The 41,159-nt window shown below is 69.7% G+C and carries 34 protein-coding genes and 1 pseudogene; 20 read left to right on the top strand and 15 right to left on the bottom strand.

Annotated elements, in window-relative coordinates; all coding sequences use genetic code 11:
• Nucleotides 1-56 precede the first annotated feature (56 nt).
• Genes ACWFR3_RS38340 through ACWFR3_RS38330 form a run of 3 tightly spaced genes read right to left on the bottom strand, consistent with a single transcriptional unit; the run spans nucleotide 57 to nucleotide 1,988 of the window.
• Nucleotides 57-950 carry an aminoglycoside phosphotransferase family protein gene (locus ACWFR3_RS38340; RefSeq protein WP_453739322.1) on the bottom strand — a complete coding sequence of 298 codons (894 nt, stop codon included), beginning with the start codon at nucleotides 948-950 and terminating at the stop codon, nucleotides 57-59.
• 34 nt (nucleotides 951-984) lie between these two features.
• The gene (locus ACWFR3_RS38335; RefSeq protein ID WP_453739321.1) at nucleotides 985-1,452 is read right to left on the bottom strand and encodes a ferritin-like domain-containing protein; all 468 of its coding nucleotides are present in this window, start codon (nucleotides 1,450-1,452) and stop codon (nucleotides 985-987) included.
• Entirely contained in the window at nucleotides 1,449-1,988 is a 540-nt protein-coding gene (locus tag ACWFR3_RS38330; protein WP_453739320.1) for a hypothetical protein, read from the bottom strand. The genes ACWFR3_RS38335 and ACWFR3_RS38330 overlap by 4 nt, the downstream gene beginning before the upstream one ends.
• Nucleotides 1,989-2,234: 246 nt before the next feature.
• On the opposite strand from ACWFR3_RS38330, the gene rimP reads away from it, so the two are divergent.
• From rimP to ACWFR3_RS38285, 9 genes are all read left to right on the top strand, one after another.
• Complete coding sequence (rimP, locus tag ACWFR3_RS38325) at nucleotides 2,235-2,735, top strand: ribosome maturation factor RimP (RefSeq protein WP_453739319.1); 501 nt, start codon at nucleotides 2,235-2,237, stop codon at nucleotides 2,733-2,735.
• Between the two features lie 2 nt (nucleotides 2,736-2,737).
• A complete protein-coding gene (gene nusA / locus ACWFR3_RS38320) occupies nucleotides 2,738-3,736 on the top strand; it encodes a transcription termination factor NusA (RefSeq protein WP_453739318.1) in 999 nt (332 codons plus the stop codon).
• Between the two features lie 99 nt (nucleotides 3,737-3,835).
• Nucleotides 3,836-4,126, top strand: a complete 291-nt coding sequence (locus ACWFR3_RS38315; RefSeq protein WP_453739317.1) for a YlxR family protein — start codon at nucleotides 3,836-3,838, stop codon at nucleotides 4,124-4,126.
• A gap of 145 nt (nucleotides 4,127-4,271) precedes the next feature.
• Complete coding sequence (gene infB, locus ACWFR3_RS38310) at nucleotides 4,272-7,445, top strand: translation initiation factor IF-2 (RefSeq protein WP_453739316.1); 3,174 nt, start codon at nucleotides 4,272-4,274, stop codon at nucleotides 7,443-7,445.
• 139 nt (nucleotides 7,446-7,584) lie between these two features.
• Entirely contained in the window at nucleotides 7,585-7,878 is a 294-nt protein-coding gene (locus ACWFR3_RS38305; protein WP_190084823.1) for a DUF503 domain-containing protein, read from the top strand.
• Between the two features lie 32 nt (nucleotides 7,879-7,910).
• Nucleotides 7,911-8,372 carry a 30S ribosome-binding factor RbfA gene (gene rbfA / locus ACWFR3_RS38300; protein WP_453739315.1) on the top strand — a complete coding sequence of 154 codons (462 nt, stop codon included), beginning with the start codon at nucleotides 7,911-7,913 and terminating at the stop codon, nucleotides 8,370-8,372.
• Nucleotides 8,369-9,277, top strand: coding sequence for a tRNA pseudouridine(55) synthase TruB (truB, locus tag ACWFR3_RS38295; protein WP_453739314.1), 909 nt, complete (start codon nucleotides 8,369-8,371; stop codon nucleotides 9,275-9,277). Before rbfA ends, truB begins: the two co-directional genes overlap by 4 nt.
• Before the next feature lie 287 nt (nucleotides 9,278-9,564).
• Complete coding sequence (locus tag ACWFR3_RS38290; RefSeq protein ID WP_453739313.1) at nucleotides 9,565-13,032, top strand: trypsin-like peptidase domain-containing protein; 3,468 nt, start codon at nucleotides 9,565-9,567, stop codon at nucleotides 13,030-13,032.
• A gap of 115 nt (nucleotides 13,033-13,147) precedes the next feature.
• Nucleotides 13,148-14,098, top strand: a complete 951-nt coding sequence (locus tag ACWFR3_RS38285; protein ID WP_453739312.1) for a bifunctional riboflavin kinase/FAD synthetase — start codon at nucleotides 13,148-13,150, stop codon at nucleotides 14,096-14,098.
• Between the two features lie 10 nt (nucleotides 14,099-14,108).
• Here the strand turns inward: ACWFR3_RS38285 and ACWFR3_RS38280 are convergent, their stop codons facing one another.
• Nucleotides 14,109-14,303, bottom strand: a complete 195-nt coding sequence (locus ACWFR3_RS38280) for a hypothetical protein (protein ID WP_453739311.1) — start codon at nucleotides 14,301-14,303, stop codon at nucleotides 14,109-14,111.
• Nucleotides 14,304-14,534: 231 nt separating this feature from the next.
• Here ACWFR3_RS38280 and ACWFR3_RS38275 point away from each other — a divergent pair, with 231 nt between their 5' ends.
• On the top strand, nucleotides 14,535-14,720 hold the full coding sequence (locus ACWFR3_RS38275; protein ID WP_383273230.1) for a hypothetical protein: 186 nt from the start codon (nucleotides 14,535-14,537) through the stop codon (nucleotides 14,718-14,720).
• A gap of 92 nt (nucleotides 14,721-14,812) precedes the next feature.
• Here ACWFR3_RS38275 and ACWFR3_RS38270 read toward each other — a convergent pair whose 3' ends face one another.
• From ACWFR3_RS38270 to ACWFR3_RS38235, 8 genes and pseudogenes are all read right to left on the bottom strand, one after another.
• The gene (locus ACWFR3_RS38270) at nucleotides 14,813-15,010 is read right to left on the bottom strand and encodes a hypothetical protein (RefSeq protein ID WP_453739310.1); all 198 of its coding nucleotides are present in this window, start codon (nucleotides 15,008-15,010) and stop codon (nucleotides 14,813-14,815) included.
• 197 nt (nucleotides 15,011-15,207) lie between these two features.
• The gene (locus ACWFR3_RS38265; RefSeq protein WP_453739309.1) at nucleotides 15,208-16,224 is read right to left on the bottom strand and encodes an oligopeptide/dipeptide ABC transporter ATP-binding protein; all 1,017 of its coding nucleotides are present in this window, start codon (nucleotides 16,222-16,224) and stop codon (nucleotides 15,208-15,210) included.
• Nucleotides 16,225-16,331: 107 nt separating this feature from the next.
• Nucleotides 16,332-17,495, bottom strand: a complete 1,164-nt coding sequence (locus tag ACWFR3_RS38260; protein ID WP_453739308.1) for an ABC transporter ATP-binding protein — start codon at nucleotides 17,493-17,495, stop codon at nucleotides 16,332-16,334.
• A complete protein-coding gene (locus ACWFR3_RS38255; protein ID WP_453739307.1) occupies nucleotides 17,384-18,331 on the bottom strand; it encodes an ABC transporter permease in 948 nt (315 codons plus the stop codon). Before ACWFR3_RS38255 ends, ACWFR3_RS38260 begins: the two co-directional genes overlap by 112 nt.
• Nucleotides 18,328-19,410: an ABC transporter permease gene (locus ACWFR3_RS38250; protein ID WP_453739306.1), complete on the bottom strand. Its 1,083-nt coding sequence runs from the start codon at nucleotides 19,408-19,410 to the stop codon at nucleotides 18,328-18,330. The genes ACWFR3_RS38255 and ACWFR3_RS38250 overlap by 4 nt, the downstream gene beginning before the upstream one ends.
• A 3-nt stretch (nucleotides 19,411-19,413) precedes the next feature.
• Nucleotides 19,414-21,381: an ABC transporter substrate-binding protein gene (locus ACWFR3_RS38245; RefSeq protein WP_453739305.1), complete on the bottom strand. Its 1,968-nt coding sequence runs from the start codon at nucleotides 21,379-21,381 to the stop codon at nucleotides 19,414-19,416.
• A gap of 928 nt (nucleotides 21,382-22,309) precedes the next feature.
• A complete protein-coding gene (locus ACWFR3_RS38240) occupies nucleotides 22,310-24,196 on the bottom strand; it encodes a MinD/ParA family ATP-binding protein (protein ID WP_453739304.1) in 1,887 nt (628 codons plus the stop codon).
• A gap of 1,619 nt (nucleotides 24,197-25,815) precedes the next feature.
• Nucleotides 25,816-25,896: pseudogene (locus ACWFR3_RS38235) on the bottom strand (SCO5717 family growth-regulating ATPase); the annotation flags it as partial.
• Nucleotides 25,897-26,538: 642 nt separating this feature from the next.
• Here ACWFR3_RS38235 and ACWFR3_RS38230 point away from each other — a divergent pair.
• Nucleotides 26,539-28,023 (top strand): outer membrane protein assembly factor BamB family protein, encoded by a 1,485-nt coding sequence (locus tag ACWFR3_RS38230; RefSeq protein WP_453739303.1) that lies wholly within the window; start codon nucleotides 26,539-26,541, stop codon nucleotides 28,021-28,023.
• Between the two features lie 43 nt (nucleotides 28,024-28,066).
• Here ACWFR3_RS38230 and ACWFR3_RS38225 read toward each other — a convergent pair whose 3' ends face one another.
• Nucleotides 28,067-28,363 carry a DUF397 domain-containing protein gene (locus ACWFR3_RS38225; protein ID WP_453739302.1) on the bottom strand — a complete coding sequence of 99 codons (297 nt, stop codon included), beginning with the start codon at nucleotides 28,361-28,363 and terminating at the stop codon, nucleotides 28,067-28,069.
• Nucleotides 28,364-28,667: 304 nt separating this feature from the next.
• Between ACWFR3_RS38225 and ACWFR3_RS38220 the strand changes: the two genes are divergently transcribed.
• The 6 genes from ACWFR3_RS38220 to ACWFR3_RS38195 all read left to right on the top strand — a co-directional run bounded on the left by ACWFR3_RS38220 (nucleotide 28,668) and on the right by ACWFR3_RS38195 (nucleotide 36,020).
• On the top strand, nucleotides 28,668-30,203 hold the full coding sequence (locus ACWFR3_RS38220) for an outer membrane protein assembly factor BamB family protein (protein ID WP_453739301.1): 1,536 nt from the start codon (nucleotides 28,668-28,670) through the stop codon (nucleotides 30,201-30,203).
• Between the two features lie 187 nt (nucleotides 30,204-30,390).
• A complete protein-coding gene (gene rpsO, locus ACWFR3_RS38215) occupies nucleotides 30,391-30,678 on the top strand; it encodes a 30S ribosomal protein S15 (RefSeq protein WP_160507553.1) in 288 nt (95 codons plus the stop codon).
• Between the two features lie 504 nt (nucleotides 30,679-31,182).
• Complete coding sequence (locus ACWFR3_RS38210; protein ID WP_453739300.1) at nucleotides 31,183-33,399, top strand: polyribonucleotide nucleotidyltransferase; 2,217 nt, start codon at nucleotides 31,183-31,185, stop codon at nucleotides 33,397-33,399.
• Nucleotides 33,396-34,775: a M16 family metallopeptidase gene (locus tag ACWFR3_RS38205; protein WP_453739299.1), complete on the top strand. Its 1,380-nt coding sequence runs from the start codon at nucleotides 33,396-33,398 to the stop codon at nucleotides 34,773-34,775. Before ACWFR3_RS38210 ends, ACWFR3_RS38205 begins: the two co-directional genes overlap by 4 nt.
• Nucleotides 34,776-34,795: 20 nt before the next feature.
• Nucleotides 34,796-35,548, top strand: coding sequence for a 4-hydroxy-tetrahydrodipicolinate reductase (gene dapB / locus ACWFR3_RS38200; protein WP_453739298.1), 753 nt, complete (start codon nucleotides 34,796-34,798; stop codon nucleotides 35,546-35,548).
• Between the two features lie 19 nt (nucleotides 35,549-35,567).
• Nucleotides 35,568-36,020 carry a hypothetical protein gene (locus ACWFR3_RS38195; protein ID WP_453739297.1) on the top strand — a complete coding sequence of 151 codons (453 nt, stop codon included), beginning with the start codon at nucleotides 35,568-35,570 and terminating at the stop codon, nucleotides 36,018-36,020.
• Nucleotides 36,021-36,041: 21 nt separating this feature from the next.
• Here the strand turns inward: ACWFR3_RS38195 and ACWFR3_RS38190 are convergent, their stop codons facing one another.
• Together ACWFR3_RS38190 and ACWFR3_RS38185 are read right to left on the bottom strand one after the other, a co-directional pair.
• Nucleotides 36,042-36,602 carry a hypothetical protein gene (locus tag ACWFR3_RS38190; RefSeq protein WP_453739296.1) on the bottom strand — a complete coding sequence of 187 codons (561 nt, stop codon included), beginning with the start codon at nucleotides 36,600-36,602 and terminating at the stop codon, nucleotides 36,042-36,044.
• 141 nt (nucleotides 36,603-36,743) lie between these two features.
• Nucleotides 36,744-36,983: a hypothetical protein gene (locus tag ACWFR3_RS38185; protein WP_453739295.1), complete on the bottom strand. Its 240-nt coding sequence runs from the start codon at nucleotides 36,981-36,983 to the stop codon at nucleotides 36,744-36,746.
• Between the two features lie 190 nt (nucleotides 36,984-37,173).
• Between ACWFR3_RS38185 and thyX the strand changes: the two genes are divergently transcribed.
• From thyX to ACWFR3_RS38170, 3 genes are all read left to right on the top strand, one after another.
• A complete protein-coding gene (gene thyX / locus ACWFR3_RS38180) occupies nucleotides 37,174-37,914 on the top strand; it encodes an FAD-dependent thymidylate synthase (protein WP_453739294.1) in 741 nt (246 codons plus the stop codon).
• A gap of 190 nt (nucleotides 37,915-38,104) precedes the next feature.
• The gene (gene dapA, locus ACWFR3_RS38175; protein ID WP_361193869.1) at nucleotides 38,105-39,004 is read left to right on the top strand and encodes a 4-hydroxy-tetrahydrodipicolinate synthase; all 900 of its coding nucleotides are present in this window, start codon (nucleotides 38,105-38,107) and stop codon (nucleotides 39,002-39,004) included.
• A gap of 146 nt (nucleotides 39,005-39,150) precedes the next feature.
• Nucleotides 39,151-40,836, top strand: a complete 1,686-nt coding sequence (locus ACWFR3_RS38170; RefSeq protein ID WP_365866707.1) for a ribonuclease J — start codon at nucleotides 39,151-39,153, stop codon at nucleotides 40,834-40,836.
• Nucleotides 40,837-41,159: the final 323 nt, after the last annotated feature.

Here is a 41,159-nt window from a genome sequence, read left to right as displayed (position 1 = left end):
TTTGAGGACGAACTCGGCGAAGCCGGTGATGACGGCACGCAAGGCGCCCCCGCCCGCTACAGCCACCCCGCGAACTCCAGCAACAGCTCCGCATCCTGCTCACGCCCCACCCGCCGGGCCCGCACCCCGGACTCCACCGCCCGGAACAGGGTCCACCCCCGCAACCGCTCCTGATCCACATCAAGCGACTCGGCAAGCTTCTTCACCCGGCGGCGGGTGATCGAAGAGCCCGAGGGGGAAGCGATCAGGTCCTCGACCCGGTCGCGTACGAGCCGGGCCAGGTCGAAAGCGGGCTCCCCGACCACCGGGTCGGGCCCCACGGCCAGCCACGGCACCCGATCCCCCTGGAGCACCTTGCTCTGCCGGAAGGTGCCGTGCAGCAGCCGCACCTCCGCGTCCCCGCCGAGCAACTCGTCCCGCGCCGCGAGCGCGGCCTCGACCAGCGGTGCGACCTCCGCGTCCGCGGACGCCCGCATCGCATCGGCCTGCCGCCCCGTCCGCTCGGCGACCGTCTCGAAGCGGTGCTCCGCGGGCGGCTCCACCCACAGCCGGCGCAGCGTGCCCGCCGCTTCGAGCAGGGCCTTGGCCTCGGGCAGCGAACGGACCGAGACGTCACGGTGCAGCCGCTCCAGCAGGATCGCCCCGTCGTCGGCGGACGGGTCGAGGAGCCGTACGGCACCGAACCCGCCCCAGTGCGCGAGCGCGGCCCGCTCGCTCGCGGGCCGGGACCTCGGCGGCACCAGCTTCAGCACCGCGGGCGTATCGTCGGCGCACCGCACCAGGACGACGAGACTGCTGCGTCCACCGGGCACGTGGACCCGCTCGACGGTCAACTCGCGTAGAGCGACGGCCTGTTCGGCTGCCCCGGGCAGCTTCTCCAGCCAGTCGTCGCCGTCCCGCGCCGTCTCGCCGAGAGCGGTGACGAGACGCGGAGGCGGTTCGAGAGCCATACGCGAGGTGTTCCCTTCCTGACGGTCGTGAGGCCTACGCCTTGGGCGTCGCCGGTGCGGAGGAGTCCGCCCCGTCGCCGCGCTCGGCGAGACCAGGGAAGGCTACGCTCCCGCCGCGCCACCGCGCCGCACGGACCGCCGCCTCCCGCAGCGCCTCGGCCGCCCGCTCGCGCCGGGCGCCGCCGGAAGCACGTACGAGATCCGAGTAGACCCCGGCGACCCGCTCCTCGAGCTGCGTCGCGAGCCGCGCGGCCGCCGCGGAGTCCGGTACCGCGAAGGGCAGCGCGTAGGCGGCGGCCGACGGCTCGGGCTCGCCGCCCAGGTCGCGCACGGCGCGCTGCAACTCGTCACGCCGGGCGCGATGGGCGTCGTACGCCGTGCGTGCCTCGGCCCTGCGGCCCTCGCCGATCCGGCCGCCGACGACCCCGAAGCCGTACACGGCCGCGTGCTCGGCGCCGAGCGCCGCCTGCACGGCCTTCAACTCGTCCTTGGAATCGCTCACTTGTCGCCCTCCGTCAGCAGATACGCGTGCGCCGCGCCCGCGGCCGCCACCGACGCGAGCAGCCTTGCCAGCTCCGCTGGGGCGTCAAGGAGCGTCTTCCCGCGCTGCTTGGCAAGCTCCCGCTCGGCCTTGGCGAGCCCGCGCACGGCGTCCTTCTCGTCCTTGGGGACGGAGGGTCCGGGCGCGGACGGGGCGGACGCGGAGGGAGAGCCGGACGGGGAGGCCGGGGGAGCGGCGCCCACGGCGAGGGCCGTCTTGTGCCGCTTCACCTCCGACCGCAGCGGATCGAGCCGTCCGGCCAGCGAGGGGTGCGCGGCGAGGACGGCGTCGTACCGTCCGAGCAGCTCACCGCTGTCCTTGGCGGCGCGGGCGCGAAGGCGCGCGGCGGCGGAAGAGTGCTCGTCCTCGTTCGCGGAGCCGGAGTCCGAGCAGCCCGCGACGAGCACGGCCCCGGCCGCCGAGGCGGCGGCCCCGGTCAGCAGACTCCTGCGGCGCGGGCCCGGGCGGGCGTGCGAGGGGGTGGGATACGACGGCACGGCAGACGTCCTCGGCAGGAAGGCCAGAAAGGCAGGCAGTCAGAAGGTGGGCGGGCGAAGCCGGGCGGGAGCCCGGTGATCACCGTACCTTCGGCCGGGGCTCGTACTCGTGAGCGGCTCGAAGCCGGGCGGCCGGCGTCCGCGGAGCGGCCGGACGGCGGGCGGCAACACCCCTCGGGACCGGATACCCTTTGACCTGACACACGACGATCCCACAACAGCACACGCGGCCGAGGAGTCACCCGGATGAGCACCACCCAGAGCGAGAGGCTGCGAGAACTGCTGGAACCGCTCGTCAGCTCGAAGGAACTGGATCTCGAAGAGATCGAAGTGGCCTCGGTCGGACGCAAGCGGGTGCTGCGAGTCGTGATCGATTCCGACGACGGCGTGGACCTGGACCAGATCGCCGAGATCAGCCGCGAACTCTCCGAGAAGCTCGACGAGAGCGACGCGATGGGTGACGAGGAGTACACCCTCGAAGTCGGCTCCCCGGGCGCCGAGCGCCCGCTGACGGAGCACCGTCACTACCTGCGCGCCGTCGGCCGCCTGGTGAAGTTCCAGCTGACGGAGGGCGGCGACGAGTTGATCGCCCGCATCCTCGAAGTGGACGACGAAGGCGTGGATCTTGAAGTACCGGGCGTGAAGGGGCGCAAGCCCACCGCCCGCAGGCTCACCTTCGACGCGATCGCCAAGGCGCGCGTCGAGGTCGAGTTCAACCGCAAGGACAAGAAGGAAGAGGAGGCGTAGCCGTGGACATCGACATGAGTGCCCTGCGGGGTCTGGTCCGGGAGAAGGAGATCTCCTTCGACCTGCTGGTCGAGGCGATCGAGTCCGCTCTCCTCATCGCCTACCACCGCACCGACGGCAGCTTCCGTCGCGCACGCGTGAAGCTGGACCGCGAAAGCGGCCACGTCACGGTGTGGGCGACGGAGGACCCGGCGGATCTCGAAGAGGGCCAGGAGGCCAAGGAGTTCGACGACACCCCGTCGGACTTCGGCCGCATCGCCGCGACGACCGCCAAGCAGGTCATCCTGCAGCGCCTGCGCGACGCCCAGGACGACGCGACCCTCGGCGAGTACGCCGGCCGTGAGGGCGACATCGTCACGGGCGTGGTCCAGCAGGGCCGCGACCCGAAGAACGTGCTCGTCGACATCGGCAAGCTCGAGGCCATCCTGCCGGTGCAGGAGCAGGTGCCCGGCGAGGAGTACGGCCACGGCCTGCGCCTTCGTTCCTACGTCGTCCGGGTGGCTAAGGGCGTTCGTGGCCCCTCGGTCACGCTGTCCCGTACGCACCCCAACCTCGTCAAGAAGCTCTTCGCGCTCGAGGTGCCGGAGATCGCCGACGGGTCGGTCGAGATTTCGGCCATCGCCCGCGAGGCCGGTCACCGCACCAAGATCGCGGTGCGCTCGACCCGCTCGGGCCTCAACGCCAAGGGTGCCTGCATCGGCCCGATGGGCCAGCGTGTGCGCAACGTCATGGCCGAGCTCAACGGCGAGAAGATCGACATCGTGGACTGGTCGGACGACCCGGCCGAGATGGTCGCCCACGCGCTCTCCCCGGCGCGCGTCAGCAAGGTGGAGATCGTCGACATGGCGGCCCGTTCCGCACGGGTGACGGTGCCGGACTACCAGCTGTCCCTCGCCATCGGCAAGGAGGGCCAGAACGCCCGTCTCGCCGCGCGGCTCACGGGCTGGCGCATCGACATCCGCCCGGACACCGAGCAGCAGCAGGACTCCCCGGAGTCCTGATCGGTGCCGATGGGGCGCTGCTCGGGCCCTGATCAAGACAACAACCGTTCGATTTTTGCCCCAAAGGGGTGAGGTCGGTGCGGGGAGGTAGACTTAATCGTGTCTGGCCGGACGCAAGCCCGCGCATGCCCTGAACGCACCTGTGTGGGGTGCCGGGAGCGAGCGGCCAAGAGCGATCTGCTGCGCATCGTGGCGAAAGAGGGCGCTTGCGCCCCCGATCCAAGCGGTACGCTGCCCGGCCGGGGTGCGTATATCCACCCCGTCCCGGTCTGTCTCGACCTGGCGGTCCGACGCAGAGCGTTCCCGAGGGCCTTGAAGGCCCCGGGCCCGCTCGACACGGCGGACTTGCGCCGAGCCGTCGAGACAGTTGCCCAGCAGGCAACACCGTAAGGAAGGTCGCGCGGAACCCCGCGCGACCCTGGTATTCCGCGAGTTGGAAGTAGGTCGAGATTGCGATGAGCACTCGATGAGCACGCGATGAGTACGCCCATGAAGTAGCGACGGTCCGGCGTAACCCGGACCTAAAAGGAGCGAAGTGGCTAAGGTCCGGGTATACGAGCTCGCCAAGGAGTTCGGCGTAGAGAGCAAGGTCGTCATGGCCAAGCTCCAAGAACTCGGTGAATTCGTACGTTCGGCGTCCTCGACGATCGAGGCGCCCGTTGTACGGAAATTGACTGACGCATTGAACACGGGTGGTGGCAACGGCAAGGCCGCCGCCAAGCCCGGGGCGCCGCGCAAGCAGGCCGCCCCCAAGCCGGCGACGCCGTCGGCACCCTCTCCCGCGCAGGCCGCCCGTCCGGGTCCGGCCGCGCCCAAGCCGCCGGCGGCCAAGCCCGCCGCCGCGGCCGACAAGCCCGCGGCATCGCCGGCCACTCCCGGCCCGCGTCCGGGCCCCAAGCCGCCGACGCCCAAGCCGGCCCCGGCAGCTCCGGCTGCCCCGGCCGCGCCTGCCGCGCCCGCCGCACCGGCGAGCCCGGCTCCGGCCGCCCCGGAGTTCACCGCTCCGCCGGCTGCCCCGGCTGCCTCCTCGGCACCGGCGGGCCCCCGTCCGGGCGCTCGCCCGGGTGCCCCGAAGCCCGCGGGCCGTCCGGCCCCCGGCCAGGGTGGTCAGGGCCAGGGCCAGGGTCAGGGCGGTCGCGGTGACCGCGGCGACAACCGTCAGGGCGGCGCTCCGCGTCCCGGCGGCCAGGGTGGCGCTCCGCGCCCCGGTGGCCGTCCGGCAGGACCGCGTCCCGGCAACAACCCCTTCACCTCTGGTGGCTCCACCGGCATGGCGCGCCCGCAGGCGCCCCGTCCCGGCGGCGCCCCCCGTCCCGGCGGCCAGGGTGGCCCCGGCGGTCCCGGCGGCGCCCCGCGCCCGCAGGGCCAGGGCGGCGGCCAGGGTGCTCCTCGTCCGCAGGGCCAGGGCGGCGCTCGCCCCACGCCCGGCGGCATGCCCCGCCCGCAGGGCGGCGCTCCGCGTCCCGGCGGCGCCCCCGGTGGCGGCGGTAACCGTCCGAACCCGGGCATGATGCCGCAGCGTCCCGCCGCGGGCCCGCGTCCCGGTGGTGGCCCCGGCGGTGGCCGTGGTCCCGGCGGTGGCGGTCGTCCCGGCGGTGCCGGTGGCGGCGGTCGTCCCGGTGGCGGCGGCTTCGCGGGCCGTCCCGGTGGCGGTGGCGGCGGCTTCGCCGGTCGTCCCGGTGGTCCCGGTGGCGGTGGCGGCGGCTTCGCCGGTCGTCCCGGTGGCGGCGGCGGTCGTCCCGGCTTCGGTGGCCGTCCCGGCGGTCCCGGTGCCCGTGGTGGCACGCAGGGTGCCTTCGGCCGTCCCGGCGGGCCCGCCCGTCGTGGTCGCAAGTCGAAGCGGCAGAGGCGCCAGGAGTACGAGTCGATGCAGGCTCCGTCGGTCGGCGGCGTCATGCTGCCGAGGGGCAACGGCCAGGCGGTTCGCCTGTCCCGTGGTGCCTCGCTGACCGACTTCGCCGAGAAGATCAACGCCAACCCGGCGTCGCTCGTCGGCGTGATGATGAACCTCGGCGAGATGGTCACGGCCACGCAGTCCGTGCCGGACGAGACGCTGAAGCTGCTCGCGGACGAGATGAACTTCGTCCTCGAGATCGTCAGCCCCGAGGAGGAGGACCGCGAGCTGCTCGAGTCCTTCGACATCGAGTTCGGCGAGGACGAGGGCGGCGAGGAAGCTCTCGTCGCGCGTCCGCCGGTCGTGACCGTCATGGGTCACGTCGACCACGGTAAGACCCGACTGCTCGACGCCATCCGCAAGACGAACGTCATCGCGGGCGAGGCCGGCGGCATCACGCAGCACATCGGTGCGTACCAGGTCGGCGCCGAGGTCAACGGCGAAGACCGTCGCATCACCTTCATCGACACCCCCGGTCACGAGGCGTTCACCGCCATGCGTGCCCGTGGTGCGAAGTCCACCGACATCGCGATCCTCGTGGTCGCGGCCAATGACGGTGTGATGCCGCAGACGATCGAGGCGCTGAACCACGCCAAGGCGGCCGACGTGCCGATCGTGGTCGCGGTCAACAAGATCGACGTCGAGGGTGCCGACCCGACCAAGGTGCGCGGTCAGCTCACCGAGTTCGGTCTGGTGGCCGAGGAGTACGGCGGCGACACGATGTTCGTCGACATCTCCGCCAAGCAGGGCGAGAACATCGAGGCCCTCCTGGAGGCCGTGGTCCTGACCGCGGACGCCTCGCTCGACCTGCGCGCGAACCCGGCGCAGGACGCGCAGGGTATTGCGATCGAGTCCCACCTGGACAAGGGCCGCGGCGCCGTCGCGACCGTCCTGGTCCAGCGCGGTACCCTCCGCGTCGGTGACACGATGGTGGTCGGCGACGCGTACGGCCGAGTCCGCGCGATGCTCGACGACAAGGGCGAGAACGTGGAAGAGGCGGGTCCCTCGACTCCGGTCCTCGTCCTCGGTCTCACCAACGTGCCGGGTGCCGGCGACAACTTCCTGGTTGTCGACGAGGACCGTACGGCCCGTCAGATCGCCGAGAAGCGTGCCGCCCGTGAGCGCAACGTCCGCTTCGCCCGCAAGGGTGTGCGGTTCTCCCTGGAGAACCTGGACGAGGCCCTCAAGGCCGGTCTGGTGCAGGAACTCAACCTCATCATCAAGGGCGACGCGTCCGGTTCGGTGGAGGCTCTCGAGTCCTCGCTGCTCCAGCTCGACGTCGGCGAAGAGGTCGACATCCGCGTCCTGCACCGCGGCGTGGGTGCGGTCACCGAGTCGGACATCGACCTGGCGACCGGCTCCGACGCGATCGTGATCGGCTTCAACGTCCGTGCGGCCGGTCGTGCCGCGCAGATGGCCGACCGCGAAGGCGTGGACGTCCGTTACTACTCGGTCATCTACCAGGCGATCGAAGAGATCGAAGCGGCCCTCAAGGGCATGCTCAAGCCGGAGTACGAAGAGGTCGAGCTCGGCACGGCGGAGATCCGCGAGATCTTCCGCTCGTCCAAGCTGGGCAACATCGCCGGTGTTCTTGTCCGGTCGGGCGAGGTCAAGCGCAACACCAAGGCGCGCCTCATCCGCGACGGCAAGGTCATCGCGGAGAGCCTCAACATCTCCGGTCTGCGCCGCTTCAAGGACGACGTCACCGAGATCCGCGAAGGGTTCGAGGGCGGTATCAACCTCGGCAACTTCAACGACATCAAGATCGACGACGTCATCGCGACGTACGAGATGCGCGAGAAGCCGCGAGGCTGATCACCGCAGCTCATGTCGGGGCCGGTCGAGGGGAGGTAAATCCCGTCGATCGGCCCCGGCCGTTCCGTGTACGGTTCTTGTGTCCCTGCCAAGTGGTTGGCGGGGCACGACCCCGAACCGGCGGGACATCCGGACACACATGTATGTGGGGACTCTGTCCTTCGATCTGCTCCTCGGCGACGTTCGCTCGCTGAAGGAGAAACGCTCCGTCGTCCGCCCGATCGTCGCCGAACTCATCCGCAAGTACGCGGTGAGCGCGGCGGAGACGGGGAACCAGGACCTCCATCGCAGGGCCGAGATCGGCCTGGCGCTGGTCTCCGGGGAGACGGGGCACCTCACCGACGTACTGGACCGGTGCGAGCGCATGGTCGCCGCCCGTCCCGAGGTGGAGCTGCTCTCCGTTCGACGCAGGCTCCACGGCGACGAAGACTGATTGCACAGCAAGGCGAAGAAGGAGACGGAGCAGTGGCCGACAACGCGCGGGCGAAAAGGCTGGCGGACCTCATCCGAGAGGTGGTTGCCCAGAAGCTGCAGCGCGGGATCAAGGACCCGCGGCTCGGTACGCATGTGACCATCACGGACACCCGGGTCACGGGTGACCTGCGGGAGGCGACCGTCTTCTACACGGTCTACGGGGACGACGAGGACCGTGCGTCGGCCGCCGCCGGTCTGGAGAGCGCCAAGGGCGTCCTCCGTTCGGCGGTGGGTGCGGCCGCGGGCGTGAAGTTCACCCCGAGCCTCACCTTCGTGGCGGACGCGCTGCCGGACAACGCCAAGGCCATCGAGGACCTCCTCGACCGGGCCAGGCTCTCGGACGAGAAGGTGCGCGAGGTGTCCGCGGGCGCCGAGTTCGCCGGCGGGGCCGACCCGTACCGCAAGCCCGAGGACGAGTCCGACGAAGAAACGGACGGCGACGCCCGCGCATGAGCAACACCGGCAACAAGACGCCGGACGGACTTGTCATCGTCGACAAGCCGTCCGGCTTCACTTCGCATGACGTGGTGGCCAAGATGCGCGGGATCGCCAAGACCCGCCGCGTCGGCCACGCGGGCACCCTCGACCCCATGGCGACGGGCGTGCTCGTCCTCGGGGTCGAGCGGGCGACCAAACTCCTCGGCCACCTCGCGCTGACGGAGAAGGAGTATCTCGGCACGATCCGGCTCGGCCAGAACACGGTCACGGACGACGCCGAGGGGGAGCTCACCTCGTCGGCCGATGCCTCGGGGATCAAGCGGGACGCGATCGACGCGGGCATCGCCAAGCTCTCCGGCGACATCATGCAGGTGCCGTCGAAGGTCAGCGCCATCAAGATCGACGGCAAGCGCTCCTACACCCGGGCGCGCGAGGGCGAGGACTTCGAGATCCCCGCCCGGCCGGTGAAGATCTCCGCCTTCACCGTGTACGACGTCAGGGACGCCGTGGCCGAGGACGGCACCCCCGTACTCGACCTGGTCGTGTCGGTGGTCTGCTCGTCGGGGACGTACATCCGCGCCCTCGCCCGCGACCTCGGCGCGGACCTCGGGGTCGGCGGCCATCTGACGGCGCTGCGGCGCACCCGAGTCGGGCCGTACAAGCTGGACGCCGCCAAGACCATCGACCAGCTCCAGGAGGAGCTGACGGTGATGCCGGTGGCCGACGCGGCCGCCGCGGCGTTCCCGCGCTGGGACGTGGACGAGAAGCGGGGGCGGTTGCTGCTCAACGGCGTACGGATAGAGATGCCGGAGGAGTACGCCGGAGTCGGCGCCGTCGCCGTCTTCGATCCGGAGGGCCGGTTCCTGGTCCTGGCCGAGGAGCTGAAGGGCAAGGCCAAGAGCCTGGCCGTCTTCGCCTGAGCCGTTTTCGCCCGGGCCATCTGTGACCGGGCTTTCTCTGCCCTGGCCGGCCCGTTCGCGGGTCTTCGCCGTGGAGCGGCGGACAGCTGTGCGTGTGGCAGCGCGCCGCTCCACGGCAAACCCCCCACCCCTAGATGTATCCACTACGCCCTGCCGATTCACCCCATCAGGTGGGCGCTCGGAGTGAACCGAGGGAGTGGAAGGGGGCGCGTTCGCGACGCGTTCTGTCCCGCTGATCACCGCCGACCTACCGTCGGTGGAACGGGGCGTTCGCGGGAGGTTCGGGCATGGCGGGACAAAGTGACCCGGCGGCGCTCGACCGTGCCCTGGTACGGATCTGCGATCTGGCCGGGCGCCCGCGGGGGATGGGATTCGCCGCCGACGACCACGGCACGGTGATCACCAGTCATGAAGCCGTCGACGGGCTTGCGCGGCTCGTGCTGCACGCGGCGGGGGAGCGCGTGTGCGTGGCGACCGCCGACGCCGTGGTGGCCCTGCCCGAGTCCGACCTCGCGCTTGTCCGCACGGAGGGCCTCGGCCTGCGCCCGCTGCCCGTCACGGTCCGCGACGCCGTCCCCGTCGGTGCCTACGTACATCTGGTCGCGCGCGGCCGGCGTGAGGCGCGGGTCCTTGGTCCGGCTCCGGTGACGTACACGGCGACGGACCGCTTCCACCTGATCGACGGCGCCATGGAGCTGGCGATCGGCACGGACGGCGCGGACGCGCTGCGGCTCGGCGGCGGGGCCGCCGGCGGTCCGGTCGTCGATGTCTCGTCCGGTGCCGTGCTCGCCGTCCTCGGGACCGCGCTGCACGGCGAGCACAGCGCGGCGGGGTTCGCCGTGCCGCTGCGGGAGGCGGCCGCCGCAGATCCGGGAGGGCCGCTCGCCGAGCTCCTTGCCCGTAACGCGGCGACCGTTCCCGCGTACGCCCGCGATCTCAATCTGGCGGGTGCGCTGAACCTGGCGGCGACCTCGGTGGGTTCCGACGGGCCCCGGCCCGCCCTCCTCGAACCGGTCGAACGCCCGGACACCGCAAGGGAGTTGACCCGGTTCACGGCCGGAACCGCACAGGTGCTCGGCCTGGTCGGCGACCCCGGCACGGGCCGGACGACGGAGCTCACCGCCCTGGCCGCGCTGCGTGCCAGGGGCGCCGAACCGGCTCCGACGCTGTGGCTGCGCGGCGCCGACCTCCAGGGCACGGACACGGGTGTGGGCGACGCGGTGGAGCGGGCGCTGGAGCGGGCTGGGCGGATCCTGGAGGCCTCGGACGGGTCGCTCGCCGAAGCGGACGACGGGCTCGGGGACATCTCCGCCGGTCGGGTCGCGCGGCTCGTGCGGGACGAGGGGCGGGCGTTGCTGCTGCTGCTCGACGGGCCCGAGGAGATGCCGCCGGTCCTCGCGCACCGCCTCGCGGAGTGGAGCGGGGGGACGGCCCGGTGGTTGCGGGAGACGGGCGCGCGGCTCGTGGTGGGCTGCCGGGCGGAGTACTGGGAGCAGGCAGGGGCGCACTTTCCCGCATCGCTTTCGGCGGGGCGCGCGCAGCTGGGGGATCTGCCCGAGGGGCAGGCGCGGCTCGCCCGTGCGGGGTACGGCATCCCGGACGGAGCGCTCGCCGCGGCCGACGCACGCCATCCCCTCGCCCTGCGGCTGCTCGCCGAGGTGCGGGCGGCCCTGCCGGACGAGCCGCCGCCGGGGCGCCCGGACCGCGAGGAGATCTTCGAGGCCTACCTCGACGTGCTGTGCCTGCGGGTGGCGGTGCGGCTCGCGGCGGCGAGCGGGCTTCGGGGTGCGGCCGTACGGCGCCTCGCGGCGAAGGTGTCCGGGCAGGTGCACGAGGCCGCGCGGCGGTCCCTGGGGCCGGGACAGGGGGAGCTCGACCGGGCGTCGTTCGAGGACGTGTTCCCGTGGGGGTCGGGGTGGGCATCGGCGGTCCTCACGGAGGGGCTGCTCGTCCCCGCCGGGGACGGTTACCGCTTCGCGCACGAGGAGCTCGCGGACTGGATCCAGGGGATGCACCTGGATGTGGACGGGGCGTTGTGGTCGCTCGTACACCGGCACCGTGAGGCGGTGCCGGAGGCGGCTCTGCCGGTGCCCCTGCCCCGGCACCGGATCGGCCCCGTGATCCAGGCCCTGCTGTTCCTGGGCCGCCAGCGGGGGCCCGCGGAACTGGAAGCACGGCTAGGGGATTTGGCGGGGTTCACCGGGCCCTGCCCAACGCCCGCCGCATCGGCCCCCGGCGGAGAGGACTGTGCCCACCCGTCCCGCCCTGCGGGACGATTGCCCACAGCGGCGGCGGCCTCCGTTGCGGGCAGGGTTCCCGAACCGCCGGGGGCGGAGGCGCAGGGCGACGCCCGGTGGTGGGCCGATCACCTGGTCAGGGAGACCCTCTCCCGGGTGGGCGACGCGGGCCCCTACCTCGGGCTGCTCGAAACGCTGGCCCAGCAGCGCGGCTACCCCGCCGAGTTCTGGCTGGGCCTGCCCCTGACCGACGCCGACCGCTTCGATCTGCTGCGGACGGCAGTGGTCCACGACCTCCCGCCCGGCCCTTCGCAGGGGCGTTGCCTGGACGCGGTGGCGGAGCTCCTGGCAGAGGACCCGGCCAAGGTGCAGCCACAACTGACCCGGTGGTTCACCGACGAACGCCCCCTCGAAGCCACCCCGGACGCCACCGTCGCATCGGCGGCCCAGGCACTCCTCCACACCCACCGCCACCGCGCCATCGACGACCTCATCGAGATCCTGGTCGACTGCGCGCACCCCCGCGCCGACGAACTGCTCGCCGCCCTCGCGGAGGAGGAGCCCTCCGCCATCTGCCGGGCCGTCGACCGCTGGGTCCACGACGAGCGCCCCGCACGCCATGTCGCCGCCGTCGCCTACGGCCTGCGCGCCGCCCCGCACGCCGCCACGGACGCCGACCGCAGGCTCCTGCGGTACACGGCCCTCGCCCTGCTCGCCCGCAGCTGTGACGACACCCTGCACGGCGCCGCCCTCGCCCTGCTCGTCCAGGACCCGCAGACCCGCGCACGCCATCTGCCGCCCGCCCTGAAGCGCTTCACCGCCGGTGACCCGCAGTTGCCGGCGAGCGCGCTCGTCACCGCCCTGGACACCCACCCGGAGCAGGTGCTCGCGGCTTTCCGGACCCGTCTGTACGGGCCGGGCCCCGCACCGGGAGACGTACTGCGCAGCCTGGCCGACGTGACGGCGCCCGTGCCGGCCCGGCGGGTGGCCGATCTCGTACGGGACGTGCTCGAGCTGCGCCCCGACCTGGCGGGGCACGTGGCCGCGTACCTCGATCTGCGTTTCGAGCACGGCCCCGGCGTCCGCGCCGTTCTGTTCCCGCTGGTCACCGGCCTGCTGCGGCACTGCCCTGCCCCGGTGCGCGCCGCGCTCGCCACAGCCGTCGCCGCCCCAGGCACCGAGGCCTCGCGCGCCCTGCGGACCGAGCTCCTGGACGTGCTGCTCGACGGGGAGCGGGAGCCCGAAGTCCTGGACGCCGTGCTCTGCGCCGCGGCGGGCGGCGACGACAAGGAGCGGGTCCGAGATCTGGTGCACCGCACCGGCGTGCTGCTCGTCCGCACCCCGGAGGGCGCGACCTGCTTCGACCGGCGCCTGGTCGAGCTGGCCCGTTCGGTACCGGGCTTCTCCGCCCTGGTCGCCCGGTGGATGTGCGCGGACCCGCAGGACTGGTCCGCCCTCGTCGGTCCCAGCTCCCGGCGCATGATCGAGAACCTCGCCGGAGCACGTGTCCCGGCGTGACCCCCGCCACCCCCTCCGATGCCATCCCGATCGCGCGGGCATGGCAGTCTTAGACCTGCGCAATCGGCAATGGGACGTACCCAGACGTACACAGGTTCGGCGAGGAGCAAAGACAGTGCAGCGCTGGCGTGGCTTGGAGGACATCCCCCAGGACTGGGGGCGCAGCGTCGTCACCATCGGTTCCTACGACGGCGTACACCGCGGACACCAGCTGATCATCGGCCGTGCGGTGGCACGCGCCCGTGAGCTCGGCGTGCCCGCCGTGGTCGTCACCTTCGACCCGCACCCCTCCGAGGTCGTGCGCCCGGGCAGCCACCCGCCGCTGCTCGCCCCGCACCACCGGCGCGCCGAACTCATGGCCGACCTCGGCGTGGACGCGCTCCTCATCCTGCCGTTCACCACGGAGTTCTCGAAGCTGTCGCCCGCCGACTTCGTCGTGAAGGTCCTGGTCGACAAGCTGCACGCACGCCTGGTCGTCGAGGGCCCCAACTTCCGCTTCGGCCACAAGGCCGCGGGCAACGTCGCCTTCCTGACCGAGCTCGGCGCCACGTACGACTACGAAGTCGATGTCATCGACCTGTTCGTGAGCGGCGAGGCAGGCGGCGGCGAGCCCTTCTCCTCGACCCTCACCCGGCGCCTGGTCGCCGAGGGCGACGTGAAGGGCGCGGCGGAGATCCTCGGCCGCCCGCACCGCGTCGAGGGCATCGTCGTACGGGGCGCGCAGCGCGGACGCGAACTGGGCTTCCCCACCGCCAACGTGGAGACGCTGCCGCACACCGCCATCCCCGCCGACGGCGTCTACGCGGGGTGGCTGCACGCCCAGGGCGAGGCGATGCCCGCGGCGATCTCCGTCGGCACGAACCCGCAGTTCGACGGGACGGAGCGGACGGTCGAGGCGTACGCGATCGACCGTGTGGGGCTCGACCTGTACGGGCTGCACGTCGCCGTCGACTTCCTGGCCTTCGTGCGCGGCCAGGCGAAGTTCGAGTCCATCGACGAGCTGCTCGTCGCCATCTCGGACGACGTGAAGCGCTCCCGCGAACTGATCGAGGCCGCTCCCCGGTAGCACCTCCCGCTTATCGGAGCTGGGGCAGGTTGATGCTGTTGACCAGCGGGCCCTCGACGGTGACTCCCTCGGTGATCAGCGACTCGACCGGCGGCAGCGGGCCGGCGCAGGACCCTCTGTGCTGCGAGGCCGAAGCGCTGATCGCGGTGACGGACAGGGCGAGGACCGCGAGCAGGGTGACGGTCAGAGCGCGGCGATGACGCATGCGATCTCTGCTTCCTTCCGGGTTCTTGCGGGTCCTCCGGACGCCGGGTTAGCCCACATGGGCGACGCATGATCCCCGGCGTCCGACGACCCTTTCGTATGATCGTCGGTGACTTCTCGGCCGTGCCGCGGTTACGCACGGCGAGCGGGACGCGTTCGGCGTCCCGCACTCGCACGGTCCAAGGAGTTCGCAGTGAACGGCAGTTGGGTCCAGACCACTTCCCGCTGGGCGCTGATCGCGGCGGTGGCGGCAGTGCCGTCCGTGCTGTGCTCCGGCGCGGCACACGCCGACGAGACGAACCACAACTCGCACAACGGGCCCAGCGTTTCGCTGATCAGCACCGGTCAGATCGACGACCCGATGGAGGACGTGCTGGAGCACACCCTCAACTTCGGCGACGGGTACAGGTGGGGCTGACACACTGAGCCGCTCGTGCTCGTCGCGTACTTGTGCGGGTCCAGGGACCCGCACAAGTACGCGACGGCGCAGGTGTGTTCAGACCGCTCGGATCACGGGGCGAGGCATGCCGCGCCCGGCACCTCGGAGGGGAGGCCGGGGCTCGCCGGATCGACGAGCGTGGTCACGTCACCGGCAGCCTGCGCCACGCAGTCGACGGTGGCCACGGGATCCGGGATGGCGCTCGCCGGCGCGGCAAGGACCCCGAGCAGTGCGAAGGCCCCGAGGATGACGGCGGCGGAACGGCGCATGGAAATCTCCTTCACTTAGGTGGAGTTGCTTACGGTCCGTGATCGAACCGAACCGATCTGTAACTCCCCAGCGCCCACGCCCGATAGGCCCCGTATCACCCGTACGTGCAAGAAGTAACGATCCGTCGTGACATTCCGCTTCGTCCCCCACGAGATTCCGCTTCGTCCCCGCCGTTCGTTCGGGAACGAGACCTCGATCAGACGCCGGACGGGCTGAGGCGGGCCGCCGCCCAGTGGCACGCCACCTGCGTCTCGCTTCCGCCGGACAGCACCGGCAGATCCTCCGACCGGCAGCGGTCCGCCACCCCCGCCCTCTCCGCCTCACCCGAGGCGAGAACCTGGCAGCGCGCGTGGAAGCGGCAGCCGCCCGGGATACGGGACGGGTCCGGCGGCTCGCCCGTAAGGACGACCGGCTCGCCCGGGGCCTCCGGCAGCACCGACAACAGCGCCTGCGTGTAAGGGTGCTGAGGCGACGTCAGTACTTCCTCCACCGTCCCCGTCTCCACGATCCGGCCCAGGTACATCACCGCGACGCGGTCGGCGATGTTCCACGCCAGGCCCAGGTCGTGCGTCACCACAAGCGCGGACAGGCCCAGTTCCTCGCGGAGCCTGAGCAGCAGAGCCAGGATCTCGCCGCGAACGGACGCGTCGAGCGAGGCCACCGGCTCGTCAGCGACGATCAGTTCGGGCTCCAGGACCAGCGCGCCCGCGATGACGACGCGCTGGCGCTGGCCGCCCGACAGCTCGTGCGGATAGCGCAGGAAGAACCGCTCGGGCGGACGCAGGCCCGCCCGTGACAGGGCGTCGGCGACCGCCGCCCGCTCGTCACCCCCGTACCCGTGGATGCGCAGCCCCTCCGCCACGGCCTCGTACACCGTGTGGCGCGGATTCAGGGACCCGCTGGGGTCCTGCAGGACCAGCTGGACGCGCTTGCGGTACGCCTTCAGGGCCCGGCCCGCGTAGTCGAGCGGCTTGCCGCCGAAGGTCACCTTGCCGGACGTGGGGGACACCAGGCCGAGCAGCGAGCGTGCCAGCGTCGTCTTGCCGCAGCCCGACTCGCCGACCAGGGCCACGATCTCGCCCGGCTTGATGTCGAGGTCGACGCCGTCCACGGCCCGCGCGGGCGGTGCGCCACGGCGGCCGGGGAACGTGATGTGCAGGTCGCCCGCCGAGAGCAGGGGATCAGCCGACAGCAGGGAATCATCGGTGGTCATGCGTCGCTGCTCCTCGGTGCGTGATCTGTCGGGGCTGCCGGGGCTGCCGGGGCTCTCAGGGCTTCCGGGACTTCCGGGACTTCCGAGACCTCCGGGGCTTCCGGGGCTCACGGTGTCCGCTCCGCCGTCGCCGGTGCCGACGTCGGCTGCGCCGGGAGCTGCGCGCCCGCGTGCACGCACGCCGCGCGGTGCCGGGGGCCCGCGTCCCGCAGCACCTGGTCCTCCGTGGTGCAGGAGTCGAGAGCGACCGAACAGCGCGGGTGGAACGTGCAGCCCGTGGGCAGCGCGGACGGGTCGGGCGGGTCGCCGGGCAGGCCGCGCGGCGCGAAGCGTGACGTCGCGTCGCCGATGCGCGGGAAGGCCGCGGAGAGGGCCTTTCCGTACGGGTGCCGGGCGTTCTCGTAGACCTCGGCGGCCGGGCCCTCCTCGACGACCCGGCCCGCGTACATCACCGCGAGCCGGTCGCAGGTGTCGGAGAGCACCGCGAGGTCATGGCTGATCATGATCAGGCCCAGGTCCTGCTCGGCCACCAACTGCTCGATCAGACGCAGGATCTGCGCCTGGATCATCACGTCCAGGGCCGTCGTCGGCTCGTCGGCGATGATCAGGCGCGGGTCGCAGGCGAGCGCCATCGCGATCATCACGCGCTGGCGCTGGCCGCCCGACAGCTCGTGCGGGTACGCCTCCGCGCGAGCGGCCGGAAGGCCCACCTGTTCGAGCAGCTCACCGGCTTTCTTCCGCGCGCCCGCCGGTGTCGCCTTCTTGTGCAGCAGGATCGGCTCGGTGATCTGGTCGCCGATGCGGTGCACGGCGTTGAGCGAGTGCATCGCGCCCTGGAAGACGATCGACGCGCCCGCCCAGCGGACCGCTCGGACCTGGCCCCACTTCATGGCGAGGACGTCCTCGCCGTCGAGCAGCACCTCGCCGGTCACCTTCGTGCCCGCGGGCAGCAGCCGCAGCAGCGCGAGGGCGAGCGTCGACTTCCCGCAGCCGGACTCGCCGGCGACACCGAGCTTCTGGCCCGCGTCCACCGAGAGGTTCACGCCACGCACGGCGGCCGCCCCGGACGCGTACGTCACTTCGAGATTTCTTACGTCCAGGAGGCGCTGTTCGGTGAGCTGTTCCGTCACTTCGGTCTCCGTCACCTTGTTCGAGCTGCTCAACGGGAGACCCCCAGCCTGGGGTTGAGCACGGACTCCACGGCGCGCCCGCACAGCGTGAACGCGAGCGCCACGACGGCGATGGCGAGGCCGGGCGGAGCGAGATACCACCAGTCGCCCGCGCTGACCGCGCCCGCCTCGCGCGCGTCCTGGAGCAGCCCGCCCCAGGAGACGCCGGTGGGGTCGCCGAGGCCCAGGAACGCGAGCGTCGCCTCGGTGAGGATGGCGTTGGAGATGACGAGGGTGGTCTGCGCGAGCACGAGCGGCATGACGTTGGGCAGGACGTGCCGGGTCATGATGTGGCCGTGGCCGCCGCCGAGGGCCTGTGCGCGCTCGATGTACGGGCGGGATTCCACCGCCAGCGTCTGGGCGCGGACCAGGCGTGCGGTCGTCGGCCAGGTCGTCACGCCGATCGCCAGGATGATCGTCCAGATCGATCCTGACATCACCGCGGCGAGCGCGATGGCGAGCACCAGCGTCGGCATCACCAGGAACCAGTCGGTGACGCGCATGATGACGGTGGAGTACCAGCCCTTGAAGTGCCCGGCGGTGATCCCCACGAGGGTGCCGATGGTCACCGAGAGGACGGCGGCGAGCAGCCCGACGGTCAGCGACATCCGCGCCCCGTACACCAGGAGCCCGAGCAGATCGCGCCCGAACTGGTCGGTGCCGAGGGGGAATTCGCCGCTCGGGGACTCCATGGGCTTGCCCGGCGCGTCGGTCACGCTCTGCGCGTCCGAGCCGACCAGGAGCGGTGCGAAGACGGCGATGAGCGCGATGACGACGAGTGCCGCCAGGCCGAAGAGCCCGGCCCGGTGGGTGCGGTACTCGCGCCAGAAACGGGCGGCGGAGTGCCGCCTGCGGGCCCACGCGAGAGCGCGTGCGCTCTTGGGTGCGGCGGTCGGCGGGGCCGTCGGCGGGGTGGTCGGTGCGGATTCGGTCGTCATCGGCCCACCCGGGGATCGAGCAACGGATAGATCACGTCGGCCAGGGTGTTCATCAGGATCACCGCAGCGGAGAAGATGAAGAACAGGCCCTGTACGAGGGGCAGGTCGGGCACGCTGAGCGCGGCGTAGAACAGCCCGCCGAGACCCGGCCAGGAGAAGACGGTCTCGACGAGGATCGCGCCCGCCACCACCGTGCCGAGGTTCACGAACATCAGCGTGACGGTGGGCAGCATCGCGTTGGGTACGGCATGGCGGCGCCGTACGAGATCGTCGCGCAGCCCCTTGGCGCGGGCCGTCGTCAGATAGTCGCTCCCCATCTCGTCGAGCAGCGACGACCGCATCACGAGCAGGGTCTGCGCGTACCCGACCGCCACCAGGGTGATGACGGGCAGCACCATGTGGTGCGCGACATCGATGACGTACGCGACCCCTGTCTCACCCCCGGATTCGAGCCCACCGGTCGGAAAGAGCCCCGGAATGGGACCGACCCCGACCGAGAAGGTGATGATGAGCAGCAGCCCGAGCCAGAAGGACGGCACGGAGTAGAGGGTGAGGGCGAGGCCGGTGTGGACGCGGTCCCCGAGCTGCCCGTTGCGCCAGGCCGTGCGGGTGCCGAGCCAGATGCCGATGAGCGTGTAGAGCACGAACGCGGTGCCGGTGAGCAGGAGCGTCGCGGGCAGCGCGTCGGTGATCTTGTCCATCACCGGGGTGTGGAACTGGTACGAGGTGCCGAAGTCGCCGGTCAGCGCGTTGCCGCAGTAGTCGAAGAACTGCGTCATGACCGGCTGGTCGAGGCCGAACTCTTTGCGCATCGCGTCCAGCTGTTCGGCCGATACGCGCTTTCCGCCCGTCATCTGCTTGACCGGATCACCCGGAATGAGACGGAACAGGAAGAAACTGGTGACGAGGACGGCGAACAGCGAGACGGCGGCGCCGCCCAGCTTGCCCGCCACGTACAGGAGATAGGCGCGGGTGTTGCGGGCCCGGGGGCCGCGGGCCGACGGCCCGGCGAATGCCGGATCGTCGGTCGCCGCGGTGCCCTCGGTGTCGAGCAGTGCGGGATTGCTGTCAGCGGTCATGCGTTACTCGCGGTCCTCTGCGGTCGAACGGCGGCGCAGGGCGAACAGGACTCCTCCGCCGACGAGCACCACCGCGGCGGCGGCGATACCGATGATGACACCGGTCGAGCTTCCGTCCTTGGAGGAACTCTTCCCATCTGCGGGCTCCGCTGACCACCAGGACCAGTAACCGTCCTGACCGTAGATGTTGCCCGCGGCCGTCGGCATGGTGGTGATGGACTTGATCTGGTCGGTGCGATAGGCCTCGACGGCGTTCGGGTACGCCAGGATGTTCATGTATCCGGAGTCGTAGAGCCAGGACTGCATCTCCTTGACGGTCTCCGCACGCTTGTCCGGGTCGTACTCGGCCAGCTGCTTGTTGTAGAGCTCGTCGTACTTCTTGTCGCAGATGAAGTTGTCGGTCGCGGCGCTCTCCTTGGCCTTCACCGGGAGCGCGTTGCAGGCGTGGATGCCGAGGACGAAGTCGGGGTCGGGGTTGACCGACCAGCCGTCGAAGGCGAGGTCGTACTCACCCGCGTACCAGGGCACGGACACGTCATCGAGACAGTTGACCTTGAGCCCAATCCCAAGATCACCCCACCACTCCTTCAGATACTTTCCGACGGCCTTGTCGTTCGGGTCGGTGGCGTGGCAGAGGATGCGGAAGTCGAGCGGCTTGCCGTCCTTGCCGACGCGCTTGCCGTCGCCGTTCTTCTTGTAGCCCGCCTCGTCGAGGAGTTGGGCCGCCTTCTTGGGGTCGTACGACAGCTTCTGGTCGGCGGACGGCTTCCAGGCGTACTCGGAGAAGCGCGGCGGGATGTATCCCTCGCCCTCGACGGCCTGCCCCTGGAAGACCTTGTCGACCAGCGCCTCACGGTCCACGGAGAGGAAGAGCGCCTGGCGGACCTTCTTGTCCAGGAGGGCCTTGTTGCCGTCACCGAACTTCTCGCGGTCACGGGTCTGGGCGCCGGGGTTGGTCGCGAGCGCGAAGAAGCGCCGACCGGGGCCTTCATTCACCTTGACGTTCTCAGTGCCCTTGAGCTCGGAGGCCTGAGCGGGCGTCAGCGCGGGCTGGCCGGCCACGAAGGAGACCTCGCCCTTCTTGAGCGCCGCGACGGCCGCGTCCTGGTCCTTGTACGTCTTGAAGACCAGCTCGTCGAACTTGGGCGCACCGCGCCAGAAGTCCTTGTTGGCCTTCAGCTTCACGTACTGGTCGGTCTTGTACTCGGTGAGGACGAAGGGTCCGTTGCCCACGATGGGGAAGGTCTTGTCGTTGTTGTACTTGCTGATGTCACCGACCTTCTCCCACACGTGCTTCGGGACGATCGGCACGTCGAGGGCGGCCATGGTGGCCTGCGGCTTCTTCAGTTCGACGACCAGCTTGGTGGGGCTGGGGGCGGTCACCTTCTTGAAGTTGGCGACGAAGCCGGAGTTGGCGGTGGCGGTGCCTTCCTTGGACATCAGTTTGTTGAACGTCCAGGCGGCGTCCTCGGCGGTGGCCTTCTTGCCGTCCGACCACTTCGAGTCGTCCCGGATGGTGTACGTCCAGGTCAGCTTGTCCGCGGAGGGCTCCCACTTGGTGGCGAAGCCCGGGATCGCGTGGTTGTCCTTGGCGTCGTAGTTCGTCAGGTACTCGTTCGTGAGACGAATGATGCTGGTACTGAGGAGCCGCTGGGCGAGGAAGGGACTGAGCGAGTCGACGCTCTGGGCCACCGCGACGGTGAGGGTCTTCTTGCCGTCCGCCTTGGCCTCGGCCTGTTGGGGCGCCGGGTTGAGGGGAGAGGCGAGACCCGCCGTCAGTGCGAGGGCGGCGGTGCCGCCGGCCAGGAGGAGGCGGAGGCGGGGGGACGTCTTGGACCGGGGGGATGCCTTGAGCCCGGGAGCTGCCTTGAACCCGGGGGATACCTGCACCCCGGGGGGCACCTGCACCCCGGGGGGCGCCTTGGTGGTGCGGTGGGCCCGTGTTCTGCCGTGCTGATCTTGTGTATCCATGGGTCGGTGACCTCGCGTCATCGCTCGCGCAGAGATGGCTAGTTGATCAAGTAACGCCAGCTGGTTGATGTGTGTGTCTACCAGCGCCAGTCTGCGCCAGTCAACGGCAGGTGAACCCCATGTGGCCTGCGGAAATAACGAGTTGACCCGTATTTCATCCGCATTGGTCAAGACCTGTGAAGCATGGCTGGTCGGGGGGTGGCGGTGAGGGGAGGGGCAGGTGGGGGTGGGGTGGGGTCGGGGGTGCGGGGGAGGTGCGTGTGGGGGCGTGTGGGGTGCGTGGGGAGGAGCTGGATGCCAGGTCGGGGGGCGGGCGGCGCGCCAACCTGACGGCACGCTGGCGGCACGCTGGCGGCTCCGCCGACCCGCCTTTGCCGACCCGCCTTCGCCGACCCGCCTTCGCCGACCCGCCTTCGCCGACCCGCCTTCGCCGACCCGCCTTCGCCGACCCGCCTTCGCCGACCCGCCTTCGCCAACTGGCTTCTGCTGCGATGGGCTGCTTAGCGGAAATCGCCCGGTGTCTCTGTGTCGACGACCGGCCGGGTGGGCTGCTCGCCCTGCGCCTCTGCCTCGATTGCCGGTCGCTAGGAGCGCTCGCCGCGTGCCTTCCTGCCCGACAGCCCGGCTGCCCGGCGGTCGGGCTATTCCTCCCACCCTCTGACGGGGCTACACGTTCCCTCGTTGCTAGCTGACTGCTCGCGCTACTCGCCCCACCTCACCCGGCGCCACCTTCACCCCTGCCCCATTGCCCGCCTGGTCGGGCCACTCGCCCCACTCGCCCGCCTTTGCCCCGGCCATGGATGCGGGGTGATCGGGTGGGTGGGTGGGAAAGTCTGTTCGGTAGCGGACACGGCGGGGCACCGCAAAAACGGACCGGGCCCGCACCGGAGTTCGGTGCGGGCCCAGTCGAGATCAGCGGAGGCGAACGCTACTGCTGCGGCGCTTCCGGCGCGGGCGGCTGCTCACCCGGCGGAACGGGCCCATGCAGCCCCCCGGGCGGGACGGGCTGCCCCGGCTGCGGCTGAGGCTGCGGCTGATACGGAGCGCCGGGCTGATACGGCTGCCCCGGCTGAACAGGCGCAGGCGGCAACTGCCCCTGCTGCGGCGGCTGAGGCTGCCCCTGAGGCGCAGGCACAGGCGCAGGCGCCTGGAACGGCTGCCCCGGCCCCGGCGCCCCGGGCGCCCCCGGCACCTGCGGAGGCGCAGCATTCTGCCACCCCTGCGGAGCCCCCGGCTGCTGCGGATAGGGCTGCCCACCGGGCTGCTGCGGTGGCTGAGGCTGCTGCTGAGGAGCGTACGGCTGCTGCGGCCCCTGCCCGGGCTGCGGCCCCTGCCCCGGATGCGGAGCCTGCCCCGGATACGGAGCCTGCCCGGGCTGCGGCGCCTGCCCACCGTACGGCTGCTGCCCCGGCACAGGACCCTGCTGACCCGGCTGCTGAGGCACACCCTGCTGCTGAGGCACAGCTCCCTGCTGAGGCACAGCCCCCTGCTGCCCGGGATACCCCCCCTGCCCCGGCATGGGCGGAGCGACGACCGGAGGCGGATTCCCGTCAGAGGTCCACAACCCCTGCTGCTGCTGAGCCCGCACAAAGTCCTCCGCGACCATCGCGGAGAGATTGAAGTACGCCTCCCGCACCTTCGGCCGCATCATGTCGAGATCGACCTCGGCACCGGCAGCGAGATGCTCGTCGAAGGGAATGACGACAACACCCCGGCACCGCGTCTCGAAGTGCGACACGATGTCGTCCACCTTGATCATCTTCCCGGTCTCACGCACACCGGAGATGACGGTGATGGAACGCGAGACAAGGTCGGCGTACCCGTGCGCGGACAACCAGTCCAGCGTCGTGGACGCACTGCTGGCCCCGTCCACGGACGGCGTGGAAATGATGATCAGCTGATCGGCAAGATCGAGTACCCCCCGCATGGCGCTGTAGAGCAGCCCCGTACCGGAGTCGGTCAGGATGATCGGGTACTGCTTACCCAGCACATCAATGGCGCGCCGGTAGTCCTCGTCGTTGAACGTGGTCGAGACGGCCGGGTCGACGTCGTTGGCGATGATCTCGAGCCCGGAAGCGGCCTGCGAGGTGAAGCGCCGGATGTCCATGTACGAGTTGAGGTACGGGATCGCCTGGACGAGGTCACGGATGGTGGCCCCGGTCTCACGCCGCACGCGGCGCCCGAGCGTACCGGCGTCGGGGTTGGCGTCGATGGCGAGGATCTTGTCCTGCCGCTCGGTGGCAAGCGTCGACCCGAGCGCGGTAGTGGTGGTGGTCTTGCCCACCCCGCCCTTGAGGCTGATGACGGCAATCCGGTAGCAGGACAGCACCGGAGTCCGGATCAGCTCCAACTTCCGCTGCCGCTCGGCCTCTTCCTTCTTCCCGCCGATCTTGAACCGGGACCCGCCGGCCGCGGGCCGACTGCTCTTGGCCTTCGGCTTGTTGTTGCGAAGCAGCCGATCCGAGGACAGCTCAACGGCGGCCGTGTACCCGAGCGGCGCACCTGGGTTGGTCCGCTCCCGCTGATCGTGCTGCACGGCCTGCGGCCAGGCGGCACCGGTGCGGGGGTCGATGGGCGGCTGCTGCTGAGCCGGGGGCTGCGGCTGAGGCTGCTGCTGAGCCGGAAGCGGCTGCTGCTGCGGCTGTACGGGGGCAGGGGGCTGGGGAGCCGCCTGCGGTACGGGGAGATTCGGGTTGGCCGGGCCCGGAGCCTGGGGCGCAGGCTGCTGCTGCTGCGCAACGGCGGGCGGGAGCGGCTGCTGGGCCTGCGGCGCGGGCGGCTGCGGGAACCCGTAACTACCCTGCGGGGCAGGCAAGTTGGGCTGCCCCGGAGAGGGAGCGCCTTGCTGCGGGAACCCATAACCGCCCGGCGGAACGGGTGCGCCACCCTGCTGGGGGAACCCATAACTGCCCTGCTGCGAAGGAGCAACGGGACCGGGCGCCGGAGCACCGGCCTGCGGAAACCCGTACCCGGCGGGCGGAACAGGCGCTTCGGGAGCGGGCGCAGGAGCCGGAGCAGGCGCACTGGCCTGCGGGGCCTGCGGGGCCTGCGGGGCTTGGGGGCCTGCGGGAACCCGTACCCGCTCGGCGGCACCGGAGCCTCGGCGGCCGGAGCAGGCGCGACCGGCGAGGGAGCCACCGGCCCGGTGGGCGAGGGCCACGCGGGAGGCGCCATCTGAGGAGCCTGCGGCTGTACGGGCGAAGGCGCTGGCGCCGGTGCAGGAGCGGGCTCAGCCTGCTGCGGCACCGCCGGCTGCACGGGCTCGGCAGCAGGCGTCGGCTCCGCGGGCGGCGGCGTGGAGGCCTGTACGGGGACGGGCCACTGCGGCGCGGACGCAGGCGCGGCGGGCTGGAAGGCGGGCGGCAGCGGCGGAAGCCCGCCGTGCGGCGCCGGAGGCGGAGTCCAGGACGGCGGAACGGAATCCTGCACTTCATCGACGGGCGCAGCAGGCACAGCATCCTGCGGAACGGCATCACGGACGTCGTCCGCACCGTCGGCCTCGTCGTCCCCCTCGGAGTCATCGGAGCCATCGACGTCCGAGGCGTCACCGACAACGCCAAAACTCACATCACCCGCAGAGGCAGGCACACCCTCATCCGAGTCAGCCTCTTCGACAGGCTCGCCGGAAGGCGCCTCGCCATCAGGAAGGCTGGACGCACCGCTCTCCCCATCAAGGCCAAGCTCATCCTCGGCCGACTCATCCGACTCGTCCTCGTCGGGTTCGCCGGCGTCCGAGGACGGGCCCTCCGAGAAGACCGAACCCGTTTCAACCTTTTCGCCACCGGTACCAGCACTGCCATCGCCATCGCCATCGCGAGCCGCTTCCGCGGCGGCCCGCTCCTCGATCTCCCGCTTCAGAGCGACGGCGGAGAACCGCATGGTGGCGCCGCTCTCCAGATCTCCACTGTCATCGGCGATGGGCTCGACCGGAGCAGGAGACACGGGCTCCGGCTCGGGCGCAACCGCAGGCTCCTCCGGCGCGACCTCAGGCTTGGGAACGACACCCGTCACATGCACGGAGGAGGCAACACCAGCAACGGCACTACCCCAGTCGGCAGCACCCCCAGAGGGCGCCCCACCGTCAGAAACAGCCGGAGCCGAAGAGGAAGCAGACTCCGAAGAGGGCGAAGCCTCAGGAGAAGGAGAAGGAGAAGGAGAAGGAGACGGAGCCGACGCAGGAGCAACGGGCGAAGCCCAATCCGTCTGCGGCTGAAACCCGCTCCCCACAGGCAGCTTCGGCACAGCGGCAGGCAGCCCGACCGGCGGAGCCGGAGGCTCAGGAGCAACGGGCGGCGCCGCAGGCTCAGCGGAGGCCGCAGGCGAAGAGACCGGAGGCGACGCAGGCGGAGCCGAAGGAGTCTCCCCCGCACTGCCGGACGCATTCTGCGTGTACCAGGCAGGAGGGGCGTAGTCGATGGTGAACTCGCCCGTCGTCTCGGCAGCGGACTCTGCGTCGGACTGATCATCGACGGGTGTGTCCCAGCCCCCGCGGATCTCGTCCCGATCGCTGTTCACAATGCCTCCTGGTGTGGTCGAGCACCCTCGTGCCGTGGTGGGAGGGCGACCGTTTCTGTCGTCCGATCCGCCATGGCTCTCCCCGTGGTGGACGCGCACAACCCACTCCAGGGTTCTGGCGTCGCGTCCAGTACCAGCCTAATCACCAAAAGCACCAGCACGGCAGGGCAGCCCACCCCACGAATACTGTCCTTTCCATCACGCTCCCCACAGGAGCGATCCCCGTATCGGAAACAGTGACGGACAAATCAACCAACAAGCGACAACTGTGCGCTAATTCGGAAGGTCGCCCGACGTTGCGCTGCCGCTGAGACCGCCCTGCGCGGCGTACCCAACAATCCGGTCTCGGCATACGCGACCTGCACCATCACGCCCCTGCTCGTGCACGCGAGCGGAGGGAGAAAGGCGGTGGGCGGAGAGCTGCAGAAGGAGGAACGCCCCCTGCGCGGACGAGTGTTGAGGGGACGGCCAGGCGCCCTCCCGGTGGATCAACGGCTCACAAGCCGACGTACGATCATCTGCTCCGTCCTCTCCACCGTCCTCCACCGCCCTACCCGGGCGGACACCGCGCGCCCTGGGCGAACACCGCGCCCCCTGTACCCCAGACCCCCACAAACGCAGACAAGACAAGGACCTCACGACGTGAGCTTCGGCCCGCCTCCCTCCTCCTTCACCCAGTCCACGCTTGCAGCGGACGGAGCCCGCAGGAATCGTCGGAGGTGGCTTGTCGGCGCCCTGGCCGCCGTTTTCGTCGTGGTGCTGTGCGCCGGTGGCGGATACCTCTGGCTCGGGACCGGTGGCTCGACTGCCGCCGCCGACAAGCCGGACGCCGCTCCGCAGGGTCGGCTCGACGTCAGGGAGACGGTCGAAAAGCAGCCTGCGACCACGAGAGGCCAGATGGCCTTCCGGCTCTCCGTCGACGACATGAGTCCCGGCGAGGATTACGAGATGCCGGGCACGTGGGCGACGGACAAGATCCTCGCCAAGGGCATCAACAGAACGCTCGTGGGATTCAAGATCGGCAAGGACGCCTCCACGGGGGACGAGACCTGGCGTATGCCACTCGCCGGACCCATCTGCGGGCTCACGCGTCACGTGACCGTGGAAGCCCGCATCGCGGTGCTCCACAGATCCAAGAATGATCCCGAGGCACCCTGCGAGCAGGTGGCCTTCGTCGACATCGACACGGGGGAGAAGGTCTGGGACAAGAAGTTCCCGACGTCGAAGACCATCTTCGGACAGGATCCGACAAGTGTGTCGATGACCCGCGGCACCGTCGCCGTGACCTGGGGCAACGGCTCGGCGGCGTACGACATGGACACAGGGGACCGCCTGTGGAAGAAGGCCCGGGTCTCGGGCTGTGAGCACCACGGCCTGGCAGGCGGGCGTGGCCTGCTCATGGTGCTGAGCTGCGTCCACCGCAAGAGCGTGACGTACCAGGTGCAGAAGCTGGATCCCCGTACCGGCTACGCGAAGTGGACGTACTACGTCGCCGACGGGGTCAAGGGAGTCAATCTGCTGTCCGCCGAGCCCGCCGTCATCGGTCTCTCCGCGGGCGACAACGACGTGACGCACCTGGTCTCGCTCGACGACCGCGGAAAGCGACGCGCGACCATCGGGCTCGAAGGCGGCCGCTATGTCGTCAACTGCTCGACCGCGACGGGCTTCAACGCGGTCGACGACTGCCCCTCGACGGTTGTCGGCGGCGATCAGGTATTCGTCATGAGCCGCGAGGATCCGCACGGCGACATGATCAACAACGCGAATCGCATCGTGTCGTTCGACCTCGCTACGGGCAAGACCGTCAAGAAGTTCGAATCGGGGAATGGCCAGCTGCTCTACCCCCTGAGGATGAGCGGTGACCAGCTCCTCGCGTATCGGGAGAGCAGCGACCACATCACTCCCATGGGAGTGGTGAGCCTGAACCCGCGGACCGCCAAGGAGACCCCGTACTTCTTCTTCGCTCTGCCCGTCGAGGGCTGGACTCTCGCGGGCATCGAACTGAGCGACATCGTGGTCCAGAACGGGCGGCTCTTCTTCGGCAGCAGGCACGCGACCGGGCCCAGCGCCGAGAAGAAGAAAGAATGGTCGTGGCTGGCCATCGGCATCGAGGGCGCGAAGCGGTAGCTCCACCCGGGATCCGGCGCGAGCGCGCCCTCGGAAGGTTCGGTCAGTCCGCGTCCCGGCTGCCGTCGACCGGCGCGGGCTCCAGATCGAACTCCCCGTCCCGGGCCCCGAGCACGAAGGCCCGCCACTCCGCCTCCGTGTACCGCAGCACCGTCTCGGGCTCGACCGACGACCGCATGGCCACGGCGCCGTCCGGCAGGTACGCGATCTCGACCCGCTCCTCGTGTGCTTCGGTGCCCGGTGCGCTGTGCCACTCCACGCCGGAGATGTCGAGAGCGTAAAGCTCGTTCTTCTCGCGTTCCTTGCGAGCCTTGACGTCCTCGTCCAGTGCCTCGGCCATGGTGCAGCGGCCCCTTCCACATGAGCGAACCAACCGTTGGCTCAGACTACTTGGCGACCGAGGAGTACGCAGCGCAATGGCCTCGCCACCAGGTGTTCCGACCGGCGTGCGCGCGGGCTGCCCGCGCCTCCTGAGCCGCGGAGCGTCGGACCGGTGATGTTCAATGAGGCGCGCTCAGCGATCAGTTGACCCCGGTTGAGCCGGTGCAAGAAAGGCACTCAGCATGAGTTATGGCCCGTCCCCAACGCATTCACAGTTCACTCAGTCCGCTCTCTCCGCGGACAGGGCGAACAAGAAGCGTCGTATGAGGGTGCTGGCCATCGTGTTGGCGGTCGTCCTCTGCTCGGGCGGCGGCGTCTTCTGGGCGGTGGCCGACGACGATCCGGAACCGGCGAAGCAGCCGACGGCCGCCCGGCAGGCACCTGACGACATCCGGGGCACCGTCGAGAAGACGCCCCGCACTCCTGAGAGCCGCCTCGCCGTCGAGTACAACGAGAAAGAGTTCAAGAAGAGGTTCAAGACGGAGACCGTCAATGCGCCCGGCGCGTGGGCGACGGACAAGAACTTCGTCAGGGGGGTCGGCAACACGCTCAAGGGGTTCAAGTTCGGCACCTTCGAGGAGGACTGGTCCACCGAGCTGTCCGGCCCGATATGCGACACCACGCGCCACGTCACCGCCGACGGACGCACGGCTGTCCTCCTTCAGGAGCGCCCGGCCAAGGACACCAAGGACGACGCCGACAAGGGCAAAGGCAAGGACAAGGGCAAGGACAAGGGCAAGAAGTCGAAGGGCAAGAAGTCGAAGGGCAAGTCCAAGGACAAGAAGTCCAAAGACAAGAAGTCCAAAGACAAGAAGTCCAAAGACAAGGACGCCGAAGCCGCGGACGACGAGTACCTCTGCACCCAACTCGCCTTCATTGACCTCAACACCGGCAAGAAGCTGTGGCAGGTGAAGCTGCCCGACGCCAAGAAGGCCTTCGCGCCGAACACCAACGTGACCATGACGCGCGGCACGGTCGCGGTGGCGTGGAGCTACGGATCGGCCGCGTACGACATGGAGCGCGGGCGGCAGCTCTGGTCGAGCCCCGGCGCCGGTAAGTGCGAGGACCTCGGCTTCGCGGGCGGACGCTCCCTCCTCGCCCTGGTCCAGTGCGGGGACGACGCGGACCCCCAGTTCAAGGTCCAGAAGGTGAAGCCCCGGACCGGCAAGTCCGAGTGGACCTACAAGGTGGCCCGCGGAGTAGGCCGCGTCTACCTGGTCTCGTCCGAGCCCGCCGTGCTCGCCGTCTCGGCCGGCGACATCGCCGTGACGGACCTGATCACCCTCGACGACCGAGGCGATTATCAGACCACCATCGACATGCCGGAAGACCGTTTCGTCGACAACTGCTACAAGCAGCTCTTCGGCGCCGTGGAGACGTGCGAGTCGATCGTGGTCGGACGCGATCAGCTGTTCCTGGCGACCGCAGCGGATGCCCTCGAAGACAGCTGGATCGTCTCGTACGATCTTCGCACCGGTAAGACCGTCAAGAAGTTCGACTCGAAGCCGCACCGCCCGATGTATCCGGTGCGCATGAGCGGCGGCAAACTGCTCGCGTTCCGGCCGAGCAGCGACGGCATCGAGCCGGCCGCCGTGGTGAGCCTCGATCCCCGTACGGCCAAGGAGACCCCGTATCTGCTCTTCGGCATGCCGGACCGCATCGTCATGGAGGATCCGCAGGAGACCGAGGTCATCGTGGAGCACGGCCGGGTGTTCTTCGCCCCCAGGGAGCTGACCGAGGTGAGCAGCGGCTCTTCGAAGGGGATGGCCTACGGCGCCCTGGGAATCGAAGGGGCCTGAGGCGGAGAGGCCGGTCCACGCCGACTGGTACCCTGTGTAGCGGCCGTATGTGTACGCGTCCCCGGACCCCCTCAAGCGAGGACCTGGAGACAGCGCCCAGCGGACCTCGCCTCCCGAGTTACGGAAGCTCCCCTGCGATTTAGACCAGGGGCACTCGGTGGCCACGAAAAGACTACGAGGAGTAAGCGTGTCGCTCGACGCCGCTACGAAGAAGCAGATCATGACCGAGTTCGGCCAGAAGGAGGGCGACACCGGCTCCCCCGAGGTCCAGGTCGCCATGCTCTCCCGCCGCATCTCGGACCTGACCGAGCACCTCAAGACCCACAAGCACGACCACCACTCCCGTCGTGGTCTGCTGATCCTGGTCGGTCAGCGTCGCCGTCTGCTGCAGTACCTGGCCAAGAAGGACATCAAGCGCTTCCGTGCGCTGGTGGACCGTCTGGGCATCCGTCGCGGTGCGGCGGGCGCCAAGTAAGTCATCGTGAAGGGGGCGGTTCCCACGCAAGAGGGGACCGCTCCCTTTGCTGTATGCAGGATCTTTGCCGTATGCGCGATCATGCGTGAAGCAGTACTCATGCTCACGCACGCATGCTCTACGTGCGAAGTGTCACCGGCGCTTTGTAGTCTGGTTGCACAACGTCATAGTGCACAACGACATAGACAACGTCATACGCACACCTCATACCGGACCGGGCAGAATCGGACTGCACGGTTCGGAGACGTAACGGCGTCGCACATGGCGACGAGACGACGTCACACCGAACGAGGAGAAGCGCACCTCAAGGAAAGCCGCCGCCGGTCCTCGGTAGTGGCGCCCGGGGTACAGCGAGAGTTCGAGCGTCGAGGAGATCTCGATCATCGGGCAATCGAGTGCCGCCGGGTGCTTCGATCGAAGACCGGCCCGCACCAGTAGGAGCGCTTCTCCGCCACCGTCCCCGTGCCACACGGGCCAAGGGACGAAGACGAGGAGAAAACGCTAGTGGAGAACGAGACCCACTACGCCGAGGCTGTTATCGACAACGGCACTTTCGGCACCCGCACCATCCGCTTCGAGACGGGCCGCCTGGCCAAGCAGGCCGCAGGCTCCGCCGTCGCGTACCTGGACGACGACACCATGGTGCTGTCGGCCACCTCCGCTTCCAAGCGGCCCAAGGACCAGCTCGACTTCTTCCCCCTCACGGTGGACGTCGAGGAGCGGCAGTACGCCGCCGGCAAGATCCCCGGTTCGTTCTTCCGTCGTGAGGGTCGCCCCTCCGAGGACGCGATCCTGACCTGCCGCCTGATCGACCGCCCGCTGCGTCCTTCCTTCAAGAAGGGCCTGCGCAACGAGATCCAGATCGTCGAGACGATCATGGCGCTCAACCCCGACCACCTGTACGACGTGGTCGCGATCAACGCCGCCTCCTGCTCCACGCAGCTGGCAGGACTGCCCTTCTCGGGCCCGATCGGCGGCACCCGTGTCGCGCTGATCAAGGGCCAGTGGGTCGCCTTCCCGACGCACACCGAGCTCGAGGACGCCGTCTTCGACATGGTCGTCGCCGGTCGCGTCCTCGAGGACGGCGACGTCGCGATCATGATGGTCGAGGCCGAGGCCACCGAGAAGACCATCCAACTCGTCAAGGACGGCGCGGAGGCCCCCACGGAGGAGGTCGTCGCCGCCGGTCTCGAGGCCGCGAAGCCCTTCATCAAGGCGCTCTGCAAGGCCCAGTCGGACCTCGCCGCCAAGGCCGCCAAGCCCACCGGCGAGTTCCCGGTCTTCCTGGACTACCAGGACGACGTGCTCGAGGCCCTCACCGCCGCCGTGAAGTCGGAGCTCTCCCAGGCGCTGACCATCGCCGGCAAGCAGGAGCGCGAGACCGAGCTCGACCGCGTCAAGGAGATCGCCTCCGAGAAGCTGCTCCCGCAGTTCGAGGGCCGCGAGAAGGAGATCTCCGGTGCCTACCGCGCGCTGACCAAGAAGCTGGTCCGCGAGCGCGTCATCAAGGACAAGGTCCGCATCGACGGCCGTGGCGTCACGGACATCCGTACGCTCGCCGCCGAGGTCGAGGCCATCCCGCGCGTGCACGGTTCGGCGCTGTTCGAGCGTGGCGAGACCCAGATCCTGGGCGTCACCACCCTCAACATGCTCCGCATGGAGCAGCAGCTCGACACCCTTTCGCCGGTGACGCGCAAGCGCTACATGCACAACTACAACTTCCCGCCGTACTCGGTCGGCGAGACCGGCCGCGTCGGTTCGCCCAAGCGCCGCGAGATCGGCCACGGCGCGCTCGCCGAGCGCGCGATCGTGCCGGTTCTCCCCTCGCGCGAGGACTTCCCGTACGCGATCCGCCAGGTCTCCGAGGCCCTCGGTTCGAACGGCTCGACGTCCATGGGCTCGGTCTGTGCCTCCACGATGTCGCTGCTGAACGCCGGTGTGCCGCTGAAGGCCGCCGTCGCCGGTATCGCCATGGGTCTGATCTCGCAGGAGATCGACGGCCAGACGCACTACGTCGCCCTCACCGACATCCTCGGTGCGGAGGACGCGTTCGGTGACATGGACTTCAAGGTCGCCGGTACGAAGCAGTTCGTGACCGCGCTCCAGCTCGACACCAAGCTCGACGGCATCCCCGCCTCGGTCCTGGCCGCCGCGCTGAAGCAGGCCCGCGACGCGCGTCTGCACATCCTCGACGTGATGAACGAGGCGATCGACGTTCCGGACGAGATGTCCCCGAACGCGCCGCGCATCATCACCGTCAAGATCCCGGTGGACAAGATCGGTGAGGTCATCGGCCCGAAGGGCAAGATGATCAACCAGATCCAGGAGGACACCGGCGCCGACATCACGATCGAGGACGACGGCACCATCTACATCGGTGCCGCCGACGGACCGGCCGCCGAGGCCGCCCGCGCCACGATCAACGGCATCGCCAACCCGACCATGCCGGAGGTCGGCGAGCGCTACCTGGGCACCGTCGTGAAGACGACGACCTTCGGTGCGTTCGTGTCCCTGCTCCCGGGCAAGGACGGTCTGCTGCACATCTCGCAGATCCGCAAGCTCGCCGGCGGCAAGCGCGTGGAGAACGTCGAGGACGTCCTCGGTGTGGGCCAGAAGGTCCAGGTCGAGATCGCCGAGATCGACTCCCGCGGCAAGCTCTCCCTCATCCCCGTGGTCGAGGGCGAAGAGGGCGACGACTCGAAGGACGACACCGACAAGTGACGTCGCGTAGCACCACGACGACGGCCCGCCCCTCTTCGGAGGGGCGGGCCGTCGCCCGTACCCAAACCCTCCTCAAGGGCAAGGACGGCATCGGCACGGTCCGCCGTACGACGCTGCCGGGCGGCCTGCGAGTCGTCACCGAGACCCTGCCCTCCGTACGCTCCGCGACCTTCGGGATCTGGGCTAACGTCGGATCCCGTGACGAGACGCCGTCCCTGAACGGCGCCACGCACTACTTGGAGCACCTGCTCTTCAAGGGCACCAAGAAGCGCAGCGCCCTCGACATCTCGGCCGCGCTCGACGCGGTCGGCGGCGAGATGAACGCCTTCACGGCGAAGGAGTACACGTGCTATTACGCACGCGTGCTCGACACCGACCTGCCGCTGGCCATCGACGTCGTCTGCGACATGCTGACGGGCTCCCTGATCCTCCAGGAGGACGTCGACGCCGAGCGCGGCGTCATCCTCGAAGAGATCGCGATGACCGAGGACGACCCGGGCGACTGCGTGCACGACCTGTTCGCGCACACGATGCTCGGCGACACCCCTCTGGGCCGCCCCGTCCTGGGCACCGAGGAGACGGTCAACGCCCTCACGGCCGAGCGGATCCGCCGCTTCTACAAGAAGCACTACGACCCGACCCATCTCGTGGTCGCGGCCGCGGGCAACGTCGACCACAACAAGGTCGTACGCCAGGTCCGCTCCGCCTTCGAGAAGGCGGGCGCCCTCCACCGCACCGACGCGACGCCGATCGTGCCGCGCCAGGGCTCGCGCTCCCTGCGTACGGCGGGCCGCGTCGAGGTCATCAACCGCAAGACCGAGCAGGCCCACGTCATCCTCGGCATGCCGGGTCTGGCCCGCACGGACGAGCGCCGCTGGGCCATGGGCGTCCTGAACACCGCCCTCGGCGGCGGCATGTCGTCCCGCCTCTTCCAGGAGGTCCGGGAGAAGCGCGGCCTGGCCTACAGCGTGTACTCGTACACGTCGGGCTTCGCCGACACCGGCCTCTTCGGCGTCTACGCGGGCTGCCGCCCGAGCCAGGTGCACGACGTCCTGAAGATCTGCCGAGACGAACTCGACCAGGTCGCGCAGAACGGCCTGAGCGACGACGAGATCGGCCGCGCGATCGGCCAGCTCGCGGGCTCCACCGTTCTCGGCCTCGAGGACACCGGTGCGCTGATGAACCGTATCGGCAAGAGCGAGCTGTGCTGGGGCGAGCAGATGTCCGTCGACGACATGCTGGCCAAGATCGCCGCGGTCACCCCGGACGACGTCCGTGAGGTTGCCCGCGAGGTCCTCGGCCACCGGCCGTCCCTGTCGGCCATCGGCCCGCTCAAGGACAAGCAGGCCGCCCGCCTGCACGAAGCGGTCTCCTAACCCCTTAAGGAATCAGGAACATGAGCAAGCTGCGCGTGGCGGTCGTCGGGGCCAAGGGCCGGATCGGCTCCGAGGCCGTCCGGGCCGTCGAGGCCGCCGACGACCTGGAACTGGTCGCGGCCCTTGGCCGGGGCGACTCGCTGGACACGCTGGTGGAGACCGGTGCCCAGGTCGTGGTCGAACTGACCAACCCCGACGCGGTGATGGCCAATCTGGACTTCTGCGCCCGGCACGGCATCCACGCCGTCGTCGGTACGACGGGCTGGACCGACGAGCGCATCGCGCAGCTGAAAACCTGGCTGGCCGCAACGCCTCAGACGGGTGTCCTGATCGCCCCGAACTTCTCCATCGGCGCGGTCCTCAGCATGAAGTTCGCGCAGATCGCGGCGCCGTACTTCGAGTCCGTCGAGGTCATCGAGCTGCACCACCCGAACAAGGCGGACGCCCCCAGCGGCACCGCCACGCGCACCGCCCAGCTCATCGCCGAGGCGCGCAGGGAAGCGGGCAGCGCCCCGCAGCCCGACGCCACGGCGACCGCGCTGGAGGGCGCCCGCGGCGCGGACGTCGACGGTGTGCCGGTGCACTCGGTGCGCCTTCGCGGCCTCCTGGCCCACCAGGAGGTGCTGCTCGGCGGCGAGGGCGAGACCCTCACCGTCCGGCACGACTCACTGCACCACAGCAGCTTCATGCCGGGCATCCTGCTCGGCGTACGCCGTGTGGTGAGCACTCCGGGCCTGACGTTCGGCCTGGAACACTTCCTGGATCTGAACTGACGCGGGCCGGCTGACCCTCATGCGAGCAAAGATCACTTACGCCGTCACGGCTGCCGTCCTGGTCGTCTACTTCGTCCTGGTCGGCAGCCGCGGCGTGCTCCTGATACAGCACGGCACCGCCCTCACCATCACCTTCGGTGTCGCGGTGCTCATCCTGCCGTTCATCGGTGTCTGGTTCCTCTGGAAGAACACCCAGTTCGTCCAGCGCGCCAACCGCCTGGCCGCCGAGCTGGAAGCCGAAGGCGGCCTGCCGGTCGACGAGTTGAAGCGCACGCCCGGCGGCCGCATCGACCGCGACTCGGCCGACGAGGTCTTCGCCAGGCGCAAGGCCGAGACCGAGGACGCGCCGGACGACTGGCGCTGCTGGTTCCGCCTGGCCGTCGCCTATCACGACGCCCGGGACACCCCGCGCGCGCGAAAGGCCATGCAGCGCGCGATCGCGCTGCACGCGGGCAGGCCGGTGAACGTCTAGCCCGGGCGGTTCAGACCCGGCTCAGGCAGTGCGCCGGTATTCGTCGGCCCACACCTCGATCGAGTCGGCCGCCCGGTTGAAGGCCTCGTGCCGGGCCATGAAGTCCGCGTTGCGGTCGGTGAGCAGCGGCTGCTGCCCCCCGGCCTGCTCATCCCGTCGTACGAGGATGAGTGCCTGCCCCTGTACGGTGCGGGGCAGCCCGAGCCACCGCACGGGCTGCTGCGTGGTGCGCACGGTCGCGACCTGCGCCCACGGCACGGTCTGCGTCGTCAGGAAGGCCACCCGACGCAGTCCGTGCGCGCTCACCCAGGTGCCCATCCGCAGCAGCCGCAGCGCGCTCGCGATGATGACCACCGCGAGCCCCGCGCAGATCGCGGAACCCGCCAGTGAGTCCGCGAACGCGATGATCACCGCGGCGACGAGGACGAACGAGGCGAGCAGCAGGAGCAGCGCTGCCGCCCCCACCCGCCACGGACCCGGCCGGTAGGGCCGGCGCCAGTGGTCGCGGTCGTCGAACGGCAGCGCGGCGTCGTCCGCCGACTCGTCAAAGGCGCGGTCCGCCGTCAGGAAGGGCAGGGGCACGACTGAGTCCTCACTCGATCCACGCACGGGCTGTGCCCGGTGAGGCTACCGAGCCCTGCTCAGGGCTACCACCCTTGGGGGTCCAAGGGGGTACCTCCCACGCCAATCGGGGCAGTGGGGAGAGCCAGGGTCAGACGGTCTTCATCGACCGTCCGAGGCTTCGGACTGCTGGGTGTGCGACGGTGACTGATCGGGTGACAGGGCAGGCATGCCGACCAGCAGAGAACCTGCGAGTCCGGCGGCCACGACCAGGCCGATCAGGGTGCGGCCCACGATCTGAGAGGCCGACGGGCGCTCTCGGGGCGGGGGAGTGACATTGCTGCGAAACTTGTCGGCTTCGGCGATGAAGGCGAACGGGACGGGCTCGCGCCGACGGAACATGGGGTGCGTTTCTCCTCACGCGACTCGAACTTAACTCTGTTGTCCAGTCAGACGCTCGAAACGGCCAATTGGTGCCCGGTTTCGCCAAATTCGCCGAAGATTGTCGTGGCGAGGCACCGAACGGCCGATTGTCAGTGCCGGGCCATAGAGTGGGCGCCGCCCGAGTGATGCACATGGAAGGACCCCGCCAGTGAGCGAGACCCCCACCGAAGACCTCAAGCCCAGCTTCCGCAGCGAGGTCACCGTCGAGTTGGTGAAGCATGCCGCGACCGACTCCGACGTCCTGTGGGCCGCCCGCGTCTCCACTGCCGGGGAGCAGTCCCTGGAGGAGCTCCAGAAGGACCCGGAGCGCTCCAAGGGCTTGATCAACTACCTGATGCGGGACCGCCACGGCAGCCCCTTCGAGCACAACTCGATGACGTTTTTCATCAGCGCCCCCATCTTCGTCTTCCGCGAGTTCATGCGACACCGCGTCGGCTGGTCGTACAACGAGGAATCGGGCCGCTACAGGGAGCTCCAGCCGACGTTCTACGTCCCCGACGAGTCCCGCAAGCTGGTCCAGGAGGGCCGCCCCGGGAAGTACGTCTTCGTGGAGGGCACCGCGGCCCAGCAGGAGCTCACGGGCCGCGTCATGGAGGACTCCTACCGCCAGGCGTACGAGGCCTATCAGGAGATGCTCGCCGCAGGCGTCGCGCGTGAGGTGGCCCGCGCGGTCCTGCCGGTCGGCCTCTTCTCGTCGATGTACGCGACGTGCAACGCCCGTTCGCTGATGCACTTCCTCGGCCTGCGCACGCAGCACGAGCTGGCCAAGGTCCCGTCCTTCCCGCAGCGGGAGATCGAGATGGTCGGCGAGAAGATGGAGGAGCACTGGGCAAAGCTCATGCCCCTCACGCACGCGGCCTTCAACGGCAACGGACGTGTGGCTCCGTGAGGCACTGATGTACGGGTGGGCTGAGTGAGGTGTCCGTATTGCGGCATTTCGAGAAGTTCATCTAGCCTGATCAAACGGACCCGGCACTGCTTGAACCCCCGAGCAGGCAGTGCCGGGCTCCTCACTTGTCAGGTCCGCACACATCCCCCGAGGGGGGACCACGCGCTGAGCAGCGAGTAGCGTGTTACCCATGGCTCCGACCTCCACTCCGCAGACCCCCTTCGGCAGGGTCCTCACCGCTATGGTCACGCCCTTTACGGCGGACGGCGCACTCGACCTCGACGGCGCACAGCGGCTCGCCGCCCACTTGGTGGACGCAGGCAACGACGGCCTCGTCATCAACGGCACCACCGGTGAGTCCCCGACCACCAGCAACGCGGAGAAAGCCGAGCTCGTACGAGCCGTAGTGGAAGCAGTCGGAGACCGCGCCCACGTCGTCGCGGGCGTCGGTACGAACGACACCCGTCACAGCATCGAGCTCGCCCGCGACGCCGAGCGCGTCGGCGCCACCGGCCTCCTGACCGTGACGCCGTACTACAACAAGCCCCCGCAGGAGGGCCTGCTCCGGCACTTCTCCGCGATCGCCGACAGCACCGAGCTGCCGGTCATGCTCTACGACATCCCCGGCCGCAGCGGCGTCCCGATCAACACCGAGACGATCGTCCGTCTCGCCCAGCACCCGCGGATCGTCGCCAACAAGGACGCCAAGGGCGACCTCGGCCGCGCCAGCTGGGCCATCGCCCGCTCCGGCCTCGCCTGGTACTCCGGCGACGACATGCTGAACCTCCCGCTGCTCTCCGTCGGCGCCTGCGGCTTCGTCTCCGTCGTCAGCCATGTGGTCACCCCCGAACTGCGCGCGATGCTCGACGCGCACTCCACGGGTGACGTGCAGAAGGCCACCGAGATCCACCAGAAGCTGCTCCCGGTCTTCACCGGCATGTTCCGTACGCAGGGTGTGATCACCACCAAGGCGGCACTCACCCTGCAGGGCCGCCCCGCGGGCCCGCTGCGGCTGCCCCTGGTCGAACTGTCGCCCGAGGAGACGCACCAGCTCAAGATCGATCTCGCCGCCGGCGGGGTACAGCTCTAACCACAGACTTCACAACTGAATACGCGAAACACCGCGGGACACCGACTGACACCGTCCTGCACTCACACCAGACAACTGCTACTGCACGAACGTCATGCGCGCCACGTGCCTTGGAGGTACGTGGCGCGTGTGGTGAGGAGAGTCTTTTGAGTCATCCGCATCCTGAACTCGGCGCCCCGCCGAAGCTCCCGAAGGGCGGCCTGCGGGTCACCCCGCTCGGCGGCCTCGGTGAGATCGGCCGCAACATGACCGTCTTCGAGTACAACGGTCGCCTGCTGATCGTCGACTGCGGAGTGCTCTTCCCCGAGGAGGAGCAGCCCGGAATCGACCTGATCCTGCCGGACTTCACGTCCATCAGGGACCGCCTCGACGACATCGACGGCATCGTGCTCACGCACGGCCACGAGGACCACATCGGCGGTGTCCCCTATCTCCTTCGCGAGAAGCCGGACATCCCGCTGATCGGCTCCAAGCTGACCCTCGCGCTCATCGAGGCGAAGCTCCAGGAGCACCGCATCCGTCCGTACACGCTCGAGGTCGCCGAGGGCGACCGTGAGCGCCTCGGCCCGTTCGACTGCGAATTCGTCGCGGTCAACCACTCCATCCCCGACGCCCTGGCCGTCGCCGTCCGCACCCCCGCGGGCATGGTCGTCGCCACCGGCGACTTCAAGATGGACCAGCTGCCGATGGACGGCCGCCTCACGGACCTGCACGCGTTCGCGCGGCTGAGCGAGGAGGGCATCGACCTCCTTCTCTCCGACTCGACGAATGCCGAGGTGCCGGGCTTCGTCCCGCCGGAGCGCGACATCTCGAACGTGATCCGGGGCGTCTTCGCGGGCGCCCAGAAGCGGATCATCGTCGCGAGCTTCGCCAGCCACGTCCACCGCATCCAGCAGATCCTGGACGCGGCTCACGAGTACGGCCGCCGGGTCGCCTTCGTCGGCCGCTCCATGGTCCGCAACATGGGCATCGCGCGGGACCTCGGCTACCTGAAGGTCCCGCCGGGCCTGGTGGTCGACGTCAAGACGCTCGACGACCTGCCGGACCACGAGGTCGTGCTCGTCTGCACGGGCTCGCAGGGTGAACCGATGGCCGCCCTCTCCCGGATGGCCAACCGCGATCACCAGATCCGCATCGTCCAGGGCGACACGGTCATCCTGGCGTCGTCGCTCATCCCCGGCAACGAGAACGCGGTCTACCGCGTGATCAACGGCCTGACCCGCTGGGGAGCCAACGTCGTCCACAAGGGCAACGCGAAGGTGCACGTCTCCGGCCACGCGTCGGCCGGCGAGCTCCTGTACTTCTACAACATCTGCAAGCCCAAGAACCTGATGCCGGTCCACGGCGAATGGCGCCACCTGCGCGCCAACGCCGAGCTCGGCGCCCTCACCGGCGTCCCGCACGACCGCATCGTGATCGCCGAGGACGGCGTCGTCGTCGACCTCGTCGAGGGCAAGGCGAAGATCGTCGGCAAGGTCCAGGCGGGATACGTGTACGTGGACGGCCTCTCGGTCGGCGACGTCACGGAGTCCTCCCTCAAGGACCGCAGGATCCTCGGCGACGAGGGCATCATCTCGGTCTTCGTGGTGGTGGACTCCAGCACCGGCAAGATCACCGGGGGTCCGCACATCCAGGCCCGCGGCTCCGGCATCGACGACTCGGCCTTCTCCGCCGTCATGCCGAGGGTCCAGGAGGTCCTCGAGAAGTCGGCCCAGGACGGCGTCGTGGAGCCCCACCAGCTGCAGCAGCTCATCCGCCGCACGCTGGGCAAGTGGGTCTCGGACAACTACCGCCGACGCCCGATGATCCTTCCCGTGGTCGTCGAGGTCTGACCCGACACTGCGTGAACTAGGAGCGGGGCGCCTCGATTTGCATCGGGGAGCCCCGCTCCAGTACGTTTACGTCTCCGCCTGAACGGGAAGCACCCGGCACTCACGTGCTCGGAGCCAACCAAACAGGGCGGGGGAATTCCGACTCAGAATCTCTGATAAAGTCGGAACCGCCGGAAAGGGAAACGCGAAAGCCGAAAGGCCGGAGCGGGAACCGGAAAGGCACCGAGGAAATCGGACACGAAAGAGTCTGATAGAGTCGGAAACGCAAGACAGCGAGAACAGCAAGACAAAAGAAACACCGAAGGGAAGCGCCCGGAGGAAAG

It is taken from the genome of Streptomyces sp. NPDC055189 (genome assembly GCF_053606765.1).
Note: the sequence above shows the minus strand (reverse complement) of the source record. Positions and strands in the feature narration are given on the sequence as shown.

Bases quoted from the DNA above. Each gene is read 5' to 3' on its own strand.
- ACWFR3_RS38340 (WP_453739322.1), bottom strand. From the start codon at position 950: ATGGCTCTCGAACCGCCTCCGCGTCTCGTCACCGCTCTCGGCGAGACG.
- rimP (WP_453739319.1), top strand. From the start codon at position 2,235: ATGAGCACCACCCAGAGCGAGAGGCTGCGAGAACTGCTGGAACCGCTC.
- ACWFR3_RS38305 (WP_190084823.1), top strand. From the start codon at position 7,585: ATGTATGTGGGGACTCTGTCCTTCGATCTGCTCCTCGGCGACGTTCGC.
- truB (WP_453739314.1), top strand. From the start codon at position 8,369: ATGAGCAACACCGGCAACAAGACGCCGGACGGACTTGTCATCGTCGAC.
- ACWFR3_RS38290 (WP_453739313.1), top strand. From the start codon at position 9,565: ATGGCGGGACAAAGTGACCCGGCGGCGCTCGACCGTGCCCTGGTACGG.
- ACWFR3_RS38280 (WP_453739311.1), bottom strand. From the start codon at position 14,303: ATGCGTCATCGCCGCGCTCTGACCGTCACCCTGCTCGCGGTCCTCGCC.
- ACWFR3_RS38270 (WP_453739310.1), bottom strand. From the start codon at position 15,010: ATGCGCCGTTCCGCCGCCGTCATCCTCGGGGCCTTCGCACTGCTCGGG.
- ACWFR3_RS38265 (WP_453739309.1), bottom strand. From the start codon at position 16,224: ATGACCACCGATGATTCCCTGCTGTCGGCTGATCCCCTGCTCTCGGCG.
- ACWFR3_RS38255 (WP_453739307.1), bottom strand. From the start codon at position 18,331: ATGACGACCGAATCCGCACCGACCACCCCGCCGACGGCCCCGCCGACC.
- ACWFR3_RS38250 (WP_453739306.1), bottom strand. From the start codon at position 19,410: ATGACCGCTGACAGCAATCCCGCACTGCTCGACACCGAGGGCACCGCG.
- ACWFR3_RS38245 (WP_453739305.1), bottom strand. From the start codon at position 21,381: ATGGATACACAAGATCAGCACGGCAGAACACGGGCCCACCGCACCACC.
- ACWFR3_RS38225 (WP_453739302.1), bottom strand. From the start codon at position 28,363: ATGGCCGAGGCACTGGACGAGGACGTCAAGGCTCGCAAGGAACGCGAG.
- ACWFR3_RS38220 (WP_453739301.1), top strand. From the start codon at position 28,668: ATGAGGGTGCTGGCCATCGTGTTGGCGGTCGTCCTCTGCTCGGGCGGC.
- dapB (WP_453739298.1), top strand. From the start codon at position 34,796: ATGAGCAAGCTGCGCGTGGCGGTCGTCGGGGCCAAGGGCCGGATCGGC.
- ACWFR3_RS38195 (WP_453739297.1), top strand. From the start codon at position 35,568: ATGCGAGCAAAGATCACTTACGCCGTCACGGCTGCCGTCCTGGTCGTC.
- ACWFR3_RS38185 (WP_453739295.1), bottom strand. From the start codon at position 36,983: ATGTTCCGTCGGCGCGAGCCCGTCCCGTTCGCCTTCATCGCCGAAGCC.
- dapA (WP_361193869.1), top strand. From the start codon at position 38,105: ATGGCTCCGACCTCCACTCCGCAGACCCCCTTCGGCAGGGTCCTCACC.